General features: G+C 42.8%; 58 protein-coding genes and 5 pseudogenes (1 of these 63 running past the window's edge). 56 read left to right on the forward strand and 7 right to left on the reverse strand.

Features of this window, described 5'->3' with window-relative positions:
• From ROSEINA2194_RS03985 to ROSEINA2194_RS03995, 3 genes are all read left to right on the forward strand, one after another.
• On the forward strand, positions 1–339 hold a 339-nt coding region (locus ROSEINA2194_RS03985; protein WP_007883702.1), incomplete at its 5' end, for a methylglyoxal synthase.
• A 15-nt stretch (positions 340–354) separates the two neighbouring features.
• Entirely contained in the window at positions 355–1230 is an 876-nt protein-coding gene (locus tag ROSEINA2194_RS03990) for a DegV family protein (RefSeq protein ID WP_007883703.1), read from the forward strand.
• Positions 1231–1445: 215 nt separating this feature from the next.
• Positions 1446–2093 carry a hypothetical protein gene (locus ROSEINA2194_RS03995; RefSeq protein ID WP_007883704.1) on the forward strand — a complete coding sequence of 216 codons (648 nt, stop codon included), beginning with the start codon at positions 1446–1448 and terminating at the stop codon, positions 2091–2093.
• 2 nt (positions 2094–2095) lie between these two features.
• Here ROSEINA2194_RS03995 and ROSEINA2194_RS04000 read toward each other — a convergent pair.
• Positions 2096–3189: pseudogene (locus tag ROSEINA2194_RS04000) on the reverse strand (pyridoxal phosphate-dependent aminotransferase).
• 85 nt (positions 3190–3274) lie between these two features.
• Here ROSEINA2194_RS04000 and ROSEINA2194_RS04005 point away from each other — a divergent pair.
• From ROSEINA2194_RS04005 to ROSEINA2194_RS04030, 9 genes and pseudogenes are all read left to right on the forward strand, one after another.
• Positions 3275–5230: a DUF5717 family protein gene (locus ROSEINA2194_RS04005; protein WP_007883706.1), complete on the forward strand. Its 1956-nt coding sequence runs from the start codon at positions 3275–3277 to the stop codon at positions 5228–5230.
• A complete protein-coding gene (locus tag ROSEINA2194_RS24015; protein WP_044927172.1) occupies positions 5137–6801 on the forward strand; it encodes a DUF5717 family protein in 1665 nt (554 codons plus the stop codon). Before ROSEINA2194_RS04005 ends, ROSEINA2194_RS24015 begins: the two co-directional genes overlap by 94 nt.
• A gap of 101 nt (positions 6802–6902) precedes the next feature.
• A pseudogene (locus ROSEINA2194_RS24020) lies at positions 6903–7644 on the forward strand (DUF5716 family protein); the annotation flags it as partial.
• Positions 7645–7710: 66 nt separating this feature from the next.
• On the forward strand, positions 7711–8055 hold the full coding sequence (locus tag ROSEINA2194_RS24025; RefSeq protein ID WP_500138264.1) for a DUF8552 domain-containing protein: 345 nt from the start codon (positions 7711–7713) through the stop codon (positions 8053–8055).
• A 15-nt stretch (positions 8056–8070) separates the two neighbouring features.
• Positions 8071–8904, forward strand: coding sequence for a hypothetical protein (locus tag ROSEINA2194_RS04020; RefSeq protein WP_007883719.1), 834 nt, complete (start codon positions 8071–8073; stop codon positions 8902–8904).
• A gap of 115 nt (positions 8905–9019) precedes the next feature.
• Positions 9020–9199 (forward strand): hypothetical protein, encoded by a 180-nt coding sequence (locus ROSEINA2194_RS21730; RefSeq protein ID WP_007883721.1) that lies wholly within the window; start codon positions 9020–9022, stop codon positions 9197–9199.
• Between the two features lie 61 nt (positions 9200–9260).
• Positions 9261–10079 carry a hypothetical protein gene (locus tag ROSEINA2194_RS04025; RefSeq protein ID WP_252832547.1) on the forward strand — a complete coding sequence of 273 codons (819 nt, stop codon included), beginning with the start codon at positions 9261–9263 and terminating at the stop codon, positions 10077–10079.
• Between the two features lie 37 nt (positions 10080–10116).
• Complete coding sequence (locus ROSEINA2194_RS20870; protein ID WP_007883724.1) at positions 10117–10260, forward strand: hypothetical protein; 144 nt, start codon at positions 10117–10119, stop codon at positions 10258–10260.
• A complete protein-coding gene (locus ROSEINA2194_RS04030; protein ID WP_007883725.1) occupies positions 10244–11932 on the forward strand; it encodes a methyl-accepting chemotaxis protein in 1689 nt (562 codons plus the stop codon). The genes ROSEINA2194_RS20870 and ROSEINA2194_RS04030 overlap by 17 nt, the downstream gene beginning before the upstream one ends.
• A gap of 176 nt (positions 11933–12108) precedes the next feature.
• On the opposite strand, the gene ROSEINA2194_RS04035 is transcribed toward ROSEINA2194_RS04030, so the two are convergent.
• Genes ROSEINA2194_RS04035 through ROSEINA2194_RS04045 form a run of 3 tightly spaced genes read right to left on the reverse strand, consistent with a single transcriptional unit; the run spans position 12109 to position 13201 of the window.
• A complete protein-coding gene (locus ROSEINA2194_RS04035) occupies positions 12109–12723 on the reverse strand; it encodes a manganese catalase family protein (protein ID WP_007883726.1) in 615 nt (204 codons plus the stop codon).
• Positions 12723–12995 carry a spore coat protein CotJB gene (locus ROSEINA2194_RS04040; protein WP_007883727.1) on the reverse strand — a complete coding sequence of 91 codons (273 nt, stop codon included), beginning with the start codon at positions 12993–12995 and terminating at the stop codon, positions 12723–12725. Before ROSEINA2194_RS04040 ends, ROSEINA2194_RS04035 begins: the two co-directional genes overlap by 1 nt.
• Positions 12992–13201, reverse strand: coding sequence for a spore coat associated protein CotJA (locus ROSEINA2194_RS04045; RefSeq protein WP_021922670.1), 210 nt, complete (start codon positions 13199–13201; stop codon positions 12992–12994). Before ROSEINA2194_RS04045 ends, ROSEINA2194_RS04040 begins: the two co-directional genes overlap by 4 nt.
• Before the next feature lie 258 nt (positions 13202–13459).
• Here ROSEINA2194_RS04045 and feoB point away from each other — a divergent pair.
• The 4 genes and pseudogenes from feoB (at position 13460) to ROSEINA2194_RS04065 (ending at position 19322) form a co-directional block, all read left to right on the forward strand.
• Positions 13460–15698: pseudogene (gene feoB, locus ROSEINA2194_RS04055) on the forward strand (ferrous iron transport protein B).
• Positions 15698–15862 (forward strand): FeoB-associated Cys-rich membrane protein, encoded by a 165-nt coding sequence (locus ROSEINA2194_RS20130; protein ID WP_007883735.1) that lies wholly within the window; start codon positions 15698–15700, stop codon positions 15860–15862. The pseudogene feoB and the gene ROSEINA2194_RS20130 overlap by 1 nt, the downstream one beginning before the upstream one ends.
• Positions 15863–16021: 159 nt before the next feature.
• Positions 16022–17476: a glutamate--tRNA ligase gene (gene gltX, locus ROSEINA2194_RS04060; RefSeq protein WP_044927174.1), complete on the forward strand. Its 1455-nt coding sequence runs from the start codon at positions 16022–16024 to the stop codon at positions 17474–17476.
• A gap of 10 nt (positions 17477–17486) precedes the next feature.
• Complete coding sequence (locus ROSEINA2194_RS04065) at positions 17487–19322, forward strand: ATP-dependent helicase (RefSeq protein ID WP_007883737.1); 1836 nt, start codon at positions 17487–17489, stop codon at positions 19320–19322.
• Positions 19323–19377: 55 nt separating this feature from the next.
• On the opposite strand, the gene ROSEINA2194_RS04070 is transcribed toward ROSEINA2194_RS04065, so the two are convergent.
• Both ROSEINA2194_RS04070 and ROSEINA2194_RS04075 read right to left on the reverse strand, forming a co-directional pair.
• On the reverse strand, positions 19378–19695 hold the full coding sequence (locus ROSEINA2194_RS04070) for a DUF1292 domain-containing protein (protein ID WP_007883738.1): 318 nt from the start codon (positions 19693–19695) through the stop codon (positions 19378–19380).
• A 24-nt stretch (positions 19696–19719) separates the two neighbouring features.
• The gene (locus tag ROSEINA2194_RS04075) at positions 19720–20805 is read right to left on the reverse strand and encodes an HD-GYP domain-containing protein (RefSeq protein WP_007883739.1); all 1086 of its coding nucleotides are present in this window, start codon (positions 20803–20805) and stop codon (positions 19720–19722) included.
• Positions 20806–20985: 180 nt separating this feature from the next.
• Between ROSEINA2194_RS04075 and ROSEINA2194_RS04080 the strand changes: the two genes are divergently transcribed.
• A complete protein-coding gene (locus ROSEINA2194_RS04080) occupies positions 20986–22860 on the forward strand; it encodes a hypothetical protein (RefSeq protein WP_007883740.1) in 1875 nt (624 codons plus the stop codon).
• Positions 22861–22872: 12 nt separating this feature from the next.
• A complete protein-coding gene (locus ROSEINA2194_RS04085; RefSeq protein ID WP_007883742.1) occupies positions 22873–23487 on the forward strand; it encodes a DUF5662 family protein in 615 nt (204 codons plus the stop codon).
• Here the strand turns inward: ROSEINA2194_RS04085 and ROSEINA2194_RS04090 are convergent.
• Entirely contained in the window at positions 23482–24378 is an 897-nt protein-coding gene (locus tag ROSEINA2194_RS04090; protein WP_007883744.1) for an RluA family pseudouridine synthase, read from the reverse strand. The two genes, ROSEINA2194_RS04085 and ROSEINA2194_RS04090, sit on opposite strands and share 6 nt — an antisense overlap.
• Before the next feature lie 122 nt (positions 24379–24500).
• Here ROSEINA2194_RS04090 and sigK point away from each other — a divergent pair, with 122 nt between their 5' ends.
• The 38 genes and pseudogenes from sigK to ROSEINA2194_RS04270 all read left to right on the forward strand — a co-directional run.
• Positions 24501–25118 (forward strand): RNA polymerase sporulation sigma factor SigK, encoded by a 618-nt coding sequence (gene sigK / locus ROSEINA2194_RS04095; RefSeq protein ID WP_044927176.1) that lies wholly within the window; start codon positions 24501–24503, stop codon positions 25116–25118.
• Between the two features lie 200 nt (positions 25119–25318).
• A complete protein-coding gene (locus ROSEINA2194_RS04100; protein WP_044927178.1) occupies positions 25319–26845 on the forward strand; it encodes a YifB family Mg chelatase-like AAA ATPase in 1527 nt (508 codons plus the stop codon).
• Positions 26842–27921: a DNA-processing protein DprA gene (gene dprA / locus ROSEINA2194_RS04105; RefSeq protein WP_007883752.1), complete on the forward strand. Its 1080-nt coding sequence runs from the start codon at positions 26842–26844 to the stop codon at positions 27919–27921. Before ROSEINA2194_RS04100 ends, dprA begins: the two co-directional genes overlap by 4 nt.
• 18 nt (positions 27922–27939) lie before the next feature.
• Positions 27940–30006, forward strand: a pseudogene (topA, locus tag ROSEINA2194_RS04110) (type I DNA topoisomerase); the annotation flags it as partial.
• Between the two features lie 99 nt (positions 30007–30105).
• Entirely contained in the window at positions 30106–30888 is a 783-nt protein-coding gene (gene codY, locus ROSEINA2194_RS23450) for a GTP-sensing pleiotropic transcriptional regulator CodY (protein ID WP_021922656.1), read from the forward strand.
• Between the two features lie 242 nt (positions 30889–31130).
• Positions 31131–31526, forward strand: coding sequence for a flagellar basal body rod protein FlgB (gene flgB / locus ROSEINA2194_RS04115; RefSeq protein ID WP_007883756.1), 396 nt, complete (start codon positions 31131–31133; stop codon positions 31524–31526).
• A 29-nt stretch (positions 31527–31555) separates the two neighbouring features.
• The gene (flgC, locus tag ROSEINA2194_RS04120; RefSeq protein ID WP_007883762.1) at positions 31556–31996 is read left to right on the forward strand and encodes a flagellar basal body rod protein FlgC; all 441 of its coding nucleotides are present in this window, start codon (positions 31556–31558) and stop codon (positions 31994–31996) included.
• A gap of 34 nt (positions 31997–32030) precedes the next feature.
• The gene (gene fliE / locus ROSEINA2194_RS04125) at positions 32031–32342 is read left to right on the forward strand and encodes a flagellar hook-basal body complex protein FliE (RefSeq protein ID WP_007883765.1); all 312 of its coding nucleotides are present in this window, start codon (positions 32031–32033) and stop codon (positions 32340–32342) included.
• Positions 32343–32355: 13 nt separating this feature from the next.
• Positions 32356–33966 carry a flagellar basal-body MS-ring/collar protein FliF gene (gene fliF / locus ROSEINA2194_RS04130; protein WP_007883767.1) on the forward strand — a complete coding sequence of 537 codons (1611 nt, stop codon included), beginning with the start codon at positions 32356–32358 and terminating at the stop codon, positions 33964–33966.
• Between the two features lie 3 nt (positions 33967–33969).
• Positions 33970–34977: a flagellar motor switch protein FliG gene (gene fliG, locus ROSEINA2194_RS04135; RefSeq protein ID WP_007883769.1), complete on the forward strand. Its 1008-nt coding sequence runs from the start codon at positions 33970–33972 to the stop codon at positions 34975–34977.
• On the forward strand, positions 34958–35761 hold the full coding sequence (locus tag ROSEINA2194_RS20135) for a FliH/SctL family protein (protein WP_227970674.1): 804 nt from the start codon (positions 34958–34960) through the stop codon (positions 35759–35761). The genes fliG and ROSEINA2194_RS20135 overlap by 20 nt, the downstream gene beginning before the upstream one ends.
• Positions 35762–35773: 12 nt before the next feature.
• A complete protein-coding gene (gene fliI / locus ROSEINA2194_RS04145) occupies positions 35774–37084 on the forward strand; it encodes a flagellar protein export ATPase FliI (RefSeq protein ID WP_007883772.1) in 1311 nt (436 codons plus the stop codon).
• A gap of 13 nt (positions 37085–37097) precedes the next feature.
• Complete coding sequence (locus ROSEINA2194_RS21735) at positions 37098–37274, forward strand: hypothetical protein (RefSeq protein WP_007883773.1); 177 nt, start codon at positions 37098–37100, stop codon at positions 37272–37274.
• Positions 37271–37555, forward strand: a complete 285-nt coding sequence (locus ROSEINA2194_RS04150; protein ID WP_007883774.1) for a flagellar export protein FliJ — start codon at positions 37271–37273, stop codon at positions 37553–37555. The genes ROSEINA2194_RS21735 and ROSEINA2194_RS04150 overlap by 4 nt, the downstream gene beginning before the upstream one ends.
• 28 nt (positions 37556–37583) lie before the next feature.
• The gene (locus ROSEINA2194_RS21740) at positions 37584–37784 is read left to right on the forward strand and encodes a hypothetical protein (RefSeq protein WP_007883775.1); all 201 of its coding nucleotides are present in this window, start codon (positions 37584–37586) and stop codon (positions 37782–37784) included.
• Positions 37785–37855: 71 nt separating this feature from the next.
• A complete protein-coding gene (locus ROSEINA2194_RS04160; protein WP_252832548.1) occupies positions 37856–38446 on the forward strand; it encodes a MotE family protein in 591 nt (196 codons plus the stop codon).
• Positions 38447–38525: 79 nt separating this feature from the next.
• Positions 38526–40007 (forward strand): flagellar hook-length control protein FliK, encoded by a 1482-nt coding sequence (locus ROSEINA2194_RS04165; RefSeq protein ID WP_007883777.1) that lies wholly within the window; start codon positions 38526–38528, stop codon positions 40005–40007.
• Between the two features lie 22 nt (positions 40008–40029).
• A complete protein-coding gene (locus tag ROSEINA2194_RS04170; protein WP_007883779.1) occupies positions 40030–40704 on the forward strand; it encodes a flagellar hook assembly protein FlgD in 675 nt (224 codons plus the stop codon).
• Positions 40695–40958 carry a hypothetical protein gene (locus tag ROSEINA2194_RS21745; RefSeq protein WP_007883781.1) on the forward strand — a complete coding sequence of 88 codons (264 nt, stop codon included), beginning with the start codon at positions 40695–40697 and terminating at the stop codon, positions 40956–40958. Before ROSEINA2194_RS04170 ends, ROSEINA2194_RS21745 begins: the two co-directional genes overlap by 10 nt.
• Positions 40951–41350, forward strand: a pseudogene (locus tag ROSEINA2194_RS23455) (TIGR02530 family flagellar biosynthesis protein). The gene ROSEINA2194_RS21745 and the pseudogene ROSEINA2194_RS23455 overlap by 8 nt, the downstream one beginning before the upstream one ends.
• An 86-nt stretch (positions 41351–41436) precedes the next feature.
• The gene (locus tag ROSEINA2194_RS04185) at positions 41437–43089 is read left to right on the forward strand and encodes a flagellar hook protein FlgE (RefSeq protein WP_007883784.1); all 1653 of its coding nucleotides are present in this window, start codon (positions 41437–41439) and stop codon (positions 43087–43089) included.
• 175 nt (positions 43090–43264) lie between these two features.
• Positions 43265–43474 (forward strand): flagellar FlbD family protein, encoded by a 210-nt coding sequence (locus tag ROSEINA2194_RS04190; protein ID WP_021923924.1) that lies wholly within the window; start codon positions 43265–43267, stop codon positions 43472–43474.
• Between the two features lie 37 nt (positions 43475–43511).
• Positions 43512–44312 carry a motility protein A gene (locus ROSEINA2194_RS04195; protein WP_007883789.1) on the forward strand — a complete coding sequence of 267 codons (801 nt, stop codon included), beginning with the start codon at positions 43512–43514 and terminating at the stop codon, positions 44310–44312.
• Positions 44312–45124, forward strand: a complete 813-nt coding sequence (locus ROSEINA2194_RS04200; protein ID WP_007883791.1) for an OmpA/MotB family protein — start codon at positions 44312–44314, stop codon at positions 45122–45124. Before ROSEINA2194_RS04195 ends, ROSEINA2194_RS04200 begins: the two co-directional genes overlap by 1 nt.
• A 23-nt stretch (positions 45125–45147) precedes the next feature.
• On the forward strand, positions 45148–45663 hold the full coding sequence (locus ROSEINA2194_RS04205; RefSeq protein ID WP_007883793.1) for a flagellar basal body-associated FliL family protein: 516 nt from the start codon (positions 45148–45150) through the stop codon (positions 45661–45663).
• 26 nt (positions 45664–45689) lie between these two features.
• Positions 45690–46670 carry a flagellar motor switch protein FliM gene (fliM, locus tag ROSEINA2194_RS04210; protein ID WP_007883795.1) on the forward strand — a complete coding sequence of 327 codons (981 nt, stop codon included), beginning with the start codon at positions 45690–45692 and terminating at the stop codon, positions 46668–46670.
• A gap of 2 nt (positions 46671–46672) precedes the next feature.
• Positions 46673–47812 (forward strand): flagellar motor switch phosphatase FliY, encoded by a 1140-nt coding sequence (gene fliY / locus ROSEINA2194_RS04215; RefSeq protein WP_007883799.1) that lies wholly within the window; start codon positions 46673–46675, stop codon positions 47810–47812.
• Between the two features lie 29 nt (positions 47813–47841).
• Positions 47842–48201, forward strand: coding sequence for a response regulator (locus ROSEINA2194_RS04220; RefSeq protein ID WP_007883800.1), 360 nt, complete (start codon positions 47842–47844; stop codon positions 48199–48201).
• 1 nt (position 48202) lies between these two features.
• Positions 48203–48595, forward strand: a complete 393-nt coding sequence (locus tag ROSEINA2194_RS04225; protein ID WP_007883801.1) for a flagellar biosynthetic protein FliO — start codon at positions 48203–48205, stop codon at positions 48593–48595.
• Positions 48596–48604: 9 nt separating this feature from the next.
• Positions 48605–49453: a flagellar type III secretion system pore protein FliP gene (fliP, locus tag ROSEINA2194_RS04230; RefSeq protein ID WP_044927179.1), complete on the forward strand. Its 849-nt coding sequence runs from the start codon at positions 48605–48607 to the stop codon at positions 49451–49453.
• A 21-nt stretch (positions 49454–49474) separates the two neighbouring features.
• Positions 49475–49747: a flagellar biosynthesis protein FliQ gene (gene fliQ, locus ROSEINA2194_RS04235; RefSeq protein ID WP_007883804.1), complete on the forward strand. Its 273-nt coding sequence runs from the start codon at positions 49475–49477 to the stop codon at positions 49745–49747.
• Between the two features lie 9 nt (positions 49748–49756).
• The gene (gene fliR, locus ROSEINA2194_RS04240; protein ID WP_007883805.1) at positions 49757–50536 is read left to right on the forward strand and encodes a flagellar biosynthetic protein FliR; all 780 of its coding nucleotides are present in this window, start codon (positions 49757–49759) and stop codon (positions 50534–50536) included.
• Between the two features lie 31 nt (positions 50537–50567).
• On the forward strand, positions 50568–51671 hold the full coding sequence (gene flhB / locus ROSEINA2194_RS04245; RefSeq protein WP_007883806.1) for a flagellar biosynthesis protein FlhB: 1104 nt from the start codon (positions 50568–50570) through the stop codon (positions 51669–51671).
• Between the two features lie 27 nt (positions 51672–51698).
• Complete coding sequence (gene flhA, locus ROSEINA2194_RS04250) at positions 51699–53732, forward strand: flagellar biosynthesis protein FlhA (protein ID WP_007883807.1); 2034 nt, start codon at positions 51699–51701, stop codon at positions 53730–53732.
• Complete coding sequence (flhF, locus tag ROSEINA2194_RS04255; protein WP_007883808.1) at positions 53733–54995, forward strand: flagellar biosynthesis GTPase FlhF; 1263 nt, start codon at positions 53733–53735, stop codon at positions 54993–54995. It abuts the gene before it with no gap.
• 3 nt (positions 54996–54998) lie between these two features.
• Entirely contained in the window at positions 54999–55874 is an 876-nt protein-coding gene (locus ROSEINA2194_RS04260) for a MinD/ParA family protein (RefSeq protein ID WP_007883810.1), read from the forward strand.
• Positions 55875–55887: 13 nt separating this feature from the next.
• Positions 55888–56634, forward strand: coding sequence for a flagellar brake protein (locus ROSEINA2194_RS04265; RefSeq protein WP_007883812.1), 747 nt, complete (start codon positions 55888–55890; stop codon positions 56632–56634).
• Positions 56635–56639: 5 nt separating this feature from the next.
• Positions 56640–57671 carry the 5' portion of a protein-glutamate methylesterase/protein-glutamine glutaminase gene (locus tag ROSEINA2194_RS04270; RefSeq protein WP_044927188.1) on the forward strand. Its footprint extends 36 nt past the window's final position, so the window shows 1032 of its 1068 coding nt (coding positions 1–1032); its start codon is at positions 56640–56642; its stop codon lies off the right edge, out of view.

Genomic DNA, 57671 nt, shown 5'->3' on the forward strand with positions numbered 1-57671 from the left:
TGTGGAACCGGAACAACTGCAAGAATGATCACAGATAAGACCGGACTTCCTGTGAAAGGATACAACAGTGGTCCTCTTGGCGGAGACCAGCAGATCGGTGCAAAAATCGTGGAAGGAAGAATTGATTTTGTGGTATTCTTCTCTGATCCATTGACAGCACAGCCACATGACCCGGATGTGAAAGCATTGCTCCGTATTGCACAGGTTTATGATATTCCAATTGCAAATAACCGTGCGTCTGCAGATTTTATGATCCATTCTGAATTTATGAATGAAGAGTATGAGCATGAAGTAATTAATTTTAAAAAGAACATCAAAGAGCGCTCTGAAACATTATAGGAGGAAAAGGCCAGGATGAGCAAAGTAGCAATTGTAACAGACAGTAACAGTGGAATTACACAGAGTGAAGCAAAAGAATATGGCGTAACGGTTATGCCAATGCCATTTTTTATTAATGACCAGACCTATTATGAAGATATTGATCTGACACAGGAAGATTTTTATCAGAAGCTTTCTGAAGATGCCAATATTTCCACTTCCATGCCTCTTGTCGGAAATGTGACGGACACATGGGATGCTTTGCTGCAGGATTATGATGAGATCGTGCATATTCCAATGTCCTCCGGGCTCAGTGGTTCCTGCGAGACGGCTATCATGCTTTCACAGGATTATGACGGCAGAGTGCAGGTTGTCAATAATCAGAGAATTTCAGTCACACAGAGACAGTCTGTATTAGACGCAAAGGAACTTGCAGAGAAAGGATACAGCGCAGAGGCAATCAAAGAGATCCTTGAGCGTGAGAAGATGGAGTCCTCCATTTATATTATGGTAGACACACTGTACTATCTGAAAAAAGGCGGACGGATCACTCCGGCTGCTGCAGCACTTGGAACTTTATTAAAATTAAAACCGGTACTTCAGATCCAGGGTGAGAAGCTGGATTCTTTTGCAAAGGCAAGAACGGTAAAACAGGCAAAGAAAATGATGATCGATGCCATGCGCAATGACTTTGACCATCGTTTCAATGATCCGGAAGGAAAGAATATATATCTGGAGATGGCTTATACACATAATCTGGAAGATGCGGAAGCGTTCAAAAAAGAGGTCGAGGCAGAATTCCCGGGTATGGAGATTGTGCTGAATCCGTTATCCTTAAGTGTATCCTGTCACATTGGACCGGGAGCGTTAGCAGTTGCATGTTCCAAAAAGATTCCGGAATTATTAGAGTAGAGACTTAAGAATTCACAAAACCATACGATATATATAATAGTACATTGGATGTAAGAGAAAAATGACCAGGACGGCATATGATTTGAGAGAGAAAAGAATCATATGTCGTCCTTTTGGCATTGATAAAAGAAAATCAGATTTAAAGTGCATATCGGAAATACATCATATTGTAAAAACAGCAGAGTTTGACATGGGTGTGGAGGAGAGTTATGAGTATGGCAAATGTAACAAAGACAACCAGAATACAGGCAATTGCAGAGTTGCAGAAACGAAAAACAGAAATCCAGAATCGGTTACAGAACGGACAATCGCAGGATTCTACAACAATTTGCGGCAATTCTTTTACGGAGGATGAATGGAAAAAAATCATTCAGAAAATGGATGAATATCTGACCGAGGTAAAGCAGGAGCAGAAAGAGCGGTTTGAAAAACGCGATAAGGAAAAGGAAATCCAGCAGTTTTATGAGAAAATGAAAATGGCAGAGCAGTATAAAAAGCCACAGGCGGAGAAATTAACCATACAGAAGCATTTAGATGGTGAGGACATTGCTCCATACTCTTATCTGGCGGAGGATGGAGTGATCACTTATAATGGCGTGTCATTTTTCTGTGATTATGAGAATAATGCGATCACACTTGGCGACATGAGTGATGAAAAGAATGTCATTACAGTGCAGTTAGAGAATGGAGGCTGCCTGAAAGTGAACAGGGACAATATCGAAGATCTGTCAAAAGCGATTGCAATGTTTTCACCGGAGGATATACGGAGAATCTTAGTTGCATTGCAGCAGGACGCAAAAGTCCGCCAGATGCAGCAGGAGATCGAGCAGGACAAGATCAAGCAGCTTCTGGCGGAACGTTAAGCTTATTCGTTATTTAAAAGACAATGCAGCAATCTGTCGTTATCTTCCGGATTCATGATACAGAAACGAATGTACTTATTATCTAAGAATGGGAAGGTGGAACAGTCACGGATCATCATTTTCTCACGGATCGCGCGGTCAAACAGTTCCTGCGATGTAAGATCATTGCGGAGGATACGGACTAACATAAAATTCCCACTTGGTTTGTACACCTTGTAGTCAGGACTTTCACAAAATGCCTGATACATACGGGCACGTTCCTTTGTGATCAGATCCTTTGTCTCTTTGATATAGGCAGTATCGGAAAACATTGTTTCCCCGGCAACAACTGCAAGCGAGTTGATCGTCCATGGATTCTTTCGTGTGTTGATTGCCTTGATGAGATCCCGGTTTCCGGTGATGGCATAGCCAAGGCGGAGTCCCGGTGCTGCGAAAAACTTCGAGGTTCCGCGCAGAATGACAATGTTATTGTAATAGTTTGTCAGCGGTACGGAATCGATCTCTTCCATGTTTTCTGCAAATTCCACATACGTTTCATCGACCATGACATAAATATCGTATTCTTTGCAGGCATCTAAAATATGGCGCATATCGGCACTTGTGATGCAGGATGATGTCGGGTTGTTTGGATTGCAGATGACTAAAAGGTCGATATTCTCATTCAGGTGTGAGATGAAATCATTTACATCCAGTCTGAAATCGTCTTTTTCCCGGAGTGGATAATAAAGGGTTGTTCCACCACCAAGAGAAATCTCACGTTCGTACTCGGAATAAGTAGGGCCGATGATCATTGCCTTCTTCGGATGCTCAATCTGGATGAAAAGGGAGATCAGCTCGGTAGAACCGTTTCCAACGATCACATTTTCATGATCAGTGCCACAGTATGCGGCAATGCATTTGCGCAGGGAGGTGTATTCCCTGTCCGGATAAGTGGTAATGGCATCGATCTTGTCTGCTAAGGTTGTCCGCAGCAAAGGGGATACGCCAAGCGGATTGACATTTGCCGAAAAGCTTACAATTTCCTCTTTTTGATTCCATAGATTTCTTCTATTTTCTCTAAATCACTTCCATGGAAGTGGTCTTTGTGTTTTATCATTGATTACTCCTCCAAATTAGTTTATAATTTATTATAGTCATTGCTTAAAAAAAAGCAATAAAAATAGATAGGAGCAGGTGTCGGATTGCGGAAAAGGATACAACAGCTTGCAAATGGAAAATTCGATAACAATGGTCCGAAACTATCTCTGTCTACGGAGAAGATAGAGTTAGAGGTATTGGAAGGAAAGGATGAAACAGGCAGTTTTGTCATTACGAGCACGAATCAGGTAAAAATGCGTGGCATCATTTATTCTTCCAATCCGCGTATGGAATGTCTTACACCTCAGTTTGAGGGGGAAGAAGTGCGTATTCGGTATCAGTTTCACAGTGAGGGGCTGATAGAAGGGGATATTCAGAAAGGCGAGTTTTTTATCGTATGTAACCAGGGGGAATATAACCTTTCTTTTGTTGTGTCCATTTCCAGGTTGTATGCGGATTCTTCCTTTGGAAAAATCAAGAATCTGGATGACTTTTGCAGGCTTGCGAAGGAAAATTATGATGAGGCATACCGTTTATTTTATTCCAGCAATTTCAAAAACCTGATCAGGGAAGATAAAGACCGTATTCTCTATGAGGGACTGAGAATGCAGCCGCAAGCTGCATTGATCGTGGAAACATTTCTGATCGCTTCCCATCATAAGAAGAAAGTGGAGGTCACGTTCGAAGAGACTGAGAAAAGTTTTTATGGTGTGCAGGAACAGCGGAAAGAGCAGTTAGAGATCCAGAAACCACAATGGGGTGCTGTCCGTATCCACGTTTCTTCAGATGCAGACTTTTTGATTCCGGGAAAACAGATCATCACAGAAAATGACTTTATCGGAAGTACCTGCTTTTACGAGTATTATATCGATGCAGATGCAATGCATGCCGGTAAGAATTTTGGGAGACTGTGTTTTGAACTCCCGGATCAGTCTTTTCTTTATACCGTTACCGCTTCCAGTAAGGAGAGAGAGGAAGAGCGGGAGGTTTCTGAACATAGGGAAGCCGGACAGGCGCGGACAGAACTTATGCAGCTTTATATTGATTACCGGTTGAAACGGATCGTTACCGGAGTATGGGCAAAAAGTTCTGTGGAACTGTTGGATCATCTGGCAATTTTAGAGCCGGAAGAACCAATGCATCGCCTAATGAAGGCGCAGGCACTTTTGATCAACCGGCAGAAGCAGGAGGCAAGCTGGATTTTAACAGACTACAAACGGGAATGTCTTGACCGGACAACACCGGTCTGGGGATACTATCTGTATCTATGTACACTGATGGAACGCGAAGAGTCTTATGTGGATCGTCTGACGGAGGAGATCGAGCAGATTTTTCATCATTATCCGGATGATTCCATGTTGTTTTGGATTCTTTTATTTGTAAAAGACGAGTTTTACCGCAATAGTTCCAGAAGATTCAAGGCGATTGAGCAGTGGATCGGACGAGGCTTTCACAGCCCATATCTGTATCTGGAAGCATATTATCTGATCTGGCAGGATACATATCTTTTATCGGGGTTAAACGATTTTACATTAAAGATTTTAAGGTGGGCAGCAAAACAGGATGTGATCTCGAAAGATATTGCATTGCAGGTGCGCAATCTGTTGCCGGAACAGAGGGAATATCAGAAAAAATGGTATCCGGTTCTGGAGAAATGTTATGAGGCAGATCCTTCAGAGGAGATGGTCGCAGCGATATGCACTTATCTGATCCGTGGACAGCAGTTTGCACCAAAATATCATGTCTGGTATGAGCGTGGAATTGACAGTGAAATCCGTATCACGAATCTGTACGAGGCGTTTTTGATCTCTATGGATCCGAATGAGGTGACTGCGATCCCAAAGATGATCCAATTATATTTTCAGTATAACAGTGGTCTTTCCTACCGTTATATGGCGGTCTTATATGTGAATATCATCGCAGCAAAGGAAAACAGCCGGATGTATACCATAAATACCGCAGAAATATGGAACAGTTTGCGCTTGCACAGATGGAAGCCGGACATATGGATGACAATCTGGCGATTCTATACCAGGAGATTCTTCCTGTCAGCATCCTGAATGAGGAACTGGCGCACAAAGCGGCAGAAGTTTTATTTGTACATAAATTATGCTGTGAGAACCATGGGATTGCAAAGGCATACATCCTGCACTGGCAGTTAAAAGCACCACAGGTTGTTACACTGACGAACGGATGCGGATATTTTAAGGCATATTCCAAAGATTACACAGTCATTCTCTGCGATACCGAGGGAAATTGTTATACCGATGATTATCAGGATGAGGCATTACTTCACCCGGAAAATTATCTGGAAAAATGTATGGAGCTTGCACCGGAGGAATTGTCATATCTCTTGTATTATTTCGATGGCAAAAGGGGATGTGGCGATTTTGCGGTGGAAGACGGAAGATATTTTCGTATGCTGACACAGTCGGAGCGTGTCAGTGATGAATATAAAGCTTATCTGATTCCGGAGATCATCCGCTTTTATCAGAAAAAAGGCGAAATGCTTGTGATAGAACCATATCTGAATGAAGTGGATATCCGTAATATGACGCTGGAAAATCAGTGTTATATAGAGGAGATGCTCATAGAGACACATCAGTTTGAACGGGCATTTCAGCTGGTACACCACTATGGATATGACAGACTTGGAAGCAGGGCAGGAGTGGAATTGTGCAGTTATGAGATCACGGAACATTCATTTGAGGAGAATGATTATCTGCTCGGAATGGCACAGAACTGTTTTTTACATGAAAAATATAATGATGTGATCCTGATTTATCTGTGCAAATTTTTTCAGGGACCAACCAAGCAGATGGCTGCTATCTGGAAAGCTGCCAGAGAATTTGAGATCGATACCTTTGATCTGGAGGAGCGTATTATCACGCAGATGCTTTATTCGACAGATTATGTGGATGAGATCGAACGGATTTATGACAGTTATCTTGCCGGTGGTGGCAGGGAATTAGTCTGCATGGCGTACCTTTCTTATTTTTCCCATTATTATCTGGTGAATGATATGATGATACCGGAACATGTATTTTCACAGATCAGGGAGCGCTATCTTGCGGGGCAGACATTAAATGATGCATGTCTGCTCGGTCTGTTAAAGCAATTGTCTGAAATTTCTGCACCAGATGCAGCTGACCAAAAAATAGCAGACGAACTTTTGATGAAGTATACCGGAAGAAATTTATATTTTGCTTTCTACAAAAAGTTCGGGGAGACAATGATCAGAAAATATCATCTGTATGATAAGTTTTTTGTGGAATATCATACAAAGGCAGACCAGCATGTGCTGTTAAACTATAGTGTAAACGGTGGGGAATACCATAAGGAAGAGATCCCGGAGGTTTATGACGGTATTTATGTGAAGGCGTTTGTGCTGTTGTTTGGGGAATCCGTGTCCTATTATATTTCAGAGAAGCTTCATGGGGAGTGGAAAGTGGTGGAAAGCCGGCAGATTTCAAACCAGAATATGTATGGGGATAAAGACCAGAGCCGGTATGATGTGATCAACAATATTATGTTTGCTTATGCCATGCAGGATGAGACAATGCTTTCAGAGAGCATGCGAAAGTATGTAAGCATGGACGATACCGTAAAGAAGCTTTTTAAATTGCTATAAAAATATTGGAAAGGACGGCACATAAGATGACGCAGCAGTGTTATTATATTGGAATCGATATGGACGACAGGAATGCCGTCATCAGTTATTACAAAGCCGGCATGAGAGAGCCGGAAACACTGAGTACGATCGCAGGAAGTGAGATTTACCAGATCCCGGTGGCGTTGATCAAAAAGCGGGGGATCGGACAGTGGTTTATCGGTGAGGAGGCAAAAAAGATGGCATTGATCCAGAATGAAGATGTGATCGGCCATCTGCTTGACAATGCACTTGCAAAGAACAGGTAACTGTGGAAAACATCGTGTATGAGGCAGAGGAACTTTTTGCGCTCTATATCAAGAAACTGCTTCTTTTAGCGAGCCGTCTGGGAAATCCGGGACTGCCGGACTGCCTGGTGATCACAGTGGAAGCCCTGTCAAGAGAACTGACGGAGCTGTTCGGAAAGGTGGCAGAAGATCTCGGATTAGGACGCAGTCAATTGATTTTACAGGACAGAAAAGAAAGTTTTTATTATTTTGTATACAACCAGAAGCAGGAGTTATGGCTGCATGATATTTTTTGTTTGACTGCCGTGGAGATGAAGTGAGATGCTGTGCTACCGTCCGTGATACAAGAACAGTGCCACAGATGGTAACGATCACAGAGGAAGTACATGCATTAGACGGAATCCATAAAGATGAGTCATTTTATAAGATCCTGCTTGACAGTTTTCATGGACATATCTGTTCCTCTGTGTATCTTGTCGGAGATGGATTTGACGGTGACTGGATGAAAATGTCTCTTTCCTACATGTGTAAGGGACGGAGGGCATTTATAGGTAAGAACCTTTATTCCAAGGGAGCCTGCTATGCGGCGATCGTCCGTGAACAGAAAAATCCATGGCCGTATGTCTATATGGGCGACAATGAAATGAAAGTGAATGTCAGCCTGAAAGTGAAAAATCGTGGGAAATGGGAATTTTTGTCTTTGATCAATGCGGGAGACAACTGGTATGAAGCTTCCGGAGACTGTGAGGTGCTGCTGGATGGAGATAAGGAGATTGATTTCTGGCTTCAGCTGCCACACAGCAGGGATGCAAGGATAGAAAAGCTGGAATTATCGGATCTGCCGGAACGCAAGCCGAAAACTACAAGACTCCGGATCAGTGCAAAACCGGTTTCTGATTCCAGGGTAAAGATTAAAATCCGTGATCTTGGGTTTGGCGAGATTGTGAAGAGCTCGGATCTGACATGGGAATATACAATGTCATTGTAAAGAGGGAGTGGGAAGATGGGAGAATTGATTTTATGCAGCCATCCAATTGCTGCTATGCCATACTATATTGATAATATCTCACTCAATGTATATTCGCTGGAGGAACTCTGCTATTATATTGAAAACCATCTGTATCTGATCGAGGCAGATTTTATGAGTGAGGAACTCTGTCTCTGGATCGGGCAGGAACTTGATGAAAAAGATCTGGCACAGTCGCTGCGCAGTGTTTTGCTCGGAAATGGGAGTCTTTCTGATTTTACGGAACTGATCTTAAGAAGCTGCGGATACTGTTCAGAAGACACGATACGCCATATCCGTTCTGTGCTGCTGGATATGCAGAATAAATCTGTATTTGAATGTTCGAAGATCCGGGCAGACCGTTACATGGAGAGTGAAAAGTATGTGAAAGCGATCCATGAATACCGGAAACTGCTTGGAATGGAGGAGGAGTGCAAAAAAAATCCGGTCTTAGAGGGCAATATCAGGCACAATCTTGGAACTGCCTGTGCAGAGTTATTTTTATTTGACGAGGCTGCGGCGAATTTTCTGAATGCATACCGGCTGAACCAGAACAGAGAGTCACTGGCTGCGTGTATGGCAGCCTGCCGTCTGGCAAAAAAAACAGATATTTTAAAAAAATACAAGGAAGAATTTCATGTTTCGGACGAAGCGTTTAAGAGTATGTCAGACCAATGGAATTCTGTTTTAAAAAGTGAGGATATTCTAAAAAAGCAAAGTGAGGCCGAACGTCTCATAAAAGATGCACAGGGACAGCTGGAGGAGAATAAACCGCTTATGGAACAGATCAGGAAATGGTCAGAAGCGTATAAAAAAAGTTGTAGATTATAAGGGATGAGCATATGTTTTTTTTCAAAAGAAGAAAAAAGAAAAGACACTGGAAAATAAATTTGATGAACTGAATGAAGGCATTCTGAATGAAAAGGACAGGGAGAATCCACATAAAGTGGAGCATTATGTCATTGAACGTCTGGAGCAGATGATCGAGACAACGAAAGAGATCGAGGATGAAAAGGCAGAATACAAAGTGGTCACTTCTTATCTGAATGATATCCAGACTCTGGAAGGGCTGACAGAGGAAGAAAAAAGCCGATCACAGATATCGCATCCAATATTGTTGCTTTAAATAAAACACGATATGAACTGATGCATTCCGAGAAAAAATTGCAGATGTGCAGTTTGCACAGATGCAGCAGGAGGAGAGTGATATTCCAAATGCGATCAAACGCCTTCAGTCCAACGAGGCTTATCTGGAGACTATCAGGCGTGACATGAAATACCTGGAGCGTGAGAAGGGAGAATGGCAGTTATATCAGGAGATCCTTTCCCATGACAGGGTAAAAATGCAGAAGTTCATGTATGTGGCAGCAGGACTGTCTGTGACTGCGGCATTGATTCTTCTGATCACGCAGATCATACTGGGGACAGATATGAGACTCATCTGGATGATCCTTATTTTTATAGCAGTACTGGGCATCTGCCTTCCGTATCTGAAAATGATGAATGACAGGACCGAGAGCCGGAGAGCAAAGGCAAATGCGGATAAGGCGATCACTCTTTTGAATAAAGTGAAGATCAAATATGTCAATATGACAAATGCAGTGGATTATGCATGTGAAAAATATCATGTCCGCAATGGAAAAGAACTGGAATATATCTGGGAATGCTATATGGATGCGGTCAAACAGAAAGAGAAGTTTGAACAGAACAGTGATGATATTGATTATTTTAACAACCGTATGATCCGGGAACTCTCCGCATATCGTTTATATGATTCACGGGTATGGATTCCGCAGGCAGCTGCACTGATCGACCACAAGGAGATGGTGGAGATCACCCATAATCTTGTGATGCGCAGACAGAAGCTTCGAAGCCGGATGGAATACAATGCCGGTATCTTAAAAGAACAGCGCACGGAAGTGGCAAAGTTTATGGAAGAAATGCCGGAGATGAGACCTCAGATCCAGGATATACTCGATTCTGTTGACCGGTTAAGCCGGCCGTGATGAAAAACCGGTATGACCGCTAAGATGAGATGTTCAGTTGAAAAAATTAAAAATAATAAATTTTAAAGAATGGATTGTTATTTTCTGGAAAAGTGATAAAATATTTAAAAAAATAAATTACGAAGGGAAAAATAATGGCAGTTATACCATTAAGGGTACACAGGATGAAGAAGAAACTTGAAAAAATGCAGCTGAAAGAAAGACTCATTTACGGATACGGAAGAGTCATTTTGAGGATGATAGTATCCGGTGTGCTTTCTCTTATTGTTATAGGTTTATTAATGGGGAATATGCTGCGTTATGTGGAAAATGTAGAACGTGCAGATGTTGCAGTGAAAATCTGCAGGATCGATGTCAATTCTGCGGCGAGAAATATCCGTGAGATGGCATTAAACAGTGACACATCAACTTACGACAGTTATCAGCAACAGGTAGAAACACAGCTTGCTGAGGTGGATTCAGAACTGAAGGCACTAAAGGCAACAGGAATCATATCGGACGAGCTCTATCAGGAATATGCATCCGCACTTTCTGATTGGGGAAATATCGGCTATTCCATTATGGAACAGATCATGAGTGGACAGACAGAGGAAGCTGCGGATGCTATTATTAACCAATGTACGCCGGCATTAGACAATGCAGTCGCTATTGGGAAAAAGTTAGATGCAGTGACTGACAAGGCAAGCCATCAGGCGGTGATCTTTACAGGCTGCATGACAGTGGCAGGAATTCTGGTGATCATCTTAAGTGTGATATTTGCAATTCTTTTTGTGAAGAAAATAAGTAATGTCGTGGTTGATTCGATTCTCGAACCACTGCATGCGATCGAGGATGTTGCAAAGGAACTCACAGAGGGTAATTTGCACAGTACATTAGAATATCGTTCTGAGGATGAGATTGGAAAACTTGCACATAGTATGCGTAAATCTATCCGCATACTTGGATCTTATGTGGATGATATCGGACGTGCAATGAAATTGTTCTCGGAGGGCAATTTTGATGTGCAGCCGGAAGTGGAATGGAAGGGAGATTTTATAGGAATCTTAGATTCCTTTATGGCATTTGAAAAGAGCATGGCTGAGACAGTCAAGGGCATCCAGAGTGCATCCAATGAGGTGTCCGAAGGAGCAGAACAGGTGGCTGCAAGCTCCAATGATCTTGCTGAGGGCGCTACCAATCAGGCAGCAGTTGTGGAAGAACTGACTGCAACTGTTACAAACGTGGCAGATCAGGTGGCACAGAACGCCCAGTCTGCAAAAGAGATCAGTGGAAAAGTAGGAGAACTTGGAAATGCAATCTTAGAAAGCAACGGTAAGATGCATGAGATGGTTGATTCTATGAACGAGATCAACGAGGCTTCCAAAGAAATTGATAAGATTATCGCAACGATCAATGAGATTGCATCCCAGACAAATCTGCTTGCGTTAAATGCTTCTATCGAGGCAGCCAGAGCCGGCGAAGCCGGAAAAGGATTTGCGGTGGTAGCAGATCAGGTAACAGTACTTGCCGACCAGAGTGCACAGGCAGCAAAAGAGTCAGCAGTTCTGATCGAGACTTCTGTCAAAGCAGTAGAAAAAGGTATGGTCATTGCAGATCAGACAGCAACACAGTTAGAAGACGTAGCCGATAATTCCAGAACGATCACAGAGCAGGTTGGAAATATTGCGGATACATTAGAGACGCAGACAACAGCAATCCATCAGATCAATGAAGGAATCGAGCAGATCAATGACGTTGTACAGACGAATTCCGCAACATCCGAGGAATGTGCGGCTGCCAGTCAGGAGATGAGCAGTGAGGCTGAGAATCTGCGTGAACTGATCCGCAAGCTTCAGGTTGCAAAGTTCGAATAAGACATACATGATCGAATATGTACTGTGAGTATTCGATCGGCATGAATAAATAGTGTATATAAAAAAGACTGTCATACAAAGAACTCGATGAGAGCAGATTTTGTGTGACAGTCTTTCTGCTTTTTGGTCTGCGCCAGTCAGTGCAATGCAAAAGCTGGTGGAACAGTTAAGGTTATCTAATTGCGAGGACAGTTTGGTATATCAAACTCCGGGTTGAATGCATAGAAATTCTTGCTGTCGAGGTCATCCTGAATAATGCGCAGGGCTTCACCGAAACGCTGGAAGTGGACGACCTCACGCTCCCTTAAGAAACGGATCGGATCACATACATCAGGGTCTTTGACGAGCCTCAAAATATTGTCATACGTGGTGCGCGCTTTCTGTTCTGCCGCCATATCTTCAAAAAGATCGGTAAGGGCATCACCTTTGGACTGAAATTCGCAGGCGTTAAAAGGAATACCGCCCGCCGCCTGTGGCCAGATACCACCGGTATGGTCGACATAATATGGTGCAAATCCGGCAGCTTCAAGCTCTTCTGCACTTAAACCTTTGGTGAGCTGCCGGACGATGGATGCGACCATTTCCAGATGCGCTAATTCTTCCGTTCCAATATCCGTAAGCACGCCACATACACGTCTGTCCGGCATGCTGTATCTCTGGGAGAGGTAACGCATGGATGCTCCCATTTCACCGTCTGGTCCGCCATACTGGGACATAATGATCTGTGCAATTTTGGCATTTGGTGTTGTGATATTGATCGGGTACTGCAGTCGTTTTTCATAATTCCACATTATTTACATCCTCCTTCCCATGGCCATGGTTCTGTTGCCCAATTCCAGTGACTGCATGGATCTGCAGTGTCGATGGTCAGCGGACCATATTGGTCAGAGTAGGCCTGCAGAGCGTTGCGTCTGATATCCGAGTAATGATGGAATGCTTTGATCGCTTCCACATCATCCGGATGGGTGTCTAAAAAAAGAAGAAGGTCGTCAACAGCGAAGCTTACGGTATTAATGAGGTTAAAAAGCTGTTGGCGGTTCATCTGGTTCATTTGGTTCGTCATCTTCGAAAAGCCCTCCTTCCAAGGAATGGTTTATCTAATTCAGGGAAAATGGTTCCCACCATAAGCCCTTTTTCAATATCATATAACGGTCCAAACTGCTGCCATGGAACGTATGCCATTGCAACGACAAATTCCGGACTCATATCGCGGTTTGATTCGTTTGGACAGACAGGATTCATTCTGTTTTGTGCATTACAGTTTCTCATAGATTCTGTTGCCTTTCTTATTCTTTCTCAATACTTTATGTTCTAAAATTGAAAAGTGTGCATAATAGGACTGCAAAAAATTCCATTTTTGTAGGAAATGACAAAAATGAGAAAAATTATCAAAAACTTTGTAAGCTGCATTGACATAGGAAAATTTGAGCATTAAACTAAGGACAGTTAGGAGATATTAACTGAAAAAATTATCAATAATTATACAGGAAGATCCAGTGAGAGTTCCTGTTTATTACGGAGGATAAAATGACGTTAGACAATTTACCACTTGAAACAGAGGCAGTCATTACGACAGTTGGGGGAGAGGGAGCGCTTCGCTGCCGTTTTCTGGATATGGGTCTGATCCCAAAGACAAAAGTTGTTGTAAAAAAATAGCTCCGATGGGAGATCCGATCGAGATAAGACTCCGCAATTATGAACTGACGATCCGTAAGGAAGATGCAAAAAAGATTGAGGTGTCTATGGAGGAAACAAAAGAATGATATTTGCATTAGCAGGCAATCAGAATTGCGGTAAGACGACTTTATTTAACCAGTTAACCGGATCTAACCAGCATGTGGGAAATTTTCCGGGAGTGACAGTAGATCAGAAAATAGGTGAGATCCGCTCGGTAAAGAATTGTTCCGTTGTGGATCTGCCGGGAATTTATTCAATCCGCCCATATACCAATGAGGAGATCGTGACAAGAGATTTTATCCTGAATGAGAAACCGGACGGTATTATCAATATTGTGGACGCCACCAATATCGAGAGAAATCTCTATCTGACGCTGCAGCTTTTAGAGATGCATATTCCAATGGTTCTGGCTTTGAATATGATGGACGAGGTCAGAGGAAATGGTGGATCTATTGATTACAGGCAAATGTCGGAGGAACTTGGAATCCCGGTGATCCCGATCAGTGCAGCAAAGGATGAGGGAATCGAAGATCTGATCAAAGCCACTGTCGAGGTCGGTAAGAAAAAGATTCTTCCAAAGGTCATGGATTTCTGCGAGCAGGGACCTGTGCACCGTTGTATCCACGCAGTATCGCATCAGGTGGAGGACCATGCAGCTAATATTGGCATGTCTCCGCGATTTGCAGCGACAAAGATTGTGGAGAATGACGAGGATATTATCAATAAGTTAGAGCTTTCCCAGAATGAGCTAGAAATGATGGAACACAGTATCGAAGAGATGGAAAAAGACTGTGGATTAGACCGGAATGCTGCTTTGGCAGATATGAGATACACCTTTATCGAAAAAGTATGTAATAAGACGGTCAAGAAATGTCATGAGAGTAAGGAACATATCAGAAGTATGAAGATTGACAGGGTTTTAACAGATAAATACCTTGCAATCCCGATGTTTTTACTGATCATGTTTGCAATTTTCTGGCTGACCTTTAACGTGATCGGATCATTTTTAAGTGATCTGTTAACAATGGGAATCGATGCGTTTACTGCAATGTGTGACAGGGCACTGACTGCTTACGGAATGAATCCGGTGGTACACAGCCTTCTGATCGATGGTGTGTTTGCAGGTGTGGGAAGTGTGTTGAGTTTCCTCCCGATTATCGTAGTATTGTTTTTCTTCCTGTCTATTCTGGAAGATTCCGGTTATATGGCGCGAGTTGCATTTGTCATGGATAAACCGTTAAGAAAAATTGGTTTGTCCGGCAGAAGTTTTGTGCCAATGCTGATCGGATTTGGATGTACTGTCCCGGCAGTTATGGCGACAAGAACATTGTCATCCGAGCGTGACAGAAATATGACGATCATGCTGACTCCGTTTATGAGCTGTTCCGCAAAGATACCAATTTATACCGTGTTTGCCGCAGCATTTTTCCCGGGAAAAGAAGCACTTGTAATGATCCTTCTCTATGCTGCCGGAATCATAGTTGGAATTATTTCGGCGCTTGTGCTGAACCATACGGCATTTCGTGGAAATCCGATCCCGTTTGTGATGGAACTTCCGAATTACCGTTTTCCTTCCGCAAAGAGTGTATTCCAGTTGATGTGGGATAAGGCAAAAGATTTTATCCAGAGAGCGTTTACCGTTATTTTTGTGGCAACGATCATTATCTGGTTCTTACAGACCTTTGACACCAGATTGAACGTTGTGGCAGACAGCAGCAACAGTCTGCTTGCATTGGTAGGAAGATGGATCGCACCTGTTTTTGCACCGCTTGGGTTCTCTGACTGGAGAGTATCTACCGCACTCATCACCGGATTTACTGCAAAAGAAGCGGTAGTCAGTACATTGAGTGTCCTCACAGGAACTGCAACATCGAACCTGAGTGCCGTATTAAGCGATATGTTTTCCGGTGTGTCTGTTGTGAGCTTTTTGGTATTTACCTTATTGTATACACCTTGCGTGGCGGCAATTGCAGCGGTAAAACGTGAGATGGGAAGTGGATTAAAGGCAGCTTTGGTAGTCGTTTTACAATGTCTGGTTGCATGGGTAGTCGCATTGCTTGTTTATCAGGTCGGAGGATTATTATTGTAATGAAAATTGGAGATTATATCGTCCTTGGTGTGATCTTACTCTGGCTGGTGCTCGCTTTTTGCTGGATGCACAGACAGAAGAAGAGAGGCAGCTGCATTGGATGCAGTGGCTGTGCAGGGAAAAACTGCAGAAAATGTGAAAAAAATGACGGCGATGGAATGTAAACCATGCCTTGTCAGAATGAAAAATATATTATATAATAGCCTGTAGCGACTAAAAATAGCTGCAGGCTATTTTTTACAGGACAATAGAACGGATGAAAACGAGTCAGTCTATTGGATAGAAAACGTAAGGTTTTATCAAAAACCAGAAAGAGGAGATTTATGAGTAAAGTTAGAACAAGATTTGCACCAAGCCCAACAGGTAGAATGCATGTTGGAAATTTACGTTCTGCATTATATGAGTTTTTAATTGCAAAGCATGAAGGCGGAGATTTTATGCTTCGTATTGAGGATACCGATCAGGAACGTTTTGTGGAGGGCGCGGTAGATATCATTTACCGTACATTGGCTGAGACAGGCTTAGTCCATGATGAAGGTCCGGATAAGGATGGCGGTTATGGACCATACGTCCAGAGTGAGCGTATGAAAACCGGAATCTACATGAAATACGCAAAAGAATTAGTAGAAAAGGGTGAGGCTTATTACTGTTTCTGTGATAAAGAACGCCTTTCTACTTTAAAGACAGAGGTTGTAGAGGGAAAAGAGATCATGATCTATGACAAACACTGCCTTTCTTTAACCAAGGAGGAAGTGGAGGCAAACCTTGCTGCCGGCAAACCATTTGTGATCCGTCAGAATATCCCAAATGAAGGAACTACGACTTTTCATGACGAATTATACGGAGACATTACAGTGGAGAACGCAGAGCTTGACGATATGATCCTGATCAAATCAGACGGATATCCAACTTACAACTTTGCCAACGTTGTTGATGATCATACTATGAATATTACGCATGTAGTAAGAGGAAATGAGTACCTTTCTTCCTCTCCAAAATATCAGAGATTATACGATGCATTTGGCTGGAAATCACCTGTTTATATCCATCTGCCACTGATCACAGACGAGAACCACAAGAAGCTGTCTAAGAGAAGCGGACATTCCTCTTTTGAAGATCTGATCGAGCAGGGATTCCTGACAGAAGCAGTTGTCAATTATATTGCACTTTTAGGATGGAGCCCGGAAGATAACCGCGAGATCTTTACCTTAGATGAACTGATCAAAGAATTCGATTACCACAGAATCAGCAAATCACCGGCAGTATTTGACTACACCAAGTTAAAATGGATGAATGGTGAATACATTAAGGCAATGGATTTTGACAAGTTCTATGAGAGAGCACTTCCATATATCAAGGCAGTTATTACGAAAGACCTTGACTTTAAAAAGATCGCAGCTATGGTAAAAACAAGAATCGAAGTGTTTCCGGATATTGCAGAACATATTGATTTCTTCGAAAAATTACCAGAGTACGATGTTGCAATGTATACACACAAGAAGATGAAGACAAATGCAGAGACATCTTTAGAAGTTTTAACGGAAGTTCTGCCAAGATTAGAGGCGCAGGAGGACTATAGCAACGACGCACTTTATGCAATGCTCTGTGAGTATGTTGTAGAAAAGGGTGTCAAGAACGGATACGTTATGTGGCCAATCCGTACCGCTGTCTCCGGAAAACAGATGACACCGGGCGGTGCAACCGAATTAATGGAGATTCTTGGAAAAGAAGAATCCATTGCACGTATCAAAAAAGGTATTGAATTACTCAGCAAATAAAAGGGTATTTATGGAAAAAAGATACAATGATTCCCAGGTGAAGGCAATCGGACATTTTAACGGTCCGTGCCTTACCCTGGCAGGTCCAGGCTCCGGAAAGACAGCGGTCATTACGGAGCGGACAAAAAACCTGATCACAAAATATCATGTGAATCCGTCCAATATTTTAGTGATTACTTTTACAAAAGCGGCAGCATTGGAAATGAAGACCCGTTTCTTAAGTCTGATGGGAAACGGTTCGTATCCGGTCACATTTGGAACATTCCACGCCGTCTATTTTAGCATTTTAAAGCATGCATACAATTACAATGCAAATAATATCGTCCGGGAAGAACAAAAGTATGCGCTTATGCGTGAACTTGTCCAAAAACACCGTCTTGAGTATGAGGATGAAACGGAATTTGTATCATCCATTCTTGGAGAGATCAGTATGGTAAAAAATACAGGAGTCTCCATCGAACATTACTATTCCACGAACTGTGCTGAAAATATATTTCGAAGAATTTATGGAGAATATCATGAATATCTGCATCAGCATAAACTGATCGATTTCGATGATATGCTCGTTTATACTTATGAGCTTTTCAGGGAGCGAAAAGATATTTTATCGGCATGGCAGAGAAAGTTTCAGTACATCCTTATTGATGAGTTTCAGGACATTAACAAGATACAGTTTGATATTGTTAAAATGCTTGCAGCACCGGAAAATAATCTGTTTGTCGTGGGAGATGATGACCAGTCCATCTATCGTTTCCGTGGGGCAAGACCGGAGCTTATGCTGCATTTTAAAGACGATTATCCGGAGGCAGAGCAGATTTTACTGGATACCAATTACCGTTCACAAAAAGAGATCGTGGAGGCATCACTCCGTCTGATCGGATGTAATAAGGAACGTTTCCAAAAGAAGATTCAGGCGAACCAGGAGGCAGGAGAACCGGTTGAGTATGCAGTGTTTAAAAGCCAGAGGGAAGAAATCGCCAAAATTATCTGGGATATACAGGCGCATATGGACAGAGGCGGCAGATACGAAGATTTTGCCATTCTTTTCCGGACGAATACGCAGCCGCAGATGCTGATGGAAAAGCTGCTGGAATACAACATTCCATTCCGTATGAAGGATAATGTTCCAAATCTTTATGAACACTGGATTGCGAAGGATATCATTGCATACATGAAAATTGCGATGGGAAGCCGTTACCGGAAAGATTTCTTAAAAATCATGAACCGCCCGAAACGCTATATCAGCAGGGACTCTCTGGACGAAGAAACGGTAGCGTTTGATGTCTGGGAGTGGTTTTACGAGGATAAACCGTGGGTGGCAGAGCGCATCCAGCGGCTGGAGTACGATATTAAAATGCTCTCAACCATGAGCCCTTATGCGGCGATCAATTATATCCGCCGTGGGATTGGCTATGATGAATTCTGTGTGGAGTATGCAGATTACCGCAGAATGAATGTGGAGGATCTCTATGAGGTACTTGAGGAGTTACAGAACAGTGCGAAGGGATTCGACACTTATAATGACTGGTTTGAGCATATCGAAAACTATACGGCGGAACTGGAAAAGATTTATAGACAGCAGAATCAGAACCCGGAGAGCGTTGCACTTGCCACACTACACAGTTCAAAAGGCTTAGAATATGACAATGTCTACATTATCGATGTGAATGAAGGAATTATGCCTTATAAAAAGGCTGTGCTTGACAATGAAGTGGAGGAGGAGCGGCGGATGTTCTATGTGGGAATGACGCGCGCAAAAAAGAAGCTGCATCTCTATTCCATTGAACAGTTGAATCACAAAAATACAGACATTTCCAGATTCATAAGAGAATCACAGAAAAAATAAAATTATACAAAAAAAGAACTGATGTGCATTTTCAAAGCGCATCAGTTCTTTTTCCTTAATCATCTAAATCTTCAAATTCTGCCTCGTCAAGCAGTTCATCGAAGCGGTCAGATACGACTTCGTACTCCTCGTCATCCTCAATATTCTCCAGGGAAGGATTTCCTTCTGCATCCTCAGAATAGCGGTAGATAAATACTTCGCCGTCCTCATTTGGCTGCTCGTCCTCATCTACAGGAAGAAGTGCGATATAATCGCGGCCATCTGCCTCAAAGATGGTAAGAATCTGGCATTCCATGGAACTGCCGTCATCTAAGTCAAGTGTTACGAACATGTCTTCATCGTCTAAGTTGTTGAACTTGTTTTTCTCTGCCATTGGGCACCTCTTTCATTCATATTATTAGATAATAGCCTGGACATACAGATCCAGACGACTCTCCAGATTAACGAAGTTACCATTGTCAAGCTGGATGGTCGGGCGTGTAAGCTTCTTGTTGATCAGAACGATCTTTCCCGAAGATCCGTCACTTAACAATACTTCATTATTGATATAAGTATTAGCAATATGATCGAGAAAAGTCAAGATATATTTTGGATTAAATTGTGTCAATCCCTCTTTTTCAAATATTGCGATCACTTCAAACGGGCACAGCCCATCTCGGTAACAGCGGTTGGCTGTCATGGCATCGTAGACATCTGCAATGGATACGATGGATGTGAAATCATCAATCTCGCTGCCGGTAAGTCCTAAAGGGTATCCTTTGCCATCAAATCGTTCATGGTGTAAGAGAACGGCATTTTTGACACGCTGATCGATGTTAAGGTTTTTGACCATATTGTAGCCGATCACCGGGTGTTTCTTGATCTCTTCGTATTCGGAATCTGTAAGCTTTCCGGGTTTTCCAATGATCTCATTTGGAATTTTGGATTTCCCGATATCATGCAGCAGACCGCAGAGTGTCAGAGTGTCCATATCCTTCTCGGAAAAATTCTTCCATTTGCCGATCAGACGGCAGATCAGTGCGACGTTGACACTGTGCGCATAGGTGGAATCATCGATCTGTCTCATATTGTGCAGCATATCGAACATGGAGATCGTAGTACTGTTTTCTCCAAAGAGCGTCAGAGTTTCATCCAGAAGCTGATCTACATTGAGATCCTCGTCATTTGCGATAAAATTATTGATATTTTCCTTCATAAAGGAAACTTTCTTGGTATAATCTGTTTTAAATCTTTGAAATTCCGGGCTTCTGCGGATACGTTGGGAATAAGTTTCCAAACGTTGTGCAGTCATGGTGCTTGAATTGCGGTCACCATGATTTTCAGGGAAAATGCTGACAGAAGCAATCTGATAGAACTTTAAGTGTTCGATCAGCTGCAATGTAACAGGAGTATTCTGTTTTGCAAGACATTGCCCATGATAGGAAAAGACATCTTCACTGATGACCATGCCCGGTTTCAGGTTATTAATTGAAACGATTTTCATAAAGCACCTTTCCGTCCTATATTTAGCATTAAAATTCTAGCATAAATTTTTCCTGTTGTGTAGATAAAAAATTCATGAAATGCAAAAAAACATTCTTCTATACAAAATTATCGGTTAAAGGTATAATAATATTATATGTCGTAACATTTTTTTGAAAAAAAATACAAGGCTGGTGACAGAATGAACTATACGGTGACAGAAGGTAATTATTTGAGATTTGGATTGCAGAGCGTAAAAGATGGTGTCATTTTTACTTTTGCAGGAGAAAAAGAAGATGTGTGTGAAGTCATATTATATGACAGATCCTTAAAGGTCGCCGGCAGGGTGGAGGCTCCGGCTGCATTTTGCAGAGGGGCAGTCAGATCTGTTTACATACATGGGTTGAAGGCAGATCATTTATTATATAATTATGAGATCAATGGAGAGATAGTGCCGGATCCCTATGCATCGAAGATTGCTGGAAGAGAAAAGTGGGATGATGCGAGAAGAGCAGAATGTGACTTCTTAGTCTGTGGCAGTTTTGAAGAAAAAGAATATGAATGGCAGAGCGCGTGCTGCCCGGAGATCCCGAAAAACGAAATGGTCATGTACAAGCTTCATGTCAGGGGATTTTCCATGGATTCCGGGAAAAAGGGAAAAATGCGTGGAACATTTGCGGCAGTGGAGGAGCGGATTCCCTATCTGAAAGCGTTAGGCGTGACGACGGTGGAGCTGATGCCGGTCTATGAGTTTGAGGAGATTGAGATTCCAAAGAAACAAAAACTTCCAGGGTATATACCACAGGGCAGCATACCGGAAAAGGAAGCCGGTTCCGGGACAGACAAAGAAAAATTAAAAGTCAATTACTGGGGGTATACAAAAGGATTCTATTTTGCTCCGAAAGCCTCTTATGGCTGTAGCAAGAATGTGACACGGGAATTGAAACATCTGATCGATGCACTGCATCAGAATCAGATGGAGTGCGTGATGGAGATGTATTTTGAGCAGGAGGAGAATCAGAACCTGATCATGGATGCACTTCGTTACTGGGCAACGGAATTTCGTGTAGATGGTTTTCATCTGATCGGGGAGAATGTGCCGATCACTGCAATCGCCCAGGATTTGTTCCTGCGGAGAAGCAAGATCTTTTATCAGTATATCCCGGAGCAGTTGTGGAAGGAGAAGGAAAACTATCCGCATCTGTTTGTATACAATGACGAGTATCTTTATACAGGAAGAAAATTGTTAAATCATCAGGGTGGCAGCCTTTTTGAGTTTGGCAATCAGCAGAAGAAACAGAACAAAACAGTCGGTTTTGTTAATTTTATGGCAAACAATAATGGTTTTACGCTGGCAGATCTTTTTTCCTATTGTGAGAAACACAATGAGGCGAATGGAGAAGAAAATGCGGACGGTTCAAATTATAATTTCAGTATCAATTGTGGCACGGAGGGAAAGACTTCAAGAAAATATGTGAAGGAACTCCGAAGAAAACACTTGTATATGGCGTTGTCCATGGTTTTCTTTGCGCAGGGAGTGCCGTTGCTTCTCGCAGGGGATGAAGCACTAAATTCCCAGCAGGGCAATAATAATGCATATTGCCAGGATAACAAAACCGGGTGGATCAATTGGAAGAAGAGTGCAGGCATGGAGGCGCTGCAGAAGTTTGTACAAAAACTTGCAATATTCCGTAAGGCGCATCCGGTGATACGTAAAGCGGAACCGATGCATCTGAACGATTATCAGCATAAAGGCTGTCCGGATCTGTCCTATCATTCAGATAATGCCTGGGCAGCAGGACTCCCGGAAGAAAAGGGGGCATTTGGTGTGATGTACTGTGGGGATTATGCCGTGAATGATGCTGGTGAGCCGGATGATATGGTCTATATTGGCTATAATTTCCATACCGGAGTGAATGAACTTGCCCTGCCGAAACTTGCCGGGAAGAAGAAATGGTATGTAGTCATGGACACCGCAGAACAGGAACATGCTTTCCTGCCAGAGGAAAAACTGGCGGAAAACCAGCACAGGATCACGGTCAGACCGCAGTCTGTCGTTTTATTACTTGGAAAATAGGAAGTCAGGGAAATGAATATTTGGAAACATTTTTGCACGATCAACCATCATAAAATACTTGTGATGAGAGGGTGCTTTCAGGTTGGACTGATCAGGCAGGGACTGCTTCACGATCTTTCAAAATACAGTCCGACCGAGTTTATCGTAGGATGTAAATACTATCAGGGCAATATGAGCCCGAACAATGCAGAGCGTGAGGCGGTTGGTTATTCTTCCGCATGGCTGCATCACAAGGGCAGGAACAAACACCATTTAGAGTACTGGATTGATTATGGAATACCGGATAAAGAAGGACCGCATAAAGGGGAACACAAAGGTCTCTGTGGCATGAAGATGCCAGTCAATTATGTGGTGGAAATGTATATAGACCGCGTAGCGGCATCGAAGAACTATCAGAAAGAAAAGTACCGGGACGACAGTGCTTTAGCATATTATATGAACGGACGGCAATTTCATGTGCTCCATGATGATACGAGGGCATTGTTAGAACTTCTGTTGGAAATGCTAGCGATAAAAGGTGAAAAAGCAACGAACCGCTTTATCCGTGAAGAGGTTCTCTCCCATAAAATCCCGTATGAGAAAGAACCGTTACTGCAATTGAAAGAACAGTTAGAAAAAGAATCATAATATCATTTCAGGAAAAAGAGCCTGCATATCTTCCGGCAAAGGAGCAGTGAACACCAGCGGTTTCTTTGTGACCGGGTGGGTGAAACGAAGCCGGTAAGAGTGCAGAGCCTGTCTGTTTATCTTTGTAAAATCAGGATTGTATAAAAAATCACCGATCAATGGATGCCCGATGGATTTCATATGGACGCGGATCTGATGGGTACGTCCGGTCTCTAATTTCAGGGAGATCAGGGAAAGACCGTCTTGATAGGCAAGTCTTTTATAATGCGTGATGGCAGTTTCGCCGTGAAGCACATCGATCTGCCGTTCTATCGTGGAACCTTCTTTCCGCCCGATCGGAGCGTTGACCGTCCCCTCATCCTCTGTGAAACCTTTCACAATGGCAAGATATTCCCTGCTTATGCCCCGGACTGACACCTCGCTGTTTAATATTGCGGAACTGATGAGATGTTTGGCAAGGATGGTGAGCCCGGTGGTGTCCCGGTCTAAGCGGTTGACACAGCGGAACGTATAAGGAATGCCCTGTGTCTGGTAATAATGGCAGACAGCGTTGGCGAGTGTGTTGTCATAATTGTTCATGGAAGGATGGATTGGCATATCGGCTGGTTTGTTTACCACTAAAATGTCCTCATCTTCATAACAGATGGAGAGAGGGAGATTGGTGGCAACAATATTTTCAGAGCCTTCCGTTTCCTCAAAATGGATAAAAAGACAATCCCCGTCGTTAAGCCTGGTACTCATATATTCCCATTTGCCATTTAAAAGAATACTTTCCGGAATCTTTTTCAACTGCACGGTCACGGCATGGGAAAAACCCTGCTTTTTCAGATAGTCAGAGATGGTCACACCATTGTCCTGTGCGGTTATGTTATATTCTAAATCACGTGTCATAATCGTTCCTTTCCTAAGACCATAAAACGATTATAGCGAAAAGCATGAAAAATTAAAAGAGGAAAAGCACGGAGAACTTGCCCTAAACATAAGATGTATCAAGAAAGCTTTTAAGGTGCGTTTTGAAAACATTTTTATCTCCGTTGACGATGGAACAGGAAAGCGAATGTCTGAAGAAAATGAAAAATGGTGACCTTGAGGCGAGAAACGAGCTGATCGAGCGCAATATGCGGCTGGTTGCCCATGTGGCAAAAAAATACCAGAACCCGGAGGATGAGATGGAGGATCTGATTTCCATCGGAACCATTGGACTGATCAAGGCAGTGGAAACATACAAAGAGGATTATGGGAGCAGGCTTGCGACCTATGCGGCAAGGTGTATTGACAATGAACTATTAATGCATTTCCGGGCAAAAAAGAAAACGTCGAAAGAAGTTTCCCTGTATGAGCCGATTGGAACTGATAAAGAGGGGAACCAGATCCAGCTTTTGGATGTTGTGGTCAGCGAGGACGAGGATGTTGTGGAATTGCTGGAACAGGATCGCAAAGTCAGACGGCTGAATGAAATTATTCCGCAGACATTGTCCGGAAGGGAATTGTTTATTATCATAAACCGTTACGGACTCTATGGGAAAAAGACAATGACACAGAGGGAGATCGCAAGAAAACTTGGGATTTCCAGATCCTATGTTTCGAGGATCGAAAAGAGGGCGATCGAAAAACTCAGGCAGGCATTTTAGGTGTATTATAATATAGAAGAAATATTGTAAAATCTGGAAAATGTGCTATACTAAAACTGCATCTGGCAGATGTATGAGGGCTTCTGCCGGATGTCGGAATCTTTTTTTATCAGAATCATTGCAGGATTCCCTGCGGTATCCACAGAGTATTTTCGAATACATTTATTTTTGATGCAGAAAACGAGGGAAAGGAAGGGTATTTGTATAGTTTAGTAACAACCTCGATCATCCAGGGGATCAAGAGCATCCCGGTCTATGTGGAGGCGGATGTCTCAGATGGCATGCCGCTTTTTGAGATGGTCGGGTCACTTTCGCCTGAGGTAAAAGAATCCAAAGAGCGTGTGCGCACAGCACTGAAAAATACAGGGTATATTCTGCCGCCAAAACGTATCACGATCAATTTTATCCCTGCCAATATCAGAAAGACCGGATCAGGCTTCGACCTTCCGGTTGTTGCCGCAGTGCTTTGTGCCATTGGCATTGTGCCGGAGGAAGCGTTAAAGGACACGATGGTCGTGGGTGAGATCAGCTTGAGCGGGGAGGTAAAGCCCGTCAATGGAATACTGCCTATGGTGGCAGAGGCAAAGGAACGCGGCGTCACACGCTGTATCGTACCGGCGGAGAATCATACAGAGGCGCAGCTTGTAAAAGAGATAGAAATTTTTGCGGTGCAGAGTATTGCAGAAATGATACATATTTTAAACGGGGGCACATACATTGAAAAAGAAATAGGAAAAGCAGTGGCAAAAACGATCCGGATGCTGGATTTTTCGGATATCCAGGGACAGCATTTTGTAAAGAGAGCCTGTGAGGTGGCAGTGAGCGGTATGCACAATCTGCTGATGATAGGACCACCCGGTGCAGGTAAGACCATGACGGCAATGCGGATACCGACGATCCTTCCGCCGCTTGATGAAAAAGAGCAGATGGAACTTTCGAAAATTTACAGTGTATCCGGACAGTTTCAATTACGGGAACAATTAATGGAGGAACGTCCGTTCCGTTGTCCACATCATACGATCACGACGCAGGGATTAGTGGGTGGTGGACTGATCCCAAAGCCGGGAGAAATCTCTCTGGCACACAAGGGCGTTTTATTTTTGGATGAATTGCCGGAATTTAAGCAAAATACTATTGAGATCTTAAGACAGCCGATGGAGGAAAAGGAAGTGCGTTTAGTGCGCGTGAACGGCACGTATGAATATCCGGCTGATTTTATCCTTGTGGCTGCCATGAATCCCTGCAAATGCGGTTATTATCCCGATATGCAGAAATGCAGATGCACGGCTGCTTCCATTGAACGCTATATCAACCGTATCAGTCAGCCGCTCTTAGACCGCATTGACATCTGTGTGGAGACTCCGCAGATTAAATTTGAAGAGCTGAACGGAACGAAAAAAGAGGAATGTTCCGATACAATCCGGGAACGTGTGATTGAAGTGCATGCGATCCAGAAAAAACGTTATCAGAAAGAAGATTTTCAGTTTAACAGCCAGATTCCGGCTGCACGGATTGCAGAATACTGTGCTCTGTCGAAAGATCAGGGAAAATATATGAAGAAAATTTACAAACAGTTAAATCTGACTGCCCGGTCTTATCATAAAATCTTAAAGGTTGCGCGGACACTGGCAGATATGGACGGCACTGAAAACATTCTGGATGCGCATTTGAATGAGGCAGTCTGCTATCGCAATATTGATAAAAGATTCTGGAGGGATTCGTTATGAAATATCAGTACTGGCTTTCAAATATTCCGGGAGTCGGCTGTAAGACGATCCACCGCCTTTTGGGACAGGCAGGTTCTGCGGAAGAAATTTATTTTCTGAAAAAAGAGCAGTTAGAAAAGCTCTCCGGGCTGTCTGACCGCCAGGTGCATGCGATCACTGATCGGAAGAAAAACTGGAATCTGGAAGAAAAATATGCTGCGCTGGGAGAAAGCGGGATCTCTTTTTTATCCTGCGAGATGGAGTCATATCCTAAGCAGCTCAGGAATATCGTGGATGCACCATACAGTTTATACATCAAAGGGAAAATGCCTGATTTCTCAAAAAGAAGAGTGGCGGTCGTCGGGGCGAGAATGTGCTCGGAATACGGAAAGAAAATGGCAGAACAGATCGGTGAAAAACTGGCGTTTTGCGGGGCAGAGGTTTTAAGCGGCATGGCAAGAGGAATTGATGCTTACGGACATATCGGGGCATTAAAAGCGGGAGGAAACACCTATGCGGTGCTGGGGTGTGGCGTAAACATCTGTTACCCGCGGACGAATCAGAAATTATATGAGGATATTCTTTCACATGGAGGGATTATCTCTGAGTATCCGCCGGAGACTGAGCCGATTGCACAATTGTTTCCTGCAAGAAACCGGATCATATCAGCCCTCTCTGATGTAGTCGTGATCGTGGAGGCAAAAGAGCGGAGTGGTTCCCTGATTACGGCAGATTTTGCGTTAGAACAGGGAAAGGATATTTATGCAGTTCCGGGGCGTGTGACAGATTCCTTAAGCATGGGCTGCAATAACCTGATCCGGCAGGGGGCGGGCATTATAAACAGCGTAGAAGATTTTGTAAAAGATCTTGAATTGTATGCGTGTAATGACACAACTCAAGAAAATTTTAACAAATTATTACTTGAAAAAGATGAAAGCTTGGTGTATGCTTGTTTGAGTTTACGACCGAAAAGTATGGAAGAACTTTTGAAAAAGACAGGATTTGCAATGCCTCAGATGGCAGATATCCTGCAGAGACTGATTCAGAAGGACTTTATCACGGAATCTTTTAAAAATTATTATATACGCAAAATCTGAAAGTAAGGAGACAGTTGAATGGCTAAGTACCTGGTTATCGTGGAATCACCGGCAAAGGTGAAGACAATTAAAAAATTTCTGGGAAAAAATTATGAGGTTGCAGCATCAAACGGACATGTGCGCGATCTCCCAAAGAGTCAGCTTGGGGTTGATGTGGAACATGATTTTGAACCGAAGTACATTACTATCCGAGGAAAAGGAGATATCCTTGCAAATCTTCGCAAAGAAGTGAAAAAAGCAGATAAAGTGTATCTCGCAACTGACCCGGACCGTGAGGGTGAAGCGATTTCCTGGCATCTTAGCAAGGCATTAAAACTGGAAGGCAAAGATGTCAACCGAATCAGTTTCAATGAGATTACGCAGAGTGCGGTGAAAGCGTCTTTGAAACAGCCGAGAGACATTGACATGAACCTTGTGAATGCGCAGCAGGCGAGACGTATCTTAGACCGTATGGTTGGTTATAAGATCAGTCCGCTGCTCTGGGCAAAAGTAAAACGTGGCTTAAGTGCCGGACGTGTGCAGTCGGTTGCACTTCGCATCATCTGTGACCGCGAGGAGGAGATCAACGCTTTTATTCCGGAAGAATACTGGACACTTGACGCAGAATTAAAGATCGCAGGTGAGAAAAAGCCTTTACTTGCAAAGTTCTACGGAGACAGCGAGAGCAAGATGAATATCTCTTCGAGGGAGGAGATGGACCGCGTGATGGCAGAAATCTCCAAAGAGACATTTAAAGTGATCGAGGTAAAAAAGGGCGAGCGTGTGAAAAAAGCACCGCTTCCATTTACGACCAGTACTCTGCAGCAGGAGGCATCCAAAGCGCTGAACTTCCCAATCTCAAAGACGATGAGAATCGCCCAGCAGCTCTATGAAGGTGTGGATGTGAAGGGGCAGGGAACGGTCGGTCTCATCACTTACCTGCGTACAGACTCTGTCCGCATTTCCGAGGAAGCAGATGCACAGGCACATGAGTACATCGGAAAAAATTACGGTGAAAATTATCTTGCAACACAGACAACTGCCAAAAAGTCCGGCGCAAAGATCCAGGATGCACATGAGGCCATCCGTCCATCCGATATCAATCGTACACCGGCAATGGTCAAAGATTCCCTTTCCAGAGATCAGTTTCGCCTGTATCAGCTGATCTGGAAACGTTTTGCAGCAAGCCGTATGGCATCTGCGGTATATGAGACGACCAACGTGAAGATCGGTGCCGGAAATTACCGGTTTACAGTATCGGCATCCAAGATCACATTTGATGGATTTATGTCTGTGTACACCAGTGAGGATGACGAAAAGGCAGAAAATAATGTGCTGCTGAAGTCGATCGATGAGAGTACGGAGCTTTCTTTGGAAAAGCTTGATGAAAAACAGCATTTTACCCAGCCGCCGGCACACTATACAGAGGCGTCTCTGGTCAAGACATTAGAGGAACTTGGAATCGGACGTCCGAGTACCTATTCCCCGACCATTACAACGATTCTTGCAAGACGCTATATTGTAAAGGAAAATAAGAACATTTACGTGACAGAACTCGGCGAAGTGGTAAATCAGATCATGAAGGAATCTTTCCCGTCTATCGTGGATGAACATTTCACGGCAAACATGGAGAGCCTGCTCGACAGTGTCGGCGAGGGAACTGTTAACTGGAAAACGGTTATAGAGAACTTTTATCCGGATCTTGAAAAAGCAGTCGAGGCTGCGGAAAAAGATCTTGAGAAGGTCAAAATTGAGGATGAAGTGACCGACGTGGTCTGCGATGTCTGTGGCAGAAATATGGTTGTGAAATATGGACCGCATGGTAAGTTCCTTGCCTGCCCTGGATTCCCGGAATGCCGCAACACAAAACCTTATCTGGAAAAAATCGGCGTCAAATGTCCGAAATGCGGCAAAGAGATTGTGCTGAAAAAGACCAAGAAGGGCAGAAAGTATTACGGCTGTGAGAATAACCCGGAATGCGACTTTATGAGCTGGTCACGTCCGGTAGAAGAGAAATGCCCGAAATGCGGCGGCTACATGGTTATGAAAGGCAGCAAAATCGTCTGCGCAGACGAGCAGTGCGGTTATGTGACAGAGAAGAAAGAAAAAATCAGGAATAATTTGAATATATTGAATTTTCTGAATAAATGTGCTAAAATACAAAATGTCATAAAAAACCAGCAAAAACTTATGGGAGGCTGTCAAATGAGCGTTCAATTGTTAGATAAAACAAGAAAAATCAATAAATTGCTGCATAACAACAATTCGTCAAAAGTGGTATTTAATGATATCTGTGATGTGCTTAAGGATATTTTAAACTCTAACATTCTTGTGATCAGTAAAAAGGGAAAAGTGTTAGGAACCGGTCTGACGGATGGTGTGGAAGAGATCCGGGAGCTGATCGTGGATGAGGTCGGCGGATTTATCGATCCATTGCTGAATGAACGTTTACTTGGAATCCTGTCCACAAAAGAGAATGTCAATCTCGAGACGTTGGGATTTGTGAATGACATTAAGAAATATACTGCGATCATAACACCGATCGACATTGCTGGAGAGCGGCTCGGAACACTGTTTGTGTACCGGGAGAATGATCCGTATGATATTGATGATATTATTTTGAGCGAATATGGGACAACCGTGGTAGGACTTGAGATGATGCGTTCGGTAAATGAAGAGAACGCTGAGGAGACAAGAAAAGTCCAGATCGTAAAATCTGCGATCAGCACGCTTTCTTTTTCAGAACTGGAAGCCATCACCCATATTTTTGAGGAGATGGATGGCAAAGAGGGAATTCTTGTTGCAAGTAAGATCGCAGACCGTGTAGGAATCACAAGATCTGTGATCGTCAATGCACTCCGCAAGTTTGAGAGTGCAGGAGTGATCGAATCAAGATCTTCCGGCATGAAGGGAACCTATATCAAAGTTCTGAATGACGTTGTCTTTGATGAACTGGAACAGATCAAGAAAGAAAATAACATAAAATAAAGGGATTTACGTGAAAAAAGGGATTTTATAGCTTGCTATAGAGTCCTTTTTTCACATTAAGCAGGATCTGTCATGGAAAACGGGAACACAGATTGAAAAAACAAAACACCATATTGTGCCTAAAAGTCAAAAATCTACAAGATATGTCAAAAATGGTAAAAAAAGACTTGTGTTTTTGGATTTATTCTTTATAATAAAACTAGGTTACTGTTGAATTATGTAAATTGGAAGGGGAATGTGTCATGATTACTACGAACGCATTTGACTATATCAATGTGTTGGATAAAGCGGCGGATGCAAGCTGGCTTCGTGAGACTGCGATTATGAATAATCTTGCGAACACAGATACGCCGGGATATAAGAGACAGGAAGTGGATTTTGAGTCTGTACTTCAGAGAGAATTAGGCCACTCCAAATACACAACGCTGGACAAGAAAATCCGTTCCTTAAATGCGGATCTTTCCGGTCTGAATGTATCTACCCATACAGACTCATCAAATTATTCTTACCGTCTGGACCGGAACAACGTGGATCCGGATACCGAGAATGTGGAACTGGCATCGGAGACGATCCGTTATCAGGCACTTACGAACAGCATCACCTCTGATTTTACGAGAATGCAGGCAGTTTTAAAGTAAAATAAGAGCAGGATTACAGGAGGATAAAAATGGCTTTATTTCAGGCGTTTGATATCAGTGCTTCGGGAATGACTGCGGAGCGTTTCCGTATGGATACCATTGCAGAGAATATTGCAAATGTAAATACGACAAGAACAGAAGATGGAACTCCATACCGAAGAAAAATAGTTACTTTTGCAGAGAAGGAAGTGACTTCTTTCTCAAGGTATTATCAGAATGCCAGATCTAAGTTTGTCGGAAATGGTGTGAAAGTATCTTCTGTCAAAGAGGACACAGAGACTGATTTTATCATGGAGTATGATCCGTCCAATCCGGATGCGGATGAGAATGGTTATGTTTCTTATCCGAATGTGAATACGGTCACAGAGATGACGAACCTTATTGATGCATCCCGTGCGTATGAGGCAAACACAACAGCATTCGAGGCTGCAAAATCAATTGCACAGAGCGGACTCTCCATTGGAAAATAAGTAAAGATAAAAGATAAGTAAGGTGGTATGACATATGGATATCAGTTCATTGACAAATATCAGTTCAGATTATCTGAATCAGATCGCACAGCAGAACAGGCTGGTCACGACAGACGATGATTCGTTCAGTTCTGTCCTTTCATCTGCGATGAATATGGTTTCAGAGACAAACAACCTGCAGAACAACGCACAGTCAGAGGTGATCCGTTTTGCATTGGGACAGTCAGAGAACACACATGATCTGTCAACGGCACAGACCAAAGCACTTACTGCGATCCAGTATACGGTGGCAGTGAGAGATAAAATGATCGATGCATACAAAGAAATTATGAATATGCAAATTTAGTGAACGAGGGTAGATGAAAATGCCGGAACAGGTACAAAAGGTTTTAGACAGAATCCTAGAATGGTGGAAAAAATTCAATACAAAACAAAAGACACTGTTGATCAGCATTGTGGCAGTTGTGCTTGTGGCTCTTGCAATTCTTGCGGCAGTCGTTTCCAAACCGAAAATGGTAACATTAGTTACCTGCGCGACGACGGCAGAATCGGGACAGGTCAAGAACATTCTCGACTCCGAGAATATTTCTTATGAACTCTCCGCAGATGGGCTTGCCTTTCAGGTAAATGAGAAAGATTACGCAAATGCTTCCATTGTTCTTGGAACAAATGATATTCCAACCAGCGGCACGAAGCTAAGCGACGTGTTTGATGGAGGTTTCAGTTCCACTGAGGCAGACAAGACCAAAAAGTACAAATTATATCTCGAAGAGTATTATGCTGAGAAGCTTGAGACATTATCGAATGTAGATGCAGCGGCAGTGACACTGGATCTGCCGGACGAAGATGGAACGATCCTCTCCAAGGGCGAACAGGCATATGTGACAGCGATCCTGACACTCAATGGAACAATGGATGATGAACAGGCAGCCGGACTTGCAAAATATCTTGCAACAAATGTTGGAAATGATGACACATCCAATGTGCTCATCCTCGATAATAGTTCAAATGTTCTTTTCTCTGGTCAGGATGATACGTCTGTGACAGGAAATGCCAACAACCAGTTGTCTTTAAAGACCAAAGCCGAAAATCAGGTAAAAGGCCAGGTGAAAGATGTCCTTGTAGGATCATCACTGTTTGACAATGTAGAAGTCGGTCTGAATCTTGCGATGAATTTTGACCAGACCACAGAATCCACACACGAATATTATGCGCCGGATGGACAGACCAATGGTATGGTTGGCTCAAAGAGTGAATATGAATCGAATGCAGTCGGTGGAGCAGCGGCAACACCGGGAACAGATTCCAATGATGACGATACGACTTATGTGATGGAAGATAATGATTACACAAGTTCCAGTGTGTCTGAGACGAATACAAACTACCAGAATAACGAGAAGATCACAACAACAACACCGGCAGTTGGAACTGTTAATTATGACGGCTCATCCATATCTGCAGTCGCAACGAACTATGTGATCTATGATGAGGATACACTGCGTGCTTCCGGAACGCTCGGTGACATGACCTTTGATGAGTATGTTGTTGCAAACAGTGAACCTGTAAAGGCGGAAGTAGACCAGGATCTTTATACGCTGATCTCCAATGCAACAGGCGTACCGGTGAGCAATATCACGATCATTGCATATGATCAGCCGATGTTCCAGTACAGCAAAGGAAGTACACGGACCATATCGGATTATCTGCAGATCATCCTTGCAGTATTGATTTTTGCACTGTTAGGTTATGTAGTATTCCGCAGCACAAGAAAAGAGAAAGCAGTCGAGCCGGAGCCGGAACTTTCCGTGGAGTCTCTGCTTGAATCCACCAAAGAATCTGCAGATACATTACAGGATATCGGATTCAATGAAAAATCAGAGACAAGAGTCCTGATAGAAAAATTCGTAGAAGAAAATCCGGAAGCGGCAGCTTCCTTACTTAGAAACTGGCTGAATGAGGAGTGGGAGTAGAATATGGCAACTGCAGATTACAATGGCGTTCAGAAAGCCGCAATCCTGCTGATTACATTAGGACCTGAACGTTCCGCAGATATTTTTAAACATCTGAAAGAAGAAGAGATTGAGGAACTTACACTGGAGATCGCAAATACAAGAAGCGTGTCTCCACAGGTAAAAGAAGATATTTTAAATGAGTTTTATCAGGTGTGTCTGGCACAGCAGTATATCGCAGAGGGTGGTATCGGTTATGCAAAAGAGCTTCTTGACAAGGCTCTTGGACAGGAAAAAGCACAGGAGGTTATCTCCAAGCTGACTGCTTCCTTACAGGTTCGCCCATTCGAGTTCGTGCGGAAGACAGATCCGAGTCAGCTTTTGAACTTTATCCAGGATGAGCATCCACAGACGATCGCGATGATTTTATCTTATCTGACAGCATCGCAGGCGGCGATGGTTTTAGGAGCACTTCCACCGGAGAAACAGGCGGATGTTGCAAAGAGGATCGCAATGATGGATCGTACATCACCGGATGTGATCAAAGAGGTGGAGCGAGTGTTAGAAAGAAGACTTTCTTCTCTGGTCAACCAGGATTACACGATTGTCGGAGGTGTCGATGCGATCGTGAATATCTTAAATACGGTAGACCGTTCTACAGAGAAGCATATTATGGAATCTCTTGAAATTGAAGAACCTGAGCTTGCAGATGAAATCCGTAAGAAGATGTTCGTATTTGAGGATATCCTTCTTCTCGATGACAGAGCTATCCAGCGAGTCCTTCGTGATGTTGAAAACTCAGATCTTGGCGTGGCATTGAAAGGTGCAAACGAAGATGTTCAGAATGCGATCTTTAACAACCTGTCAAAACGTCTTGCAGCCATGATCAAAGAGGATATGGAATTTATGGGACCTGTGCGTATGAAGGATGTTGAGGAGGCACAGCAGAAGATTGTCAGTGTGATCCGAAAACTTGAAGATGCAGGTGAGATCGTAATTTCAAGAGGCGGAGGTGACGAGATTATTGCCTAATCTTTACAAACAATATTTCGTGCACAACGAGCCGAATAATAAACGTGTCATTAACTCAGATGATATTGTAGAAAAACGTTTAGAGAAGATGGCAGAGCTTAAGCGCAGGGAACAAAAAACAACGGATGAGAATGGCTTCTCAGCAGGAATTGTCGGTCCTGACACAGATTATGTGGAGGAGATCGACCATGTCGCTGAAGCAAAAAAAGAAGCTGAAAAAATTCTGGCGGAAGCACAGGCGCAGGCACAAGCAATTTTAAATCAGGCGAATCAGGAAGCTGAAGATATCCGGGAGAATGCAAAAAATACCGGATATCAGGAGGGAAGACAGAGCCTGGAGAGTGAACTGGCAACGCAGCGTGAAGAGTTACAGAACGAATATCAGAGCAAACAGGAAACGCTTCAGAATGAATTCAGGGAGAAACAACAAAATATGGAAAAGGATCTGGTAGATGTGATCCTTGAGGTTTTTAACAAAGTATTCCATATACAGTTTGACCATAAAAAACACATTCTGATGTATCTCATCGATGATGCAATTTTAAATATCGAGGGAGATAAAAAATTCCGCATCAAGGTTGCTAACAGCAATGTAATGTTTTTGGAGAATCATAAAGAAGAAATCCTGGAACGAGTGGGAGCCGGGATCGAGATCGAGATTGTCGCAGATTCCTCCATGGATGGAAATTCCTGTGTGATCGAGACAGACTCAGGAGTATTCGACTGCAGCCTTGGTGTGCAGCTCGAAAATCTTATTAAAGATATAAAATCACTATGCTTATAAGGATGGTTGAAAGTGGACAGCAGGTATAACAAGTATTTACGACTGGCGGAGAATACATATTTTAAACGGCTTGGAAAAGTTGTTAAAATTGTTGGATTGACCATTGAATCCGTTGGTCCGGATGCAAAACTGAATGACTTGTGCAGAATTATCATTGATGAAAATGCTGGCACCGTGGTAATGGCTGAGGTTGTGGGTTTCAGGGATAAAAGACTGCTTTTGATGCCTTATGAGAGCGTAGAGGGGATAGGAGTAGGATGTATCGTTGAAAATACGGGGCATCCTTTATCTGTTTCTGTAGGAAATGAACTTTTAGGGCACACCTTAGACGGAATTGGACGTCCAACGGACATTGACAAATTAGAAACACCGTATGAATATCCGGTCGATGCACAGCCTCCGGATCCGATGTCAAGAAAGATCATCAGTGAGGTGCTTCCTCTCGGCGTGAAAGCGGTCGATGGATTGATCACAGTCGGAAAAGGACAGCGTATCGGAATTTTTGCAGGTTCCGGTGTCGGAAAGAGTACACTGCTTGGTATGTTTGCAAGAAATACAAAGGCAGATATCAATGTCATTGCCCTGATCGGTGAGCGTGGCCGTGAGGTGCGCGAATTTGTGGAACGGGATCTTGGAGAAGAGGGTATGAAACGTTCCATTGTCGTTGTGGCGACTTCTGACAAACCGGCATTGATCCGTAAGAAGGCAGCAATGACGGCGACATCCATTGCAGAGTATTTCAGGGATCAGGGAAAAGATGTGCTTCTGATGATGGATTCCCTGACACGTTTTTCCATGGCACAGCGCGAGATCGGACTTGCATCCGGAGAACCGCCTGTAACCAGAGGATATCCGCCGAGTGTATATTCGGAGATGCCAAAACTGTTAGAGCGTGCAGGAACTTCAGATAAAGGATCAATCACCGGATTATATACGGTGCTGGTAGATGGTGATGATTTTAATGAACCGATCACAGATACAGCCCGAAGCATTTTGGATGGTCATATCATGCTGTCCAGAAAACTGGGACATAAAAACCACTATCCGGCCATTGATATTTTACAGAGTATTTCCAGGGTTATGAGTTCCATTGCAACGCCGGAACATAAAGAACTGGCAGGCAGGTTAAAAAATGTACTTGCCACATACAATGAGGCAGAAGATCTGATCAATATTGGAGCCTATAAGAGCGGTTCTAACAGGAATATCGATTATGCCATCCAGAAAATCGATGCTGTAAATGATTTCCTGATGCAGAAGACCGACGAAAAATTCCAGTTTGAACAGGAGATCGATCTGCTGCGTGCACTTTTTAATGATTAGAGGTTGATAGGATATGGCAAAAATTTGCATATCGGATGCAAAGCATATTAGATATAAAAGAAAAATGGAAGGCCAGGCGAAGATTGCATATGGAGTTGCAAATGCAAAACTCATGGATGAACAGGGAAAACTCCAGCAGATCATGATACGCAAGGCAGGTTATGGAAAGCCGAGGCGAGAAATTTGGTGAATGGAACCATTGATGTACCTAAGATCAAAGAATGCAAGCGGGCAGTAGATACCATGAAAACGATGCAGCGCAGCCAGATGATGAATGTGCATGTCGCAGAAAAAAATGTAGAGGCTGCCCGGTTGAAACTCAATGAAGTCATGATGGAAAGAAAGACGCATGAGAGACTGAAAGAGCAGGCGTTTGAAGTTTTTAAACAGGAAATGCAATATGCAGAGAATAAAGAAATTGATGAGCTTGTAAGTTACACCTATCATGAGGGGATGACAGAAACCCGGTAATTTTGACAGGGCAATATACGAGAAAGGCATGGACGAGATTATGGCAGAACAAAAGCAGCAGGAAGAATTACAGCAGGAAAATGAAGTTTTAGATAAAAAACAGTTAAAGGCGGCAAAAAAGCTGGAAAAAAGAAGAGAAAACAGAAAAATCCAGATGATCTGGATGGAGATGAGGAAACCGTTGGAGGAAAAATCCTTGTTTTCTTTGTCACGATTATTATCATTCTGATCTGGCTTGCCATCTTTGCAATGCTGATTAAGCTGGATGTGGGAGGATTTGGCTCAGGAGTCTTAGCTCCTGTGATCAAAGATGTTCCTTATCTGAATAAGATTTTGCCGGATTCTGTCACAGAGGAGGTTTCCACGGAAGACAGCCAGTATGCATACACAAATCTGGATGATGCGATCAACCGGATCAAAGAGCTTGAGATTGAGCTTGCAGATGCCCAGAACAGTGCAAATTCTGATGCAGATTATATTGCACAGTTAGAGGAGAAGGCGAAAGAGCTGGATACCTATAAGCAGAATGAGGCAGATTTTGAGAAGGAAAAAGAAAAATGGTATGAGGATGTTGTCTTTTCGGAAGATGCTCCCGATATAAGTAATTACAAAGAGTATTATGAGAGCATTGATGCGGCAAATGCGGAAGTGCTTTATAAACAGGTGGTAGAACAGACTCTGACGGATGAACAGATGGATGATTATGTGAAGACTTATTCCAGCATGAAGCCGAAAGAGGCGGCAGCTATTTTTGATACAATGACAGACAACCTTCAATTGGTAGCAGATATATTATCCAATATGGACACACAGTCCAGAGGAGATATTCTCGGTAAGATGAACTCAGATACGGCAGCAAAAGTAACTGAGATCATGGAGCCTTCAGAATAGAGGGAGAGATCTGAGGATCTTTTCCGGGCAGTGCATACTGCCAGACAGTAAGACGATAAAAGAAGAAAGGAGGAAGCATATGGCTGGTACAACAATTTCTGAATTAGGAAAAATGTTTAACCAAAGCACACAGTCTGTGCAGGGGACAGAAAGCAATACCCGGATCACCACTGGAAAAGTAGATTTTGGTTCTATGATGAAACAGTCCGGAAACCGTCAGACAGCATCTTATGCAGGGATTGACCACAACGAAACAGTAAAGACAGCAGCAAATGGCAGTAAGGACACTGTGAAAGCGGCAGATGATTATCAGAAGTATCAGTACAAGGATAATACGATCGCATCAGAGATAAAACAGGTCACATCTGAGGATGTTGTCAAAGAGCAGTTCGAACAGTTTACAGAAGATGTAAAAGAAGTTCTGAAAGAGGAGCTTGGCGTGTCCGATGAAGCGATTGAAGCAGCAATGCAGACCCTTGGCTTACAGTTCCAGGATCTGCTGAATCAGAATAATCTTGCAAATCTTGTGGCAGAACTTACCGGAGCAGATAGCGTACCACAGCTTTTGTGCAGTGAACAGTTTGTAAATGTACTGCAGAGTGTCAATGACATTGGAAAAGATATTTTAAATGCACTTGACATGAGTCTGGAAGAGTTTCAGAGCGCAGTTGCCAAAGTGATGGACGATAATGCCGGATCGTCAGATGCTGTTACCGGACAGGAAACAGAAGCATCTGTGGATGAGGCAGTTGTTACAGATCAGACAGCCACAGAGGATACCAGTGCATCAACACAGAAATTTGCGGTAGAGGATGGAAGACAGACAAAAGCAGCAGAAAATGCACCTGCGCAGGATACACAGTCTTCTGAGGTAACGGAAGATATTCCGGAACAGGAAACTGTACAGAATAGGATGACATCCGAAAATGCGGCAGAGGATTCCACAGATCAGAACAATTCTTCTGATACACCCGGCAGGTTCCGTTTTACAAATGAGACAGCCCATACTGCAGACGGGGCGGTTATCACACCACAGAGTCATGTGGTACAGGAATTTGCTAATGTTGAGACAGTAGAACCATTACCGCAGAGTGTAAATACACAGGATGTGATCGATCAGATCGTAGAGTCCGCAAGAGTGATCCTGACAGAAGATAAGACGAGCATGGAGTTACAGCTAAACCCGCAGAACCTCGGAAAGATCATTCTTAAGGTTACCGAGCAGGAAGGCGCAGTAACAGCAAAGATCATGACACAGAATGCAGTGGTAAAAGAGGCATTAGAAGCCCAGACCGTAGAACTCAGACAGAATTTAGAGCAGGCTGGTGTGAAAGTGGATGCTGTTGAAGTGACCGTTGCAAGCCATGAGTTTGAGAAAAACCTTGAGCAGAATGCAGAAGGTGAAAAACAGCAGGGCGAGCAGCAGGAAAAAGAAAAAGGCAGAACCCGCAGATTAAATCTGAATGATTTAAGTGAATTATCCGGCGTGATGTCGGAAGAAGAAACTCTGGCAGCCAAAATGATGGCAGAACAGGGAAACAGTGTAGATTACACTGCATAAGTTTTGAGAAAGGAGAGAGACAATGGCGTTAATTCAGCAGGTAAAAGATGGAAAATTTATAGATGAGACTACCGGTACAGGCAGTACATCAACAAAATCGTCCGAGAAAGATAAAAAGACCAACGAGCTTGGTTATGACCAGTTCTTACAGATTTTATGCGCAGAGATGCAGTATCAGGATCCGTTGGAACCGACAAGTAATACCGAGTATATTGCACAGCTTGCGACCTTCTCACAGTTGGAGTCACAGCTTAGTGTGCAGAGTACGATCGAGGCCTCTTCGGCAAATGATCTGGTTGGCAAGTATGTCATCATGAAAGTGACTTCATCTACAACAGGAGAGACAAGCTATATCGCAGGAACCTGTGATTATGTACTTCACAAAAACGGAGAAACATTTCTTTCTGTCAATGATGGACTTTACAACCTGAAGGATCTGGATACTGTTGCAGACGCAACTTATATGGAAGCAGTGACACTTGCAGAGACAATTAAATCCGCAATTTCATTACTGCCATCCAAAAATTCAATCTCGCTTGCAAACAAAGATGATATTGAGAGCATCCGTAAGATGTATGATGGACTGAACGATTACCAGAAGAAATTCGTTTCCAAAGATTCCTGGAAGAAGTTTGAAGAACTTGAGGCAAGATTAAAAGAACTGATCAAGGCAAACGAATCGTGCAGATGGATCTGACAAAACAGACAAATCTGACAAAGCGGAGGGAACAGACAAGACTGACAGCACAGGCAAGACGGACAGTACAGACAAAGCTGACAGCACAGGCAAGACGGACAGTACAGACAAAGCTGACAGTACAGACAAGACGGATAGCACAGACAAATCTGATAGTACAGACAAAACAGAAGAAACAGGAAGTGCAGGATCAGGAGATACAACCGATAACAGTTCAGACAGGACAGAGTAACAGGAGATGGGGTTATGAATAAAATTAATAACCAATTCACTTCGATTGAACAGATCACGGACCGTTATCTTGGTACTGGAAAAGGAAATTCCACAGTCAATGCATCGGGATTGTCCTTTGAGGAAATTTTAAAACAGAAACAGGATGTTTCTGAGAGCTTGGAACTGAAATTTTCAAACATGCCTCCATGAGACTGGAGAACAGAAAAATCAAATCTGTCAAAAGAACAGAGCGAACGGCTGGAGAGTGGAGTTCAAAAAAGCAAGTGAAAAGGGAATTCGGGAGTCACTCGTAATCGTTGATTCTCTGGCATTCATTGTAAATGTCCCAAACAAAACAGTTGTGACAGCAATGGACCGCACGGAATCCGATGACAACATTTATACCAATATTGATGGCGCAGTGATCATATAGCTGGACCTTAGGGGAGCAATCGGTTTCTGACTGACAGAAGAAACCAGACACCCTGCGCCAAAAGAACTTTAGGAGGTCATTTCATTATGATGAGATCAATGTACTCTGCTGTGTCAGGTTTAAAGACACATCAGACAAGAATGGACGTGATCGGTAATAATATCGCCAACGTCAACACAGTAGCTTTTAAATCTTCTTCCGTAACATTCAGTGATATCTTATATCAGACCACTTCGAATGCATCCGGAGCAAATGCAACAACCGGTACCGGCGGTGTCAATGCAAAGCAGATCGGTCTCGGTACAACTGCGGCAGCAACCAAAGTCAGCATCACTTCTGCAGGTGCGTCTGAGACAACCGGAAATCCATTTGATATCCGTCTGACTGATAAAAACTCGACGAACTTCTTTATTGTAAACAATGGTTCTGAGAACGTATTTACCCGTTCCGGTTCTTTCTACGTAGACGGTTCCGGTAACTTGTGTATGTCCTCAACAGGCTATACGGTTATGGGATGGCAGGTTGACGAGACAACAGGTGAGATCCGCAAGGACACTGTTTCGGCACTCCGTATCATGCAGGAGAAGAACCTGACTTCTGCACCGGAGGCAACCACACAGGCAACCATCGCCGGTGTGCTGGATGAGAATGATACAGATGTTAAAAATGATGCCGGCAGGGTAATGAACTTAAACTTCTACGATAACCTTGGTTATCAGTATACTGCGAAGTTTGCAATCAAGTCTACTGGAACAGATGGAAAATATACTGTTGAACTGACATCTGTTTTGGACAGCAATAATAAGAATATTATCGCAGATCTTAATAAACAGCAGATCGCACAGATTTTTGGTAATTATGATGCAAATGCAACACTTGGACAGTACAGCCTGTCAAAAGATTATAAATACAATGATGCAGATCAGACATATGAAGATTCAACTGGTAAAAAATTTAAGCCGTCAGCAACAGATTCTACGGTATTTGAGGAGCAGGGAAATCCGACAAATAAGGTAAGCATCACGGATATCTTTTCCGGTATCACAACAACCATTGCCAATAATGTCAAAAATAATACAAATAACTATCAGTTGGCTTTTGATGCGCAAACCGGGCATGCGACCCTGACGGGAGAGCAGACTTCTTACGATCTGGAATTTGATACGAGTTCAGGTAAGTTTAAGTCTATTGGTGGGGAAAATCCATCTGTAATGCTGAACATGGCAGCACTCTCTTCCGGTCTGATCAACACCAACGGAAACTTCCAGAATATCACCGTGGACTTCTCACAGTGCTTAAACTATGAGAACGGTGGTAAGTCCACGATCGGCGCAGATGCCGGAGCAGTGGACGGTACAACCGGAAAAGGACGTAAGCTTGGTGCCATGACAGGTATTTTCATTGATACAAGCGGACGTATCTACGGTACATATGACAATGGTAACACAGAGCTGCTAGGACAGATCGCAGTTGCACAGTTCTCTAACGCATCCGGTCTTGAGAAAGTCGGAGAGAGCTGCTACCGCACAACCTTAAACTCCGGTGAGTTCGATGGAATCGGTGTGGAGATTTCCGCAGACGGTTCTTCCATGACAACCGGCGAGCTGGAAATGTCGAACGTAGATCTTTCCTCAGAGTTTACATCCATGATCACGACACAGCGTGGATTCCAGGCAAACTCCCGTGTTATTACAACCTCCGATACATTATTAGAGGAACTTGTAAACTTAAAACGATAATATAAACTGAATGGAGGAATCTATAAAACGTTACAGATTCCTCCTTGAATAGAAATAGTATAAAAAAAGTAACGATTATTTAGTAAATATGTTCCATACTACAACAAGATATGGTATACTAAACGTTGTTTCATTGTTTTCATTGTCTGTTAACAATAAGGAAAGGATGAACACTATGATCGAAGTGACAAGATTAAATGGTACACAGATTTTGGTGAATGCGGATCTGATCGAACTTGTCGAAGAAACACCGGATACCGTGATCACTTTCACGACAGGACGAAAAATAATTGTAAAAGAAAGTAGACAACAGATAAAAAGTTTAGTAAAATCATATAAGCGGGAAATTATGGAAACTGGATTTGAAGCAGAAAATGAAAATTAAATTTTAAATATATTAACAAGGATGGCAGGTGGAAGATATGGATATCGCATCTTTAGCCGGTATAATACTCGGCGCAGTAATGTTTGTATTCGGTGTTTTCAGTAATGGTGGATTTGAAGCTTTGAAAAACATGGTTGATTCGGCGTCTATCATCATAACAGTCGGAGGTTCTATCTCCGGTGTACTGGCAGCACACAAGTTACCGGATTTCATTAACGGACTGAAGGGTATTACACTTACCTTCAAGGAAAAGGCAGAAGATCCGGCAGAGACGATCAAAAAGATCATTGATCTCTCTAATGTGGCAAGAAAAGAAGGATTGCTCGCATTAGAGGAAGCAGCCAATGATATTGAAGACGATTTTATGAAAAAGGGCGTAATGCTTGTTGTGGATGGTACGGATCCGGAACTGGTGCGTGGCATCATGGAGACAAGCCTGTCCTGTATGGAAGAAAGACATAAGAAAGTAATCGCATTCTGGGAGAAATGGGCAGAATTAGGTCCTGCATGGGGTATGATCGGTACGCTGATCGGTCTTATTAACATGCTTAAGAATCTGGAAGATGCATCGAGTATCGGACCGGCTATGTCGGTTGCCCTGGTCACTACATTATATGGTTCATTGATCGCCAACTGGCTTTGTAATCCAACTGCGTCAAAGCTTAAGGTGAATAATGAGAGAGAAGTTGCAATAAAAGAAATGATCGTGGAAGGATTGCTTTCCATTCAGGCAGGTGAAAATCCGCGTGTCATTGAAGAAAAGCTGAAATCATTCCTGACACCACAGGCAGCAGGAAGTCTCGGAGAAGGTGATGAAGCAGCCGGAGGTGAAGCATAGTGGCAAGAAAGAAGACAGAAGAAGCACCGGCAGGCGCTCCGGCATGGATGGCGACGTTTAGTGATCTTATGAATTTACTTCTTTGCTTTTTCGTTTTACTGTTTTCTATGTCAACAGTGGATGCTGAGAAGTTTGAGATGGTGATTGCATCTTTGCAGAGCAGCTTTAGTATTCTGCCGAGTGGTGGAGCTTCCATCGGAGATGGTGAGATGGTTTCTTCCGGCGTGAGCCAGTTACAGATGTATGACATCTATTATAATCAGATGGCAAATACGCAGACGACAGATGATACATCAGAAAGTTCAGATGTTGCGGAAGAGTATAAAGAAGAAGCGCTTGCCGAGTCAGAACAGATGGCAGAGCAGGTGCAGGATCTTGTAGCACAATATGGCATACAGGATCAGGTGGAAATCGATTTTAATGCGGAATATGTGCTGTTGAATTTAAATGGTGCAGTGCTGTTTGATTCCGGAAAATCTGAGATCAAGTCAGAAGCCTATCCTTTGATGGATAAGATTGGAAAGATTCTTCAGAGTTATCAGCAGAACATGATAGAGATAGAGGGACACACGGATAATATTCCGTTCACGCATTCTTCAAAATATGAAAATAACGATGTGCTGTCAATGTACAGGGCATTATATGTGGCAGATTATATGCGCAATATCACAACGATCGATCCGTCACATATCAAGTCATCCGGAAGAGGCGAATACGTTCCGATTGCAGATAATTCCACACCGGAGGGAAGGGCGCGCAACAGACGTGTTGAGATAAAGATATATAATTCATATTATTCCGAAATAAATTAATTAACAGAAGAAAGGCACAAACAATGAAAAAGAATCTGATGACAGTAATTATCCTTGCATTAGTTCTGGTGAATCTCGTTTTGACTGCAATTCTTGCGTTTACGATCATTCCTCAGACGAGAAAATCAAATCAGCTGATCGATAAGATCGCATCAGCAATTGATCTGGAGCTGGAAGATGGAAGCAGCAAAGATACCGCAGCAGTTCCGGTGGAAGATATTGAAGTTTATGATATTGAAGCCAGCTTTACCGTCAACTTAAGTCCAAGCGGTGATGGAAAAGACCATGTGGCTGTATTTTCTATCGGTTTGTCGCTGAATACAAAGAGTGACGGATACAAGAGCATAGGTACAGAAGGATTGAAAGCGAAGGAAACATTGATCAAAAATGATATCAACACGATTGTTTCCGGATATACAATGGAACAGTTCCGGGAGGACGAGCAGAGCGTTAAAGATGCTATCCTGGAAGATCTGCAGGAGATGTTCGGTTCTGACTTTATCGTTGGGGTAAGTTTCTCCAGTGTAAATACGCAGTAAATTAGAATGCTAGGTGGTGAAAGAGAATGGGTGAAGTCTTATCTCAAAATGAGATAGATAGTCTTCTGCAGGCATTGAGCAATGGAGAGCTTGATGCTGAGGACATGAAAGAAAAAGACGAAAAACAAGTGAAAAATTATGATTTTACCCGTCCGGCAAAGTTCTCAAAAGAGCATTTGCGTACGTTGGAAATCATTTTTGAACATTATGGAAGACTTCTTTCGACGAACTTACCTGTTTATTTGAGAAAAACAGTACAGGTGGAAGTGATGAATTCAGAGGCGGTTACCTATTCTGAATTCACGAATGCACTGTCAAATCCGGTTTTACTCGGATTGGTGAATGTATCGCCTTTGAGTGGCAGTATTATTATAGAACTTGCAGACAATCTGGGGTATGCAATTGTTGACCGAATGCTCGGTGGATTGGGAACTCCGTTAGATAAGCCAAGAGATTTCTCCGAGATTGAACTTTTGATTCTGGAGAGAATCTATAATGTATGTGTAAGTCTTTTGCCGGAGCCTTGGTCGAGTGTCTGTGAGATTTCACCGCGGCTTGAACGGATTGAGACAAACTCACAGTTTGCGCAGATTATTTCGCCGACCGAGATGATCGCACTTGTGACATTACATATCAAGATTGGCGATGTGGAAGGTCTTATGAATATCTGTCTTCCGTATCTGACATTGGAAAGTGTCATGGACAAGCTGAATACGAAGTTCTGGTATTCCAATCTTCAGGAACATGACGATAAGCAGTATACAGATGCGATCGAAGCTTTGATCTCAAAAGCGAAGATTCCTGTAAAAGCGGTTTTGGGAAACAGTACTATTTCCGTGGACGATTTTGTAAATCTTCAGGTTGGAGATATTATCCGGCTGGATTCGGGTGTGAATCAGGATCTGAATATTTTTGTCGGTAATATAAAAAAATTTACTGCTCTGCCGGGAGCTGTCGGCGATAATTATGCAGTAAGAGTTACATCAGTGGTAAGAGAGGAGCAGTAGTAATGGATGGTGTTTTGTCACAGGAAGAAATCAGTGCTTTGCTGAATAACCCGGATGATGCAAATAAAAATGATTTGCTGACAGATGCTGAGAAAGACGCGATTGGCGAAATTGGTAACATCAGCATGGGAACAGCGGCAACAACATTGTTTTCCCTTGTAAATCGTAAAGTAGATATTTCAACGCCGGTTGTATCTTTTGCAACATGGAGTGACATCTGTGATGCATATGAAAAACCGTGTGTATTTATCCGAATTGCATATACAGTTGGTTTGGATGGAAGTAATATTCTTGTTTTAAAAGAACATGATGTAAAAGTCATTACAGACCTGATGATGGGTGGTGATGGTACTAATACAGATGGAGAACTTGGAGAGTTACATTTAAGTGCAATCAGCGAAGCGATGAATCAGATGATGGGTTCCGCAGCGACCTCTCTTTCCTCTATGCTGAATAAGACCATCGATATCAGTCCGCCAGTTGCAGATCTTGTGGATCTTCATGATAATATTGATGAGGGATCAATCGCAGATTTTTTATCCGGTTCGTTTGTTAAGATTTCATTTAAGATGGAGATTGGAGATCTGGTAGACAGTGAGATCATGCAGTTGTATCCGGTTTCTTTTGCGAAGGAGATGTGCGCAAGCATTACAAAGAATATGGAAGCGGATACCAATTCCACATCGAACGAGGCAGAAAAAGCAGTGAGTGCACAGCCAGCTGCACCACAGCCTCAGATGGAACAGCCGATGGGAGGTCAGCAGGTTATGGGACAGCCAATGATGGGGCAGCCGATGATGGGACAGCCAATGATGGCACCGAATATGAATCAAATGTATGCACAGCCGGTAAATGTACAGCCGGCACAGTTTCAGGCTTTTAATCCAAGTATTGCACAGGTTGCAGGAGCAGAGAACATCGGATTGATCATGGATGTTCCACTTGAAGTGACAGTAGAACTTGGAAGAACAACAAAGTCGATCCATGAGATTTTGGATTTCGCACCTGGTACGATTATCGAGTTGAATCGAATTGCCGGTGAACCAATAGATATTCTGGTAAACGGAAAATACGTTGCCAAGGGTGAAGTCGTAGTAATTGAAGAAAGTTTTGGTGTGAGAATCACTGAAATTGTGAAATAAGATAGGAAAGAAGAGGAGAAACAAATAATATGGCTAAAGTAATGATTTGCGATGACGCAGCATTTATGAGAATGATGATTAAGGATATCTTAACAAAGAATGGTTATGAGATTGCTGCAGAGGCAGAAAACGGACAGAAAGCAGTAGAAAAATATCCAGAAGCAAAACCAGATCTTGTATTAATGGATATCACAATGCCTGAGATGGATGGTATTGAAGCATTAAAGAAGATCAAAGCATTAGATCCAGGAGCTAAAATTATTATGTGTTCTGCAATGGGACAGCAGGCTATGGTTATCGAAGCAATCCAGGCAGGAGCAAAAGACTTTATCGTCAAACCATTCCAGGCAGAGCGTGTTCTTGAAGCAGTAAAAAAAGTTGTAGGTTAATATGATATTACTCAGTTCTGCATTAGGCAGTTTTATCCAGCTGTTGGGCGTATTGATCATTTTTCTCTTTGTGCTGGCGATCACCTATTTCACAACAAAGTGGATCGGTAATTATCAGAAAACAAATTTTGCAAACAAAAATCTGCAGATTGTGGAATCAATACGTGTTGGAAATAATAAGTTTATTGCAATTGTAAAAGCAGGTGAGGTTTACCTTGTTGTAGCTGTTGGAAAAGATGATGTGACACTGCTCACACAGCTTACAGAAGAACAATTAAGCGAAGTACCGGATCTCTCTGCGGCACAAAACAGATTTCCGATGGATGGGAAGGCTGCACAGGAGAATTTCCGTGAGGTATTGAACCGGGTGAAGGAACATTTTCCTAAGAAATAGGTTTTGATTATGACAAGAGTGAAAAAGACATATTGTATGGTGTCACTAATTGTGGCAATGGTGGTACTTGTTCTGACGCTTTCATGGTCAGCGGGTGGAACAACTGTGTATGCAGCTTCCATGGATCCGGACAGTATCACAACATTTGATGGTGACAATTCAGAGGGTGGTGTCACCAGAGCAGCAGAAGACAGTACAAATGGATTGACAATTTCATACAACAATGATGGCGGATCATTGTCGGCACCGGTGAAGATGCTTTTGGTATTGACAATTTTATCACTGGCACCATCGATACTGATCATGCTGACTTCTTATACAAGAATTATCATTGTATTACATTTTCTGCGTACCGCAATTGGAACGCAGACCGCACCACCTAATCAGGTATTGATCGCGTTGGCTTTATTTTTGACATTTTTCATTATGTGGCCGACATTCCAGCAGATCAATACAGAGGCGATCCAGCCTCTTGACAAGGGTGAGATTACGACGGAAGAGGCATTTACCGTCGCACAGGGACCAATCAGGGAATTCATGTACGGTCAGACGCAGGAAAAAGATTTAAAGCTGTTTGTGGATATTTCAGATGAAACCTATGACAGTTATGATGATGTTCCGATGACGACTCTGATCCCGGCATTTATCTTAAGTGAATTGAGAGCTGCATTTATTATCGGTTTCGTGATTTATATTCCGTTTATCGTAATTGATATGGTCGTAGCATCCGTGCTGATGTCCATGGGTATGATGATGCTGCCTCCGACAACGATCTCCCTGCCATTTAAAATATTGCTTTTTATTCTGGCAGACGGATGGGATTTAGTGATCGGAAGCCTTGTAAAAACGTTTTATTAGTGGAATCTGAGGTGATGAGATATGATAACAGAGGGACAGGTTCTTGATATCGCAAAAGATGCAATTTATTATATTATTATCTGTAGTGCCCCGGTTTTGATAATTTCGCTGGTGGTTGGTTTGATTATCAGTATTTTTCAGACAGTCACTTCGATTCAGGAGCAGACACTTACATTTGTACCAAAGATTGTGGCAGTATTTATTGGATTGATGGTATGTGGTTCGTGGATTCTGAATCAGCTGTCGGAATTTGTGACGACCTTATGGTCGAACTTCAGTATTTATCTTGGATAGGTTTGACATATGGTGCAGTATTCATTTTCATTGGAAAATTTTGAAATTTTTATCTTAATACTTGTTCGCGTATCCTGCTTTGTATACATTGCACCTTTTTATGGGATGTCGAATGTGCCGAATCAGGTGAAGATAGGGCTTTCTGCGATGATCGCACTTCTGGTGTCTGGGTTTGCAGATGTTTCACAGGTTGAATATACCGGGCTTATAGGATATGCAGTCATTGTTTTGAAAGAGGGAATTACAGGGTTGCTGATCGGACTTGCTGCAAACGTTTGTAATTCCATTATTTTATTTGCGGGTAATATCATTGATATGGATATCGGTCTGTCAATGGCAACCGAATTTGATCCGATCAACAACGCGCAGGTAACATTAACTGGAAATCTGTATAATTATTTTATACTGATGCTGCTTGTGGTAACCGACATGCATCATTATATATTACGGGCCTTTGTGGATGCATTTACAGTCATACCGGTCAATGGACAGGTGTTTGACTGGGAGCATCTGATGAGATCCATGACAACTTATATGGGAGACATGTTTGTGATAGCATTTCGTATCATTTTGCCGGTATTTGCATGTATCATGATCTTAAACTGTATCCTTGGTATCATGGCGAAGGTTTCACCGCAGATGAATATGTTTGCGGTAGGTATGCAGATGAAGATTATGGTTGGATTTGTTGTACTTTTTCTGACCGTATCATTGCTGCCAAGTGTGGCAAATTTCATTTTTACGGAAATGAAAAAATTGATGGTACTTTTTATAGAAGGAATGTATTGACTTGGAACAGCAGAAACAGTTACATTTGATCATGGAATGGGATCTTCAGTGGTTTGCAAAGGACGGACCCGGTGGTGAAAAAACAGAACCGGCGACAGCAAAGAAACTGAGGGAGGCAAGAGAGGATGGCAAAGTCGTAAAAAGTAAAGAACTTACGGCGGCATTTGACCTGATCATTTTATTTCTTGTCCTGAAAATTTTTGTTTCATTTGTGGGTAACAGACTCATGAATAGTTTTGTGGATATCTACGGCAGGATACCGGATATTGTAAGGGAGAATGCCGTTGATGTGACGGAAAAGTCAGTCGCAGCGCTTATGTCCGATGCACTGATACAGATTCTGATCGTCTGTGTTCCCTTTTTTGCATTTGGATTTGTTGTGACGGCGCTGATCAGTGTGATCCAGGTTGGGTGGAAAGTGACAGGGAAACCGTTGCAGCCCAAATTCGATAAATTTAATCCAATCAATGGATTTAAAAGAATTTTTTCAAAAGATTCTATTTTTGAACTGGTCAAATCTATTCTTAAAATTTTTGTTATCGTCTATGTGGCATATACCTCGATCAGAGGTCATGCACAGGACATTTTTATCCTATATGAGATCCCACTGATGCAGGCGATCATGCTTTGCGGAACGGTGATCATCAATGCTGGTCTGAAAATCAGTCTCGTCTATTTAGTGATCGGTCTGGCAGATTTTATTTATCAGAAGTATCGTTTTAATGAAGATATGAAGATGACCAAACAGGAAGTGAAGGACGAGTTTAAAAATACAGAGGGTAATCCGGAAATCAAAGGCAGACAGAGACAGCGTATGCGTGAGGCTTCCAGAAGACGTATGATGCAGGATGTTCCAAAAGCGGACGTTGTCATCACGAACCCGACTCACTTTGCAGTTGCGATCAAGTATGATGCTGAGACATCAAAGGCACCGGTTGTTCTTGCAAAGGGAGAAGATTATCTGGCACAGAAAATCAAAGAGGCTGCCAGAGAACATCATATTGAGATTGTGGAAAACAAACCACTTGCGCGGATGCTGTATGCAAACGTGGATATCGGACAGGAAATTCCACCGGAACTGTATCAGGCAGTTGCCGAGATCCTCGCAATGGTTTACAATATGAGAGAAAAATAATTTGAGAGTGACTAAGGAGGAAAAGGCATGAAAAAAGCGGACATTGGCGTAGCGTTATATTTACTTGCGGCCGTTATTTTTTTCATTGTTCCAATCAGTTCCACCTTGTTGGATGTGATGATCGCGATCAATATTTCTATCGCGTTAATTATACTGTTTAATACATTATTCGTGAAGGAAGTACTGGATATGTCTTTCTTCCCGACTCTTTTACTGTTCACGACTATTTTTAGAATTTCACTGAACGTGTCGTCTACCAGACTGATCCTTTCAACAGGAGCACCTGGTAATGTTGTCACAACGTTTGGCCAGTTCGTAGGTGGCGGTGATCTTGTCATTGGTGCAATCATATTCATTGTACTCATTATTATCCAGTTTGTAGTTATTAATAAAGGTTCTGAGCGAGTTGCAGAGGTAACAGCACGTTTCACACTGGATGCAATGCCGGGTAAACAGATGGCGATCGACGCTGACTTAAACACCGGAGCGATCACAGAGAAGGAAGCAAGGGAGCGCAGAAATAAGATTCAGGAAGAATCCGCTTTCTTTGGTTCCATGGATGGTGCTACAAAGTATGTTAAGGGAGATGCAACGGCAGGTCTTATCATTACATTTATCAACCTGATCGGTGGTACGGTCATGGGCGTGATGAGTCAGGGATTAAGCTTTGCAGAAGCGATCCAGCAATATGGTATCCTCACCATCGGTGACGGACTTTGTTCCCAGATCCCATCGCTTCTGATTTCTCTGTCAACCGGTATTCTGGTAACGAAAGCTTCCAAGGAAGCAGATTTTGGAACTGTTCTGGTAAGCCAGCTTTTTGGCATTCCGAAGGTGCTTTATCTGGTTGGTGCAACGCTTGCATTTTTGGGAATCACGACACCTTTGACATGGTATCTCTTTGTCGGTCTTGGTCTTGTGTTCATCATTTCCGGACGTATGATGGATAAACAGATCCGTGTGGAGAGCATTGAGGAGGAAGTGAGTGAGGCAGAGACGGAGGCAGAGGAGATACGCAAACCGGAAAATGTTGTTTCACTGCTCCAGGTAGATCCGATCGAACTGGAGTTTGGATATGGTATTATTCCATTGGCAGATGTCAATCAGGGTGGCGACCTTCTTGACCGTGTTGTCATGATCCGTAGACAGATCGCCTTGGAACTTGGTACGGTTGTGCCGATCATCCGTCTGCGTGATAATATCCAGCTGAATCCGAACCAGTATATTATTAAGATCAAGGGTATCCAGGTGACAGAGGGAGAGATCCTTTTTGACCATTATATGGCGATGAATCCAGGGTATGTAGAGGAAGAGATCACTGGTATTCCGACCTTTGAGCCATCCTTCCATCTGCCTGCGATCTGGATCACAGAGAGCCAGAGGGAGAGAGCGGAAAGCCTTGGATATACCGTTGTCGATCCGCCATCCATTATTGCTACACACCTGACAGAGGTGATCCGGAACCATATTGCGGAGCTTTTGACAAGGCAGGATGTACAGAATCTGGTCAACAATCTGAAAGAGAGCAATCCGGTTCTTGTGGACGAACTCATACCAAAATTGCTTGGTCTTGGTGAAGTACAGAAAGTATTACAGAATTTATTGAGCGAGGGAATTTCCATCCGAGATCTTTTGACTATTTTTGAAACACTTGCAGATCATGCCGCTGTGACAAGAGACACGGATGTCCTGACAGAATATGTCCGCCAGAGTCTGAAGAGGGCAATCTCAAATAAATTCTTCCCGGCAAACGAGACAACCAGTGTAATCACTTTAGATCCGAAGATCGAGCAGGAGATTATGTCGTCAGTCAAACAGACAGAGCAGGGAGCGTATTTAACCTTAGACCCTGAACGCACCAAGGCCATTATGGCATCTTTGGAGCAGGAGGCTGCAAAGCTTGAAAATATGGGAAAAACTCCGATCGTTATCACTTCACCGATTGTCCGTATGTATTTTAAGAAACTGACAGAAGATTATTTCAAAGATCTGATCGTTGTTTCATACAATGAAGTGGAATCGAATATTGAATTACAATCAGTAGGGATGGTGACAGCATAAATGACAATAAAAAAATTCCAGGGAAAAACACAGGAAGAGGCAACAGAGAAGGCAAGACAGGAGCTTGGAGCCGGAGCTGTTGTGATGAATGTAAAAGAAATCAAACCAAAGGGGCTTTTTAATTTTTTTAAGGGCTCTACCTTTGAAGTCACTGCAGCGATCGAGGAAAAGGAGCAGTTTTTAAATGCTGTCCAGATGGCAGCAATGCAGCAGAAAAAGATTGAAAATATTAATCTTGCCGCAGATGAGAAGATCAGTATTCCGCTTCCGGCAGAAAAAACTGTTGAGCCAGCGCCTTCCTATCAGCGTCCGGTAACACCAGAAAAAGAAGTTGTGGTGAATAAGAGCGAAAGTGATATTGAAAAGAAATTGGAAAACCTTTCCAATATTTTGGAAAAAAAGCTCAGTGAAGATGGAGCAAGGGAGGCAGAAATGCCGGTGACTCCTAAGGCATCTCCAAAAAATCTTGAAAATTTCAAGTTTATGAAGATGCTCTACCGTACCATGCTGAACAATGATGTAAATGAAAAGTATGTCAATCAGATTCTCGATGAAGCTGAGAAGGTTACAAACAGCGGAAGCAATGTTGATATTATTCTTTCCAATGTTTACCAGAAGATGATCTTAAAACTTGGAGAGCCAAATTGCATTGACTTGTCAGGAAAGAAGCCGCATGTTATATTTTTTGTAGGACCTACAGGAGTAGGCAAAACAACCACGATCGCCAAGATCGCAGCAAAGTACAAGGTGGAGCATGACAAAAAGGTTGCTATGCTGACAGCAGATACTTACCGGATCGCAGCGGCAGAACAGTTAAAGATTTACGCCAATATTTTAGATGCACCGGTGAAGATCATTTACTCTGCGGAAGAACTCAATCAGTCTTTGGAGACACTGGCTGAATACGACCTTGTATTTGTGGATACTGCAGGTTTTTCCCATAAGAATGAGGAACAGCGTGAAGATATTAAGAAACTGGTCAATGGTCTTGACCTAAAATATGAAAAGGAAGTTTACCTTGTTTTAAGTGCTACAACGAAGTATAAGGATCTTATGGAGATTGTTGACATTTATAGGGAAATTGCAGAATATAAGATTATTTTTACAAAATTAGATGAAACCACTTCATTTGGCAATATATTAAATATCCGCTTATATTCAGGGGCAGATCTGTCTTATATGACAAATGGACAGAGCGTTCCGGATGATCTGGAAGTATTTAATACCCAGATGGTGGTAAAACAACTGCTTGGAGGAAAGTAACAGATGGATCAGGCAGAAGAACTGCGCAATGTGATCAAAAAACAGAATCAGAGAACAAAGAAGCCCGCCAGGATCATCACTGTCACAAGTGGAAAGGGCGGTGTGGGAAAATCCAACATTGCCGTAAATCTTGCAGTCCAGTTTCAGCGGATGGGGTTGAAAACGATCATTTTTGATGCAGATATCGGACTTGCAAACGTGGAAGTGATGTTTGGAACAATTCCCCAGTATAGCCTGAACGATCTGATCTATCATGACAAAGAAATCGAGGACATCATTACGGATGGACCGGAGGGGGTTGGCTTTATTTCCGGCGGCTCCGGTATTATGGGACTGAGTAATCTGACACTGGATCAGATCAGTTATCTGGTAAAGTCAGTGGAAAAGCTTTCTGTGATCGCAGATATTGTGATCGTTGATACAGGCGCAGGAATTTCAGACAGTGTCATGGAGTTTGTGGCGTCAAGTCCTGAGATTTTACTGGTGACTACACCGGAACCAAGCTCACTTACGGATGCATATTCGCTATTGAAGATGCTTTACCGCAATCCGAAATACGATAAGAATGAATCGGTGATCCATGTACTGACGAACCGTGTTGCTTCCTTTGGTGAGGGAAAGATGGTTTTTGACAAACTGGAATCGGTTGTAAAACAGTTTCTGGATGGCTCTGTCCATTATATTGGGATCATCCCACAGGATGCGATGTTAGAGAAAGCGGTGCGGATACAAAAACCGGTTTCCATCGTGTCGCCGAATGCAAGGTCTTCAAAACGGTTTGAGGAACTGGCACAGTATTTAGTGTCTGGCGGAAAGCAGGATTCTTCGGAACAAAATGCTTTCAGACAATTTCTGACAAAATTATTTAACCTTTCATAAGGAGAGGAGCTATATGGCATTTACAGATTTGATAAAGCCTGGTGACAAGATCGATATCAGGTTATTACAACAGGTTGAAAATGAGGAGCGGACTGGCGATACGGTTAAAGTTTACAAGAGCCAGGTTCTTGATATAAATAAGCGTGGCAATCTTGAGATTTCAATGCCTACAGAGGGAACAAAACTGATTCTTCTTCCTCTGGATGTACGTTTGGAATTTGTTTTTTATTCCGGAGGATTCTTATATAAAAGTATCGGACAGATCGTAGAGCGCTTCAAGCGGGATAATATTTATACACTGGAAGTAGAACTTAAAACACGTCTGGAAAAGTTCCAGCGCAGGGAATTTTACCGATATGAGTGTTCCATTGATTTTAAGTTTTTCGAACTGACGGAAGAGCAGGCAGATCTTGCAACAGTGGAAGAGATTTTTGCCCAATTGCGCGATGAACATTTTAATGACAAGATACGGACAGGTACGATCGTTGACATCAGCGGTGGAGGCATCCGCTTTAATTCAGATACGGAGTTAAAGAGTGGAGATCATATCCTTGCGGTAGCACATCTCGCAAATGAAAGAATGAATCAGGAATTCCATATTGTTGGTTCTGTTATTTCCTGCGAGAAGAAGGAACAGGTAACGGAAAAGAAATATGTTTCCCGTGTCAAGTTTATGATCAAAGACGACAGAGTACGAGAGGATATTATCCGATATATTTTTGAAGAGGAACGATTAACACGTCAAAAGGATAAAAGGTAATGATTATGAAAAAAAATATTCTTGTTGTTGATGATTCTGCACTCATGAGAAGGGTTATATGTGATATAATCAATTCCGATGATACATTTCAGGTAACAGATGTGTGCCGCGATGGGCTGGAAGCATACGAAAAGCTGAAGGTCAACCGTTATGATGGCGTGATCCTTGATGTCAATATGCCAAGGATGGGCGGTCTGGAACTTTTAGAGCGCCTGCAGAAAGAACGCATTAAGACAAATGTGATCATGGTCAGTACCATGACAACACGGGATGCGGATGTGACGATCCTTGCGATGGAGCGTGGAGCAGTTGATTTTGTGACAAAACCAACAAATATCATTGAGGCAAAAGGGGATGCGTTCCGGAAAGAAATCTTAGGTATTTTAAATGCCGTTTTAAAGACAGAACGGATCAGCCTTACAGAACGCAGACCTGCAGTGGCAGCTGTCAGTGCTGTTCAGAAACGCAATGCATCGGCAGAAACAAGGTTTAAGAATAAAATTGTTGCACTTGCATGTTCTACCGGTGGACCAAAAGCTTTGCAGAGTGTCATTCCTTATCTGCCGGCCAATCTGGATGCCCCAATGGTTCTTGTGCAGCATATGCCTGCCGGATTTACGAATTCCATGGCAAACCGTCTGGATGAGATCAGTAAGATCAATGTAAAGGAAGCCGAGAATGGAGAAATCCTGAAAAAAGGAACTGTTTACATTGCGCCGGGCGGAAAACACATGGAAGTAAAGAAGTGTCCGGATGGCTCACATAAGATCGTATATAACGATATGCCACCGATCGGCGGATTGAAACCATGCGCAAATATCACATATGATTCTTTGAGGACATGTGGATATGATCAGGTAGTGTGCGTTGTGCTTACAGGAATGGGTGCTGATGGAACCAATGGAATCCTGGAATTATCAAAAGTAAAACCAATTTATACGATTGCACAGGATGCGAAGACATGTGTTGTCTATGGCATGCCGAAAGCAATTGCGGAGACGGGACTTGTAAATGAAGTCGTTCCGCTGACAGAAGTA

Source organism: Roseburia inulinivorans DSM 16841 (assembly GCF_000174195.1).
Taxonomy (GTDB): domain Bacteria; phylum Bacillota; class Clostridia; order Lachnospirales; family Lachnospiraceae; genus Roseburia; species Roseburia inulinivorans.

Excerpts from the sequence above, each read along its gene's own strand:
- ROSEINA2194_RS03995 (WP_007883704.1), top strand. The coding sequence starts at position 1,446 with ATGGCAAATGTAACAAAGACAACCAGAATACAGGCAATTGCAGAGTTG.
- ROSEINA2194_RS04185 (WP_007883784.1), top strand. The coding sequence starts at position 41,437 with ATGATGAGATCAATGTACTCTGCTGTGTCAGGTTTAAAGACACATCAG.
- ROSEINA2194_RS04260 (WP_007883810.1), top strand. The coding sequence starts at position 54,999 with ATGGATCAGGCAGAAGAACTGCGCAATGTGATCAAAAAACAGAATCAG.
- gltX (WP_044927174.1), top strand. The coding sequence starts at position 16,022 with ATGAGTAAAGTTAGAACAAGATTTGCACCAAGCCCAACAGGTAGAATG.
- ROSEINA2194_RS04170 (WP_007883779.1), top strand. The coding sequence starts at position 40,030 with ATGGCGTTAATTCAGCAGGTAAAAGATGGAAAATTTATAGATGAGACT.
- ROSEINA2194_RS04205 (WP_007883793.1), top strand. The coding sequence starts at position 45,148 with ATGAAAAAGAATCTGATGACAGTAATTATCCTTGCATTAGTTCTGGTG.
- ROSEINA2194_RS04265 (WP_007883812.1), top strand. The coding sequence starts at position 55,888 with ATGGCATTTACAGATTTGATAAAGCCTGGTGACAAGATCGATATCAGG.
- ROSEINA2194_RS04020 (WP_007883719.1), top strand. The coding sequence starts at position 8,071 with ATGGGAGAATTGATTTTATGCAGCCATCCAATTGCTGCTATGCCATAC.
- fliM (WP_007883795.1), top strand. The coding sequence starts at position 45,690 with ATGGGTGAAGTCTTATCTCAAAATGAGATAGATAGTCTTCTGCAGGCA.
- flhB (WP_007883806.1), top strand. The coding sequence starts at position 50,568 with ATGGAATGGGATCTTCAGTGGTTTGCAAAGGACGGACCCGGTGGTGAA.
- flgB (WP_007883756.1), top strand. The coding sequence starts at position 31,131 with ATGATTACTACGAACGCATTTGACTATATCAATGTGTTGGATAAAGCG.
- ROSEINA2194_RS04220 (WP_007883800.1), top strand. The coding sequence starts at position 47,842 with ATGGCTAAAGTAATGATTTGCGATGACGCAGCATTTATGAGAATGATG.
- ROSEINA2194_RS04075 (WP_007883739.1), bottom strand. The coding sequence starts at position 20,805 with ATGAAAATCGTTTCAATTAATAACCTGAAACCGGGCATGGTCATCAGT.
- ROSEINA2194_RS04085 (WP_007883742.1), top strand. The coding sequence starts at position 22,873 with ATGAATATTTGGAAACATTTTTGCACGATCAACCATCATAAAATACTT.
- ROSEINA2194_RS04070 (WP_007883738.1), bottom strand. The coding sequence starts at position 19,695 with ATGGCAGAGAAAAACAAGTTCAACAACTTAGACGATGAAGACATGTTC.
- ROSEINA2194_RS21740 (WP_007883775.1), top strand. The coding sequence starts at position 37,584 with ATGGACGAGATTATGGCAGAACAAAAGCAGCAGGAAGAATTACAGCAG.
- ROSEINA2194_RS04025 (WP_252832547.1), top strand. The coding sequence starts at position 9,261 with ATGCAGCAGGAGGAGAGTGATATTCCAAATGCGATCAAACGCCTTCAG.
- ROSEINA2194_RS04090 (WP_007883744.1), bottom strand. The coding sequence starts at position 24,378 with ATGACACGTGATTTAGAATATAACATAACCGCACAGGACAATGGTGTG.
- ROSEINA2194_RS04035 (WP_007883726.1), bottom strand. The coding sequence starts at position 12,723 with ATGTGGAATTATGAAAAACGACTGCAGTACCCGATCAATATCACAACA.
- dprA (WP_007883752.1), top strand. The coding sequence starts at position 26,842 with ATGAAATATCAGTACTGGCTTTCAAATATTCCGGGAGTCGGCTGTAAG.
- flhA (WP_007883807.1), top strand. The coding sequence starts at position 51,699 with ATGAAAAAAGCGGACATTGGCGTAGCGTTATATTTACTTGCGGCCGTT.
- ROSEINA2194_RS03990 (WP_007883703.1), top strand. The coding sequence starts at position 355 with ATGAGCAAAGTAGCAATTGTAACAGACAGTAACAGTGGAATTACACAG.
- flhF (WP_007883808.1), top strand. The coding sequence starts at position 53,733 with ATGACAATAAAAAAATTCCAGGGAAAAACACAGGAAGAGGCAACAGAG.
- ROSEINA2194_RS04030 (WP_007883725.1), top strand. The coding sequence starts at position 10,244 with ATGAAGAAGAAACTTGAAAAAATGCAGCTGAAAGAAAGACTCATTTAC.
- fliG (WP_007883769.1), top strand. The coding sequence starts at position 33,970 with ATGGCAACTGCAGATTACAATGGCGTTCAGAAAGCCGCAATCCTGCTG.
- fliR (WP_007883805.1), top strand. The coding sequence starts at position 49,757 with ATGGTGCAGTATTCATTTTCATTGGAAAATTTTGAAATTTTTATCTTA.
- flgC (WP_007883762.1), top strand. The coding sequence starts at position 31,556 with ATGGCTTTATTTCAGGCGTTTGATATCAGTGCTTCGGGAATGACTGCG.
- ROSEINA2194_RS04040 (WP_007883727.1), bottom strand. The coding sequence starts at position 12,995 with ATGACGAACCAAATGAACCAGATGAACCGCCAACAGCTTTTTAACCTC.
- ROSEINA2194_RS04080 (WP_007883740.1), top strand. The coding sequence starts at position 20,986 with ATGAACTATACGGTGACAGAAGGTAATTATTTGAGATTTGGATTGCAG.
- ROSEINA2194_RS04065 (WP_007883737.1), top strand. The coding sequence starts at position 17,487 with ATGGAAAAAAGATACAATGATTCCCAGGTGAAGGCAATCGGACATTTT.
- fliE (WP_007883765.1), top strand. The coding sequence starts at position 32,031 with ATGGATATCAGTTCATTGACAAATATCAGTTCAGATTATCTGAATCAG.
- ROSEINA2194_RS24025 (WP_500138264.1), top strand. The coding sequence starts at position 7,711 with ATGAAAGTGAATGTCAGCCTGAAAGTGAAAAATCGTGGGAAATGGGAA.
- ROSEINA2194_RS21735 (WP_007883773.1), top strand. The coding sequence starts at position 37,098 with ATGGCAAAAATTTGCATATCGGATGCAAAGCATATTAGATATAAAAGA.
- fliY (WP_007883799.1), top strand. The coding sequence starts at position 46,673 with ATGGATGGTGTTTTGTCACAGGAAGAAATCAGTGCTTTGCTGAATAAC.
- ROSEINA2194_RS20130 (WP_007883735.1), top strand. The coding sequence starts at position 15,698 with ATGAAAATTGGAGATTATATCGTCCTTGGTGTGATCTTACTCTGGCTG.
- fliP (WP_044927179.1), top strand. The coding sequence starts at position 48,605 with ATGACAAGAGTGAAAAAGACATATTGTATGGTGTCACTAATTGTGGCA.
- ROSEINA2194_RS04225 (WP_007883801.1), top strand. The coding sequence starts at position 48,203 with ATGATATTACTCAGTTCTGCATTAGGCAGTTTTATCCAGCTGTTGGGC.
- ROSEINA2194_RS04190 (WP_021923924.1), top strand. The coding sequence starts at position 43,265 with ATGATCGAAGTGACAAGATTAAATGGTACACAGATTTTGGTGAATGCG.
- fliQ (WP_007883804.1), top strand. The coding sequence starts at position 49,475 with ATGATAACAGAGGGACAGGTTCTTGATATCGCAAAAGATGCAATTTAT.
- ROSEINA2194_RS04165 (WP_007883777.1), top strand. The coding sequence starts at position 38,526 with ATGGCTGGTACAACAATTTCTGAATTAGGAAAAATGTTTAACCAAAGC.
- ROSEINA2194_RS04195 (WP_007883789.1), top strand. The coding sequence starts at position 43,512 with ATGGATATCGCATCTTTAGCCGGTATAATACTCGGCGCAGTAATGTTT.
- ROSEINA2194_RS04045 (WP_021922670.1), bottom strand. The coding sequence starts at position 13,201 with ATGAGAAACTGTAATGCACAAAACAGAATGAATCCTGTCTGTCCAAAC.
- fliF (WP_007883767.1), top strand. The coding sequence starts at position 32,356 with ATGAAAATGCCGGAACAGGTACAAAAGGTTTTAGACAGAATCCTAGAA.
- ROSEINA2194_RS21745 (WP_007883781.1), top strand. The coding sequence starts at position 40,695 with ATGGATCTGACAAAACAGACAAATCTGACAAAGCGGAGGGAACAGACA.
- ROSEINA2194_RS24015 (WP_044927172.1), top strand. The coding sequence starts at position 5,137 with ATGGAACAGTTTGCGCTTGCACAGATGGAAGCCGGACATATGGATGAC.
- codY (WP_021922656.1), top strand. The coding sequence starts at position 30,106 with ATGAGCGTTCAATTGTTAGATAAAACAAGAAAAATCAATAAATTGCTG.